Annotated in this window: 49 protein-coding genes and 1 CRISPR repeat array (1 of these 50 cut by a window edge); of the genes, 27 read left to right on the plus strand and 22 right to left on the minus strand. The window is 43.6% G+C overall.

Features of this window, described 5'->3' with window-relative positions; genetic code table 11:
- Positions 1–27 precede the first annotated feature (27 nt).
- The 3 genes from ABXS85_RS15595 (at position 28) to ABXS85_RS15605 (ending at position 3,323) form a co-directional block, all read left to right on the plus strand.
- A complete protein-coding gene (locus ABXS85_RS15595) occupies positions 28–609 on the plus strand; it encodes a YqiA/YcfP family alpha/beta fold hydrolase (protein ID WP_353667446.1) in 582 nt (193 codons plus the stop codon).
- Positions 610–738: 129 nt separating this feature from the next.
- Positions 739–2,637 (plus strand): DNA topoisomerase IV subunit B, encoded by a 1,899-nt coding sequence (gene parE, locus ABXS85_RS15600; RefSeq protein WP_353667447.1) that lies wholly within the window; start codon positions 739–741, stop codon positions 2,635–2,637.
- Between the two features lie 71 nt (positions 2,638–2,708).
- The gene (locus tag ABXS85_RS15605) at positions 2,709–3,323 is read left to right on the plus strand and encodes a UPF0149 family protein (protein WP_353667448.1); all 615 of its coding nucleotides are present in this window, start codon (positions 2,709–2,711) and stop codon (positions 3,321–3,323) included.
- Positions 3,324–3,402: 79 nt separating this feature from the next.
- Here ABXS85_RS15605 and ABXS85_RS15610 read toward each other — a convergent pair whose 3' ends face one another.
- Positions 3,403–4,599 (minus strand): amino acid aminotransferase, encoded by a 1,197-nt coding sequence (locus ABXS85_RS15610; RefSeq protein ID WP_353667449.1) that lies wholly within the window; start codon positions 4,597–4,599, stop codon positions 3,403–3,405.
- A gap of 226 nt (positions 4,600–4,825) precedes the next feature.
- Here ABXS85_RS15610 and ABXS85_RS15615 point away from each other — a divergent pair, with 226 nt between their 5' ends.
- The 8 genes from ABXS85_RS15615 to ABXS85_RS15650 all read left to right on the plus strand — a co-directional run bounded on the left by ABXS85_RS15615 (position 4,826) and on the right by ABXS85_RS15650 (position 18,859).
- The gene (locus tag ABXS85_RS15615) at positions 4,826–6,022 is read left to right on the plus strand and encodes a methyltransferase (protein ID WP_353667450.1); all 1,197 of its coding nucleotides are present in this window, start codon (positions 4,826–4,828) and stop codon (positions 6,020–6,022) included.
- 80 nt (positions 6,023–6,102) lie between these two features.
- Entirely contained in the window at positions 6,103–6,930 is an 828-nt protein-coding gene (locus ABXS85_RS15620; protein ID WP_353667451.1) for a WYL domain-containing protein, read from the plus strand.
- A 138-nt stretch (positions 6,931–7,068) separates the two neighbouring features.
- On the plus strand, positions 7,069–8,076 hold the full coding sequence (gene cas1f, locus ABXS85_RS15625; RefSeq protein WP_353667452.1) for a type I-F CRISPR-associated endonuclease Cas1f: 1,008 nt from the start codon (positions 7,069–7,071) through the stop codon (positions 8,074–8,076).
- Positions 8,073–11,009, plus strand: a complete 2,937-nt coding sequence (locus ABXS85_RS15630) for a CRISPR-associated endonuclease Cas3'' (protein WP_353667453.1) — start codon at positions 8,073–8,075, stop codon at positions 11,007–11,009. The genes cas1f and ABXS85_RS15630 overlap by 4 nt, the downstream gene beginning before the upstream one ends.
- A 3-nt stretch (positions 11,010–11,012) precedes the next feature.
- Positions 11,013–12,017, plus strand: a complete 1,005-nt coding sequence (cas7fv, locus tag ABXS85_RS15635; RefSeq protein ID WP_353667454.1) for a type I-Fv CRISPR-associated protein Cas7fv — start codon at positions 11,013–11,015, stop codon at positions 12,015–12,017.
- Positions 12,018–12,019: 2 nt separating this feature from the next.
- Positions 12,020–13,336, plus strand: a complete 1,317-nt coding sequence (gene cas5fv / locus ABXS85_RS15640) for a type I-Fv CRISPR-associated protein Cas5fv (RefSeq protein WP_353667455.1) — start codon at positions 12,020–12,022, stop codon at positions 13,334–13,336.
- A gap of 11 nt (positions 13,337–13,347) precedes the next feature.
- Positions 13,348–13,902, plus strand: coding sequence for a type I-F CRISPR-associated endoribonuclease Cas6/Csy4 (gene cas6f / locus ABXS85_RS15645; protein ID WP_353667456.1), 555 nt, complete (start codon positions 13,348–13,350; stop codon positions 13,900–13,902).
- A gap of 130 nt (positions 13,903–14,032) precedes the next feature.
- A CRISPR array of direct repeats spans positions 14,033–17,480; the repeat unit is 28 nt; unit sequence GTTAGCCGCCGCACACGCGGCTTAGAAA.
- A gap of 95 nt (positions 17,481–17,575) precedes the next feature.
- Entirely contained in the window at positions 17,576–18,859 is a 1,284-nt protein-coding gene (locus ABXS85_RS15650; RefSeq protein WP_353667457.1) for an MFS transporter, read from the plus strand.
- Positions 18,860–18,915: 56 nt separating this feature from the next.
- Here the strand turns inward: ABXS85_RS15650 and ABXS85_RS15655 are convergent, their stop codons facing one another.
- Positions 18,916–19,395: an Lrp/AsnC family transcriptional regulator gene (locus tag ABXS85_RS15655; RefSeq protein WP_353667458.1), complete on the minus strand. Its 480-nt coding sequence runs from the start codon at positions 19,393–19,395 to the stop codon at positions 18,916–18,918.
- Between the two features lie 828 nt (positions 19,396–20,223).
- Here ABXS85_RS15655 and ABXS85_RS15660 point away from each other — a divergent pair.
- The 3 genes from ABXS85_RS15660 (at position 20,224) to ABXS85_RS15670 (ending at position 23,168) form a co-directional block, all read left to right on the plus strand.
- On the plus strand, positions 20,224–21,210 hold the full coding sequence (locus ABXS85_RS15660; RefSeq protein WP_353667459.1) for a TRAP transporter substrate-binding protein: 987 nt from the start codon (positions 20,224–20,226) through the stop codon (positions 21,208–21,210).
- A 129-nt stretch (positions 21,211–21,339) separates the two neighbouring features.
- On the plus strand, positions 21,340–21,873 hold the full coding sequence (locus tag ABXS85_RS15665) for a TRAP transporter small permease (protein ID WP_353667460.1): 534 nt from the start codon (positions 21,340–21,342) through the stop codon (positions 21,871–21,873).
- A complete protein-coding gene (locus tag ABXS85_RS15670) occupies positions 21,870–23,168 on the plus strand; it encodes a TRAP transporter large permease subunit (protein ID WP_353667461.1) in 1,299 nt (432 codons plus the stop codon). Before ABXS85_RS15665 ends, ABXS85_RS15670 begins: the two co-directional genes overlap by 4 nt.
- Before the next feature lie 14 nt (positions 23,169–23,182).
- On the opposite strand, the gene ABXS85_RS15675 is transcribed toward ABXS85_RS15670, so the two are convergent.
- Positions 23,183–23,869: an aspartate/glutamate racemase family protein gene (locus ABXS85_RS15675; RefSeq protein ID WP_353667462.1), complete on the minus strand. Its 687-nt coding sequence runs from the start codon at positions 23,867–23,869 to the stop codon at positions 23,183–23,185.
- A gap of 43 nt (positions 23,870–23,912) precedes the next feature.
- Here ABXS85_RS15675 and ABXS85_RS15680 point away from each other — a divergent pair, with 43 nt between their 5' ends.
- Positions 23,913–25,172: an FAD-binding oxidoreductase gene (locus tag ABXS85_RS15680; protein WP_353667463.1), complete on the plus strand. Its 1,260-nt coding sequence runs from the start codon at positions 23,913–23,915 to the stop codon at positions 25,170–25,172.
- A 108-nt stretch (positions 25,173–25,280) separates the two neighbouring features.
- Here ABXS85_RS15680 and purK read toward each other — a convergent pair whose 3' ends face one another.
- From purK to gap, 5 genes are all read right to left on the minus strand, one after another.
- Positions 25,281–26,345 (minus strand): 5-(carboxyamino)imidazole ribonucleotide synthase, encoded by a 1,065-nt coding sequence (gene purK / locus ABXS85_RS15685; RefSeq protein WP_353667464.1) that lies wholly within the window; start codon positions 26,343–26,345, stop codon positions 25,281–25,283.
- 3 nt (positions 26,346–26,348) lie between these two features.
- On the minus strand, positions 26,349–26,840 hold the full coding sequence (gene purE, locus ABXS85_RS15690; protein WP_353667465.1) for a 5-(carboxyamino)imidazole ribonucleotide mutase: 492 nt from the start codon (positions 26,838–26,840) through the stop codon (positions 26,349–26,351).
- Positions 26,841–27,067: 227 nt separating this feature from the next.
- Positions 27,068–27,511, minus strand: a complete 444-nt coding sequence (locus ABXS85_RS15695) for a methylglyoxal synthase (RefSeq protein ID WP_353669785.1) — start codon at positions 27,509–27,511, stop codon at positions 27,068–27,070.
- A 27-nt stretch (positions 27,512–27,538) separates the two neighbouring features.
- Complete coding sequence (gene pyk / locus ABXS85_RS15700; RefSeq protein ID WP_353667466.1) at positions 27,539–28,984, minus strand: pyruvate kinase; 1,446 nt, start codon at positions 28,982–28,984, stop codon at positions 27,539–27,541.
- An 83-nt stretch (positions 28,985–29,067) separates the two neighbouring features.
- A complete protein-coding gene (gap, locus tag ABXS85_RS15705; protein WP_353667467.1) occupies positions 29,068–30,081 on the minus strand; it encodes a type I glyceraldehyde-3-phosphate dehydrogenase in 1,014 nt (337 codons plus the stop codon).
- 379 nt (positions 30,082–30,460) lie between these two features.
- Between gap and edd the strand changes: the two genes are divergently transcribed.
- Entirely contained in the window at positions 30,461–32,275 is a 1,815-nt protein-coding gene (gene edd / locus ABXS85_RS15710; RefSeq protein ID WP_353667468.1) for a phosphogluconate dehydratase, read from the plus strand.
- 138 nt (positions 32,276–32,413) lie between these two features.
- Here the strand turns inward: edd and ABXS85_RS15715 are convergent, their stop codons facing one another.
- From ABXS85_RS15715 to antA, 4 genes are all read right to left on the minus strand, one after another.
- A complete protein-coding gene (locus tag ABXS85_RS15715; protein ID WP_353667469.1) occupies positions 32,414–33,412 on the minus strand; it encodes an AraC family transcriptional regulator in 999 nt (332 codons plus the stop codon).
- Positions 33,413–33,820: 408 nt separating this feature from the next.
- On the minus strand, positions 33,821–34,864 hold the full coding sequence (gene antC / locus ABXS85_RS15720; RefSeq protein WP_353667470.1) for an anthranilate 1,2-dioxygenase electron transfer component AntC: 1,044 nt from the start codon (positions 34,862–34,864) through the stop codon (positions 33,821–33,823).
- Between the two features lie 90 nt (positions 34,865–34,954).
- Positions 34,955–35,443, minus strand: a complete 489-nt coding sequence (antB, locus tag ABXS85_RS15725) for an anthranilate 1,2-dioxygenase small subunit (RefSeq protein ID WP_353667471.1) — start codon at positions 35,441–35,443, stop codon at positions 34,955–34,957.
- A 1-nt stretch (position 35,444) separates the two neighbouring features.
- Positions 35,445–36,830, minus strand: a complete 1,386-nt coding sequence (gene antA / locus ABXS85_RS15730) for an anthranilate 1,2-dioxygenase large subunit (RefSeq protein WP_353667472.1) — start codon at positions 36,828–36,830, stop codon at positions 35,445–35,447.
- A 581-nt stretch (positions 36,831–37,411) separates the two neighbouring features.
- Between antA and ABXS85_RS15735 the strand changes: the two genes are divergently transcribed.
- The 3 genes from ABXS85_RS15735 (at position 37,412) to ABXS85_RS15745 (ending at position 40,277) form a co-directional block, all read left to right on the plus strand.
- A complete protein-coding gene (locus tag ABXS85_RS15735; RefSeq protein ID WP_353667473.1) occupies positions 37,412–38,401 on the plus strand; it encodes a TRAP transporter substrate-binding protein in 990 nt (329 codons plus the stop codon).
- Between the two features lie 65 nt (positions 38,402–38,466).
- A complete protein-coding gene (locus tag ABXS85_RS15740; RefSeq protein WP_353667474.1) occupies positions 38,467–39,015 on the plus strand; it encodes a TRAP transporter small permease subunit in 549 nt (182 codons plus the stop codon).
- A complete protein-coding gene (locus ABXS85_RS15745; RefSeq protein WP_353667475.1) occupies positions 39,012–40,277 on the plus strand; it encodes a TRAP transporter large permease in 1,266 nt (421 codons plus the stop codon). The genes ABXS85_RS15740 and ABXS85_RS15745 overlap by 4 nt, the downstream gene beginning before the upstream one ends.
- A gap of 94 nt (positions 40,278–40,371) precedes the next feature.
- On the opposite strand, the gene putP is transcribed toward ABXS85_RS15745, so the two are convergent.
- Complete coding sequence (putP, locus tag ABXS85_RS15750; protein ID WP_353667476.1) at positions 40,372–41,868, minus strand: sodium/proline symporter PutP; 1,497 nt, start codon at positions 41,866–41,868, stop codon at positions 40,372–40,374.
- 397 nt (positions 41,869–42,265) lie between these two features.
- Positions 42,266–43,129: a transcriptional regulator HexR gene (hexR, locus tag ABXS85_RS15755; RefSeq protein WP_353667477.1), complete on the minus strand. Its 864-nt coding sequence runs from the start codon at positions 43,127–43,129 to the stop codon at positions 42,266–42,268.
- Positions 43,130–43,217: 88 nt separating this feature from the next.
- Between hexR and ABXS85_RS15760 the strand changes: the two genes are divergently transcribed.
- Positions 43,218–44,129, plus strand: coding sequence for a choline kinase family protein (locus ABXS85_RS15760; RefSeq protein ID WP_353667478.1), 912 nt, complete (start codon positions 43,218–43,220; stop codon positions 44,127–44,129).
- A complete protein-coding gene (gene ung, locus ABXS85_RS15765; protein ID WP_353667479.1) occupies positions 44,126–44,848 on the plus strand; it encodes a uracil-DNA glycosylase in 723 nt (240 codons plus the stop codon). Before ABXS85_RS15760 ends, ung begins: the two co-directional genes overlap by 4 nt.
- A gap of 27 nt (positions 44,849–44,875) precedes the next feature.
- Here the strand turns inward: ung and ABXS85_RS15770 are convergent, their stop codons facing one another.
- From ABXS85_RS15770 to ABXS85_RS15800, 7 genes are all read right to left on the minus strand, one after another.
- Positions 44,876–45,790: a hypothetical protein gene (locus tag ABXS85_RS15770; RefSeq protein WP_353667480.1), complete on the minus strand. Its 915-nt coding sequence runs from the start codon at positions 45,788–45,790 to the stop codon at positions 44,876–44,878.
- An 88-nt stretch (positions 45,791–45,878) separates the two neighbouring features.
- Positions 45,879–46,787: an AraC family transcriptional regulator gene (locus ABXS85_RS15775; protein WP_353667481.1), complete on the minus strand. Its 909-nt coding sequence runs from the start codon at positions 46,785–46,787 to the stop codon at positions 45,879–45,881.
- 72 nt (positions 46,788–46,859) lie between these two features.
- Complete coding sequence (locus tag ABXS85_RS15780) at positions 46,860–48,287, minus strand: mannitol dehydrogenase family protein (RefSeq protein ID WP_353667482.1); 1,428 nt, start codon at positions 48,285–48,287, stop codon at positions 46,860–46,862.
- A 1-nt stretch (position 48,288) separates the two neighbouring features.
- Entirely contained in the window at positions 48,289–49,383 is a 1,095-nt protein-coding gene (ugpC, locus tag ABXS85_RS15785; protein ID WP_353667483.1) for a sn-glycerol-3-phosphate ABC transporter ATP-binding protein UgpC, read from the minus strand.
- An 18-nt stretch (positions 49,384–49,401) separates the two neighbouring features.
- A complete protein-coding gene (locus ABXS85_RS15790; protein ID WP_353667484.1) occupies positions 49,402–50,232 on the minus strand; it encodes a carbohydrate ABC transporter permease in 831 nt (276 codons plus the stop codon).
- Positions 50,233–50,242: 10 nt separating this feature from the next.
- On the minus strand, positions 50,243–51,103 hold the full coding sequence (locus ABXS85_RS15795; protein ID WP_353667485.1) for a sugar ABC transporter permease: 861 nt from the start codon (positions 51,101–51,103) through the stop codon (positions 50,243–50,245).
- A gap of 125 nt (positions 51,104–51,228) precedes the next feature.
- The gene (locus tag ABXS85_RS15800) at positions 51,229–52,548 is read right to left on the minus strand and encodes a sugar ABC transporter substrate-binding protein (protein WP_353667486.1); all 1,320 of its coding nucleotides are present in this window, start codon (positions 52,546–52,548) and stop codon (positions 51,229–51,231) included.
- A 354-nt stretch (positions 52,549–52,902) separates the two neighbouring features.
- Here ABXS85_RS15800 and ABXS85_RS15805 point away from each other — a divergent pair, with 354 nt between their 5' ends.
- Positions 52,903–53,172, plus strand: a complete 270-nt coding sequence (locus ABXS85_RS15805; RefSeq protein WP_353667487.1) for a succinate dehydrogenase assembly factor 2 — start codon at positions 52,903–52,905, stop codon at positions 53,170–53,172.
- Positions 53,150–53,602 (plus strand): hypothetical protein, encoded by a 453-nt coding sequence (locus ABXS85_RS15810; RefSeq protein ID WP_353667488.1) that lies wholly within the window; start codon positions 53,150–53,152, stop codon positions 53,600–53,602. The genes ABXS85_RS15805 and ABXS85_RS15810 overlap by 23 nt, the downstream gene beginning before the upstream one ends.
- Here the strand turns inward: ABXS85_RS15810 and nadB are convergent.
- Positions 53,599–55,224 carry an L-aspartate oxidase gene (nadB, locus tag ABXS85_RS15815; RefSeq protein ID WP_353667489.1) on the minus strand — a complete coding sequence of 542 codons (1,626 nt, stop codon included), beginning with the start codon at positions 55,222–55,224 and terminating at the stop codon, positions 53,599–53,601. The two genes, ABXS85_RS15810 and nadB, sit on opposite strands and share 4 nt — an antisense overlap.
- Before the next feature lie 182 nt (positions 55,225–55,406).
- Here nadB and rpoE point away from each other — a divergent pair, with 182 nt between their 5' ends.
- The 4 genes in view from rpoE to ABXS85_RS15835 are tightly spaced (at most 48 nt apart) and all read left to right on the plus strand, a layout consistent with a single transcriptional unit that may run on beyond the window.
- Complete coding sequence (rpoE, locus tag ABXS85_RS15820) at positions 55,407–56,000, plus strand: RNA polymerase sigma factor RpoE (protein WP_353667490.1); 594 nt, start codon at positions 55,407–55,409, stop codon at positions 55,998–56,000.
- A complete protein-coding gene (locus ABXS85_RS15825) occupies positions 55,997–56,623 on the plus strand; it encodes a hypothetical protein (protein ID WP_353667491.1) in 627 nt (208 codons plus the stop codon). Before rpoE ends, ABXS85_RS15825 begins: the two co-directional genes overlap by 4 nt.
- A gap of 48 nt (positions 56,624–56,671) precedes the next feature.
- Entirely contained in the window at positions 56,672–57,598 is a 927-nt protein-coding gene (locus ABXS85_RS15830) for a MucB/RseB C-terminal domain-containing protein (protein WP_353667492.1), read from the plus strand.
- Positions 57,591–57,671 carry the 5' portion of a SoxR reducing system RseC family protein gene (locus ABXS85_RS15835; protein WP_353667493.1) on the plus strand. It continues 387 nt past the right edge of the window, so the window shows 81 of its 468 coding nt (coding positions 1–81); it begins with the start codon at positions 57,591–57,593; its stop codon lies beyond the right edge, outside the window. Before ABXS85_RS15830 ends, ABXS85_RS15835 begins: the two co-directional genes overlap by 8 nt.

Here is a 57,671-nt window from a genome sequence, read left to right on the forward strand (position 1 = left end):
TGTTTCTTCTTCAATAAGGCATTTTGTATGGCCGTATTAATATATATCCACGGTTTCAACAGTTCCGAACGTTCTCATAAAGCCAGTGTGATGCAACAAGCAGCAAAGCAAGCGGGTGTACCGAACGCTGTGTTGTCTCCACGTTTATCATGGCGTCCTAAACAGGCTATTGCTGAACTAGAAAGCTTAATCGAATCCCATTTGTCAGCAGGTGTGGCATTAATTGGCAGCTCTTTGGGTGGTTTTTATGGGGCCTATCTGGCCGAAAAATATCAACTTCCTTGTATCATGGTGAACCCTGCAGTGGATGCGCCTGTGTTATTAACGTCTTATCTTGGTCCACAGCACAATCCTTATACTGGAGAGGAATATATACTCACCCAACAGCATATGATGGAATTAGAATCTCTCGTGATAGAGAAACCCACGGCAGAATTATATTGGTTGATGTTACAAGAAGGAGATGAAGTGTTGGATTATCGCGCCGCGCTCAAGGCGTTTCCCAAAACGGCGAAATTGACGTTGGAAGCCAATGGTGACCACAGCTTTGTCGATTTTCAGCGTTACGCCTCGGAAATCCTACAATTTGCTCAAATACTAGACAACTAAGCCTGCTTTTATTGTGCTATTTCAAACTTAATACAAGCAATGATAGACTCTCAGACCATGGTTATTAAGTTTGAATGCCATTGCAGATACTCTGTATTTGGTAGTCTTTGATTGGAAGAAAAAATACGCATGTCAGTAAAAGAATATAACGCCGGATCGATAGAGGTTTTAAGTGGATTAGAGCCCGTTCAGAAACGTCCAGGAATGTACACGGACACCACTCGACCAAACCACCTAGGTCAAGAAGTCATCGATAACTCAGTGGATGAAGCGTTAGCAAAACATGCCGATCGCATTGAAGTGATTCTCTACAAAGACGGTTCCTTAAGTGTGGAAGATAATGGCCGTGGTATGCCGGTGGACATTCACCCTGAAGAAGGTGTGTCAGGGGTAGAATTGATTCTGACCAAACTGCATGCCGGGGGTAAATTCTCTGGTGATAATTATCAATTCTCGGGAGGCTTACATGGCGTAGGTGTCTCGGTGGTGAATGCTTTATCCACCTCTTTGGAAGTGTGGGTGAAACGCAACGGAATCCAATATCATATTGGTTTTGAGAACGGCTTTAAAACGTCTGAATTAACCGAAATTGGCACGGTCGGTAAGAAAAATACCGGCACCAAGGTGAAGTTCAGTCCAGACCCTAAATACTTCGACAGTTCAAAATTCTCTTTGTCTCGTCTGAAACACCTGTTAAAAGCCAAAGCCGTGCTGTGTTCTGGTTTGCACATGGTGTTTATTGACCAAAGTGGTAGCGAAGAAGTTCGCGAAGAATGGTTCTTCCAAGACGGCTTAAACGATTACCTTGCGTCAGCAAACGAAGGCTTTGCCTTGTTGCCGGAAGCCCCTTTTGTGGGCGGTTTAACAGAGAAAACCCAAGGGGTTGATTGGGCTGTACAATGGCTTCCGGAAGGGGGGGAACTGGTTATGGAAAGCTATGTTAACCTGATTCCAACTGCGCAAGGCGGTACGCACGTCAATGGATTGCGTACAGGTTTGTTGGATGCCATTCGTGAATTCTGTGATTTCCACAACCTTTTGCCCCGTGGCATCAAACTCACTGCGGAAGACGTCTGGGACAGATGCAGCTATGTGTTGTCTGCCAAACTGCAAGAGCCGCAATTCTCCGGACAAACCAAAGAGCGCTTATCGTCGCGTCAAATCGTGCCATTTATTTCTGCTACCGTAAAAGACGCTTTCAGTTTGTGGCTGAACAAGCACGTTGACGATGGTAAAAAGATTGCTGAATTGGTCATTAGCAGCGCGCAGAAGCGTCTTAAAGCCAGCAAAAAAGTGGTGCGCAAAAAGATCACGCAAGGCCCGGCTTTACCCGGCAAATTAGCCGACTGTGTGGGGCAAGACTCCTCTCGTAGTGAACTTTTCCTCGTGGAAGGGGACTCGGCGGGTGGCTCGGCAAAACAAGCGCGGGAAAAAGACTTTCAAGCCATCTTGCCATTGCGCGGTAAGATTCTGAACTCTTGGGAAGTGGATTCTGGACAAGTTCTGGCCTCACAAGAGATTCACGATATCTCAGTGGCCTTGGGTGTTGACCCAAGTGACGAAGACTTGAGCGGATTACGTTATGGCAAGGTGTGTATTCTGGCCGATGCGGACTCGGATGGTTTGCACATCGCGACCTTGATTTGCGCCTTGTTTGTGCGTCACTTCCCTGCTTTGGTGAATAACGGTCACGTGTTCGTTGCCATGCCACCCTTGTATCGTATCGATGTGGGCAAAGAGGTGTATTATGCCTTGGATGACGAAGAAAAAGACATCATTCTGCATAAAATTGCCGCTGAGAACAAACGCAGCACACCCAATGTTCAGCGTTTCAAAGGGCTAGGTGAAATGAACCCAGCGCAATTGCGAGAAACCACCATGGCACCCGATACGCGTCGTTTAATACAACTAACCATGGAAGATAAATTGGACACAGACGAGTTGTTGGACAAACTTTTATCGAAAAAACGCGCTGGGGATCGCAAAAATTGGCTGGAAACCTACGGCAACCTCGCCGTAGTGGATTGATAAAAAATGCCAAGCACTGTTATCGAAGGCGAGCTAAACTTAATGAAGGTCCAATCAATTGGAATAGGTGAATGTCTGAAGAAAATGCAAATGAAATTATCAGTGAAGAAGTGCTCTATGAAAGGATTGATCACTACTTACTGAAATTTGGTACAGACAGGTCGCTGCTGTGCGTTTCTGAGCTGGACGGCTTCCTGACGGCACTAGGTTGTTCAGCCAAAGAATTAGAGCCCGATTTATGGTTGAATGCCATCTGGGGTGCGGATGAAGATCAGCCTGTGTGGGAATCTTCTGAACAAGAAGATGAGTTTTTAAGTTTGGTATTGATCATGTACATGGAAGCGATGAACAGTCTGCTATTTGGTGAATTCAGCCCTGTTTACCTTGAGCAGGAGTTCGAAGGAGAATCGACTTTATTGGTCGAAGAGTGGTGTTCTGGTTTTATACGTGGCATCAAATTACTCGGGGTCGGCATAGGCGGGGATCGAGACTTTTTCGATGAAGCCTTGGCGCCATTAAGGCTGTTTGGCACGGAAGCCGGTTTGTCTAAAATCGAATTTATGTTAACCGAAGAAGTGGACTTCTGGCGCGACATGATTGAGCCATCGGTGATGCGACTTATTCAGCATTATCATCCCGATATGCAGATTGGTGAAAAGCTCAGTGATTCGCGAATTCTCCATTAGAGCTGGTGGTCGATAAAAAGTAAGTGATAAAAAAACGGAGCAAAATGGCTCCGTTTTTTCTGTATAAAGGTGATTGCGGTTAGCCAACTACCTTGGCGATACTGTCACACAAATAATCAATATTGTCATCACTCACACCAGCTACACTCATGCGTCCAGTATCGGCAATATAAATGGAAAATTCACTGCGCAGGCGGCGTACTTGCTCAAGTGTTAAACCTGAGTAGGAGAACATGCCGCGTTGATCTTGAATGAAACTGAAGTCTTTACTGACACCAGAGGCTGCCAGTTTGATCACCAGTTTTTCGCGTAAACCATTGATGCGATTACGCATCTCGGCAACTTCTGTCTCCCATTCTGCTCTCAATTCAGGGTGACTCATAATAGTATGAACCACAGTGGCACCGTGAGCAGGTGGCATAGAATAGTTAGCACGAATCGCTTGCCCAATAATGGAGAAGGCATTTTTTGCTTCTTCGCCCGTTTCTGCGATAACGCTTAAGCCACCACAACGATCTCGATAAATGCCGAAATTCTTAGAGAAGGAGTTAGCAATCAACATGCTAGGTACGCGTTCTGCCATGTAGCGAAGACCAGCCATGTCTTCTTCTAAACCATCACCGAAACCTTGGTAAGCCGCATCAATAAGTGGTAATAAACCGCGCTTGTTGACCAAGTCGGTTAACGCTTCCCAGTGTGCCATCTTAAGATCCACACCTGTGGGATTATGGCAGCATGCGTGCAGAAGAAGAACATCACCTTGTTTGGTTTCCGCTTCCAGCTTGGTCATCATATCGTCAAAGCGAACACCATTGGTCACAGAATCGTAGTAAGGGTAGGCAATGACTTCGACGCCAGCCGAGTTGAAGATAGACTCATGATTCCCCCAAGTTGGATCACTCACCCATAAACGAGCACCTTTCAAGTTGGCACTAATGAAATCCGCCGCTACCTTAAGGGCGCCAGTGCCGCCCGGTGTTTGTGTTGACTGAATGCGACCTTGTTTAATGATGTCGCTGTCTTTGCCTAACAAGAGTTCCTGAATAATAGGTGAAAATTCCGTCGCACCATACACACCTAAGTAGCTTTTGGTGATTTCATTCTCCACCATCATGGCTTCGGCTTTTTTAACACTATGTAAAATTGGCGTTTGGCCTGCATCGTCTTTATATACACCCACACCCAAATCAATTTTTTTGGGATTAGGGTCTTGTTGATGTGCCACGATAAGAGCGAGAAGAGGGTCGCCAGGAACAGCTTTTAGGTGCTTAAACATGATTTTAATGGGGTCCTTGTGTACTTTTAGTATTTTGTCTTACTTGAAATAAATAGGGTAATAAATAGCGCAATTAATAATGTAATAAATAGCGCTCTGAACCCTTGCAACAAACAATACGCCATTCTGCCGAAATTATGGCAAAATACAATCCAAGGAAATGGGAAATTCCATTTTAACTGTCAAGAAATTAAGACACTTTTACCTGCTCAAAAAAACTCAGCCAATGACGCCTTTGCAAACCCAATTTTACGCTTTAGATCACTGGCTAAATGAGCACAAAAGTTTGTGGCAATTTGATAGCTTTGCCGCTTTAAACTTGCCTTGGCAGCAAGATTATCCTGCTCTGGCAAATTGGTTAAAGACTCAACCTGAAGTGTCACTAAGTAATGCCAAGCAAACGGCCGAGATAATGGAATTAGTACCCAGTTTGGCCTCCTTTCGAAATTGGCAGCAGCCAACCTTAGCAAGACAATCGGCTAGGCTGGAAGCCGTGCAACCGCCAGCCTATCTTTCCGCCGGTATTAAAGGCCGAAAATGGTCACAGATCGAAGCCTTCGTTGCTTGTACGCCATCAGTCGATCATTATACCGAGTGGTGTGCAGGCAAAGGTCATCTTGGTAAATATTTGGCCTTTCAAGACAACAAACCAGTGGCCAGTATTGAATGGCAACAAAGCTTGTGTGATGCAGGGCAGCAAAAAGCACAGCAGCTTGACCTCAAGCAAAGCTTTTCCTGTATGGATGTATTGAAAAATACAATCGCACCATTAGAAACGACCCAATGTGCAGTGGCTTTGCATGCCTGCGGAGACTTGCACAGGGTGTTACTGGAGCAAGTTGGCAAGCTCAAAACCCCCCATGTCTGTATTGCTCCTTGCTGCTACCATCTCAGTCGAGAAGAAAGTTATCTACCTTTATCAAAGCAAGCGGCTCAGTCTAAGCTAACATTACGCAAAGCCGACTTGAAATTGGCGGTCAAGCAAATCGCGACAGCAGGAGCCAGAGAACAAAGATTGCAAAAGCAAGAACTGACCTATCGCTTGGGGTTCGATCTTTGGCAGCGTCAGGTGCGCCAAATGGATACGTATTTGCCAGTGCCTTCCATTCAAAAGGCCTTATTAAATCAAGGTTTTGTTGGCTTTTGTCAGTGGGCTGCTGAGCAAAAACAACTAACCCATCTGATCGCGCAACAGGCATTTGAAGACTTTCAACAGGCCGCAGAGCAGCGTTATTACCACTTCCAAAAACAACAAGCCATCAGCCAATTATTCCGTCCTGCTTTGGAATACTGGTTGGTTTTAGACCGCGCCATCTTCCTACAAGAACAAGGCTATCAAGTAGAGATTGGTGCCTTTTGCGATGCCTCATTGACCCCTAGAAATTGGATGATACGCGGAAGCTTTGCGAAGAAAGTTGAATAAAAAACATCTAGAAGTTCGTTTTGTTGGCTAAGTTTGAGCTAAGATGGAAGCCATCGGATTAAAAAATAAGTATCGGAAACATGGAACTGAATCAGCGCTTATGGATGCTCGAATTGCTTGTTTATTGGGAAGGAAAGGTGAATACCACACCTTTGAGAAAAGTATTTGGCCTTAGTCGTCAAAGTGTCAGTACTTTAATAGGACGATACCTTGATCAATTTCCGGCGTCTCTGGAATACCATCCTGTAGAAAAAGCCTACCTGAGAACGACACACTTTGTTCCTCATTACATTAATCAAACACTAGACGAGTATCTTGATTGGATGAATTTCGGCAAACTGCCAACGTCATTATTGTCTTCTCAAGACCCGACTCAATATCGTATCCAGCCTTTATCTCGCTATGTCTCGCCCGACATCATAAGGCCTATAATAAAAGCGGTGAAAAATAAAACAGCGATCGATTGCCAATACCTTTCGGTTTCCAGCGGAGAGGCTCAAGAGCGTCTCATCTACCCACATTCCTTCGTGAAAGCCGCCAATCGTTGGCATATTAGGGCTTACTGTGAATTGCGTCAGCAGTATTTGGACTTTGTATTGAGCCGCTTTCAACAGGTTGACTATGACGGTGCCGAAGCACAAATGACCATAGGGCAAGATGCCGCTTGGCATACCCAAGTTGAATTGATATTAGCCCCAGATTTTCGATTAAATGCCGCGCAAAAAAAGGTGCTCGAAAAAGATTATGGTATGCAACAAGGTCAATTGAGCATTACAACACGCGCCGCCTTGGTGAAATACACCCTAGATGAATGGCAAATCAAAACCAAATTTGTCGAGGCCGATCCTCAAGCGCAGCAACTCATCTGTGTCAACTATGCCGACATAAAACAATGGTTTTACGACTGATAACACACAGAGCAGTGTGATTTGTGTTTAGGTCTGTCAAATGACTTTACGTGTGTAAATTTACAGTGTTGTTAGAGGGAAAAAGGCGTGAGAGAGTGGCTTCAAGCTTAAACGCCAATGACCAAAAGAGGGAAATACATGGAACAGTTTTCACCATCGGATATGAAAACCATATTGCATTCCAAACGTGCCAATATGTATTACCTTGAGTATTGCCGTGTGATGCAAAAAGACGGTCGAGTGCTGTATCTCACCGAGGCACTGTCTAATAAGAAGGCAGGAGAAAACCAGTATTACAACATCCCCATCGCTAACACCACAGTATTGCTGCTTGGTACAGGCACGTCCATCACCCAAGCTGCCATGCGGATGCTTTCTCAGGCGGGCGTGCTGGTGGGCTTTTGTGGCGGAGGTGGCACACCGCTTCATATGGCGAGTGAAGTCGAATGGCTAACACCGCAAAGCGAGTATCGCCCCACTGAATACCTACAGGGTTGGCTGCAATTTTGGTTTGATGACGATAAGCGACTAGAAGCAGCCAAAACCTTTCAAAATGCACGCATTGGATACCTAGAGAAGATCTGGAGTAAAGACAAAGACCTAAAAAATGAAGGCTTTTCAACCAAGGATTCTATGCTGATCGCGCCCTTTGAAACCTTCCATAAAAGAACCGAAGACGCGAAGAAACAATCCGATTTATTGCTAACAGAAGCGCAACTAACCAAAGTGCTTTATAAATACGCTGCTAACACCATGAATGTCGAAGGTTTTACCCGTCAGCATCAGGGTTCTACCAAATACAGCACAGACAAGGCCAACGACTTTTTAAATCACGGCAACTACCTTGCTTATGGACTGGCTGCGAGCTGTTTGTGGGTACTCGGCATACCGCATGGCTTTGCTGTCATGCACGGCAAGACTCGGCGAGGGGCGCTGATATTTGATGTTGCCGATTTAATCAAAGACGCCATTGTATTGCCATGGGCCTTTGTTTGTGCCGCCGAAAACGCCACTGAACAAGAGTTTCGTCAACAGATACTGCAAAAATTTACCGATCATAAAGCCATGGACTTTATGTTCGACACCATCAAAGGCATTGCCTTACAGGACTACTCTTCAGAGCAAATTGAGGAGCAAAACCTATGATGGTCACCTTTGTTAGCCAATGCGAAAAACGTGCTCTCAAAAAAACACGACGAGTGTTGGACGCATTTGCTAACCGCATTGGCGACAACACATGGCAAACCCTGATTACCGAAGAGGGTTTGATTACAGTAAAGAAAATGCTACGCCAAACCGCCAGCAAAAATACCGCTGTGAGTTGTCATTGGATACGCTCAAGATCGAGAAGCCAATTACTGTGGGTGGTGGGGAATAAACGGAAATTTACTGAAGAAGGGATAGTGCCTGTTAATGTGACTCAGAAGGAAGTCGTAATGGATGTAATAACAAATAAGCCTAAAAATGGTGTTTTATACGCAAACACTCATTTACAACCATTGGTAGAGCATTTGTTCGCTGTTGGTTATGTAGCTGAAGCTCTCTATAAGATACTGTTTCCAACTTCAGGTAGAAATTATGGTGACATCCATTTTTTTGCGGGAATATTTCATGATCTTGGCAAACTAGAACCTGAGTTTCAAAAATGGGTTAGAAGTCCAAAACAAAAGAATTATCTAGCGATTGATGGGCAACATATTGATAGTAAGTTCAGTTTTGATAAACATCCAAGGCACAATGAAGTCTCTCTCTTGTTGTATCACTTATTAGATTCACCATCTTTAAATTTTGTAAATGACGCAAATAAGCGAACCATAAGACATGCAATTTATTGGCACCATGCTAGGCCTTATCGTAAGAAGCAAAGTGAATTTGATACTTATTACTTAATAGCCAAAAAATTGATGGCGAATCTAAAAACTGACAATCTAAACGATTTAACTATGTCGGCTCAGAAGGCACTTAAACAGGTCGTCGCAATTGATTGCATGTATAGAGAAATCGAGAGTTCAACTGCTTCAAAGAGTTATCTAGATGATGAAGTTGAGCAGAATATGGACAGGTTACCTGATGCGCCCAGACTGCCCGAATATAAAGTATATGAATCTGAAAATAAGGTAGGCAGTTATCAAAGAGCAATATCGACTAACGCATTCAATAACATTGCCCGTGCATGTGTGATCACAGCTGATCGGTTAATTTCATCATTAACGGCTAACGAACTACATCAAGCAATTGTTGATAAAACACTTTATCAATTGGTTGAAGATGTTACCGAAGTTGAGTCAACTTTAATCAGTGAAATAGCTCATTGTCTTAAAAACTTCCCAAATAGTGAACGCACTGCTAAACAAGCCGATATAGCAGATAAATTGGCGAAAACACCTGATGTTGCCATACTCGCGGGTGCCGCTGGCTGCGGGAAAACAAAAATCGCACTTGAGTGGGGAATGTTAAAAAATGCGAAAAAAATCATTTGGGTTTGCCCACGGGTACAAGTCTGCCAAGGTATTTTCACTGACCTTACATCAGATCAATATCTACCTAAGTCAACAATTGAAATAAATACAGGAGAATTTAAGTTTCACAATAAGTGGGGCAACATGCTGAATGAAGAGCAATATTTTTCAGGTGATATTGTTGTAACTACCATTGACCAGTTACTAGGGGCAGTGGTCAGTCATACCAAAGCTAATACTTTGATTGATTATTTAAATTCTCATGTAGTATTTGATGAATTCCATGAATATATCAATATGCCTGCATTCAATTTTCTGTTTGCTGAATTAGTTGAATGTAAAAAACAGCAAGAGACAAAAGCCAATACCTTATTGGTGTCTGCTACACCTCACTATGTTTATTGTGAACAGCTATTGGATATAGACAGAGAAGACATAATTACTATGCCTTCATTCAATCAAAGCAAATACCAACTCGATTTTAAACTGTTTGATGATGCGAAAATATCTCCAGAAAATCCGCTATTTTCTTCGCAAAAAGATAACACTTTTGTAATTAGTAATATGGCGCTTACTGCCCAGAATAGTTTTATCAATAACCAGCAAGAAAATTCAGTTCTATTACATTCGAAGTTCATCAATAGTGATAAACAAAAGTACTTTGCAAAGGTTTATGAAAGTTTTAAGAAAAATGGTTCAAACAAGTATGAAGTATTACGCAGCGGTCCTATTGTTCAGGCATCATTAAACATAAGCTGCAACTATATGGTGGCAGAAATCAGCAATGCAGAAAACACTTTACAGCGTTTAGGTCGACTAGACCGTTTTGGTCAAAATAGCCAAACGAATATTTATTGTTTGGCTGTTCCAATGATGGTTTCGAAGCCTAAAGGTAGCAGCCAAGCAACCCGTTTTTTATCCAAAATGTATTCGTTAAGCTCAACTCGGGCTTGGTATCAGTGTTTACTTGAACATATTGGAGACAGAGAGTTTACCTTGCCAGAAATTTATGAATTGTATGAAAAGCAATTCCATAAAAATGACATTTACAAAAAATTGATCGAAAGTGACTTATTAGCTGCCTTGAGCCAGAGTGTGCAAACAATAAATGCAAAAGTACTAGAGCCAATAGTGATGCAGAAAACCAAAGCCGCCGATAAGAACCGAGCTAAAGTAAGTAAAAATTCATTGCGAGGCGAAAATAGGTTCGTGCAAATGGCGGTTTGCGATGTAACGGATGTAAGTAAGCCAATTTTTGAAGAAACTCAATACGCTTATAGTATGCCTCTAGATGATACTACCGAAGTCGATAACTTAACTTTTTCGGTTTCGGCAATTACAGGTTATGGCAAAAGCGATCAAAACCTGCTTAATCACATGTTTAAAAAGCATCACAACGTGATGGGTGGAGATAAACCATATAACGATAACTTGTTACTAAACCAAGCGCGTGATCCTGAATTACCTATTTACTTGAGTTATACCACAAGAGACTTAGTCTCAGTGGGTGGTGAATCAGCAAGACACTCACATGCCATTTATTACATGGTGTGTGATAAACAACCAATTGGCGCAATGTCGCTAAAACAACTTAATACAACCGCAGAAGATGAGGAATAAATCATGGAAAAAGTAACTGGAATTAAAAGCGTTGATTTTAAAATTACAGCTTTAGGGCATGGTGTGGTGAATTGGAATGGGTCTCCAAACTTAACAATTATCAAAGATGATAAATTCAAAAATATAACAAATCATTCGATGCCTAAGCTACGAGGATATACCAATGTTAAGGAGTTTAATGACGATGGAACGGCTAAATTCTATAAGCACCCAGAAGAAATTAACTTAAATGATGTTGAACTATACATCAGTCAAAATTGCATCAGGCATCATTTATTTCGTGGAGAGCATTACAACTTAAATTCTCCACAGTTAGAAAATAATATAATTAAGCTACTGTGCTCAATTACTGGTTTAGTGCGTGGGTATGTTAACCCTAAAAATGAAAACAAGCGCACAAGTCCTCTATTGTTAACGGATTTTGTTGATCAACTCGGTAATGGGAATTTTGAACAAATGGGACGTTCTGGAAGTAAAGAAAAAGAAACAAGTAAGTCAGGTAAAGATTCGAGCAATTCACTCTTTTCTAAGTTGACCTTTGGAGATACGAAATATCTAGCTTATGGTTCAATTAGTATTGAACAACTTCAGTTTATTCCATTGTGCGCTGATTTTGGTCGTGAGTCGATGAAGATCAATAACCATAAAGAAGGTCAGGAAGTCGCTGAACAACTGTCAAGCTATCTTAAGAAACTATCTGGTAACTCAGAAACAAAAGCTGTTTATCATGAAAATTATGTGAGAGTAGGCTCCATATTTGATGAGGGTGAAGCAGGCATTTTACTAAATGATTCCGCGATAGATGTATTAGTAACGCAGACAATTGAATTGGTAAAAAATTTAACTATCAGGCAAGCCAAGGGCTATATGTATGTTGATGAGGTATTGGTAGATTACAACGATAGTCAAGTAGCCAAGAATATGTTTCGTATAAAAACTAGCCATGAGCAAGAAATTAAACAAAATAAAGGCTCTCAATCATATGCTGTTTATTATCAAGGTAAATAGTTATGAGGATTACAATTGAATTTGACTCGTGTTGGCAAACTGGGTTTCTTGGTGATGATCCTAAGAAAAAGTTTGATTTGAAAAATAATGCGGCCACGTATTCTAAGGGAGACTTTGAAGGAAAAACCAAAAAGAACTTTCACGAATCAAGTGGCTATGAACAAAAATTTGTTGCTACCTCAGGGACTCGAGGAGAAAAGCCGACCCCTATTTCTAAAAGCACTATTTTGGGGGTGTTGTGTAGGCTGATTGGTGACCAAAGGCCACTATGGAAAGCTAGGCAAAGTTCTAATTATTATTTTTCTGACATAGAAGACAGAATATTAGAGCCTATTATAGAGCGGGATGCTCAAGAGGTTAGTGAACTAGTCTATTTAACAAATAAATCGGATGCTCGTTGCGCTCAGCAAGGGTATCTAGGTGTGCTAAACGATGACAATCCTTGGTTTTTTTCCGAGGAAGCTAAGCATTTATGGTCAGTTCTTTATTTGAATAAAGAGCAGTTAATTCAATTTGTGGAAAACGGCAAACCTAATGAGCCACTTGAAAACAGTGACTTGTGTAAACCAACTGCATTAATAAATCGAATTAATCTTATTTCTGATTCAAAGTCTGAGTTAGGTGCTTTGATTAGAACTAATGAAAGGCTACAACGTGATCAAATATTGGATATTAGTAAAAAGGCAAGTTTGCTATCTGACCACAATGATAAAATCAAGTTAAAACCTTCAAAAACCAAGGCTCATAAACTAAAAAATGACCAAAAACTAACTCAGCTTACGAATGAATTGTCTGAAGCAAAATCATACCTTGATCAATTGAAAATTGATTCACTCAGTGAGTTCGAGACTACTTTAAATTCGGTAACTCAATTTTTATCTGATAAATATCCAAATGATAAAAAAAGAGGAGAGGAATATTGTAAAGATGGATTGATCTATCCGATGTCTCTATATGCAGCTGCTTTGCATTTGCAGGCTGAGCGTCTATCAGAAATGGGACTAGATTTGCTGTTTGCTTATAACTCAAAACAAGAGATTCAAATTCAAGGGTTTTCGAAAGCAGGCTTTAATGGCATAAGAGACTGGTTGAATAGAATGGCTGGAGGACGGAAAAAAGCTGTTGGTACCCCATGTAATATTCAAAAGCACTCAGGTCGGTTAGAAATTGAAATTGGTTTAAACAATGATGATTATGGCCGTGAATTTCCTGAATTAACTCGTTCTCAAGAAATTATAAAACTCATTGAACATGCAGGTGTATCCAGTTTTTACCTTGGTAAAAAAGGATTGGCTTATGTTTCTAAAATACGGTCATAAGGAGAATAAATATGGATCATTACTGTGATATTCGTATCAAACCTGATGCGGAAATGCGTGAAAATGTATTGCTAAATAAGGTTTATACAAAATTTCATAAAGCTCTGTGTGACCTTTCTTCTAAATCAGTTGGTGTAAGCTTTCCAGAGACAAAGCTGAAGCTCGGAAAGGTGTTGAGAGTTCATTCAAGCCAATCCAATTTAAAAGCACTGAAAGAAATGAACTGGCTTGGAGGGTTAATTAGTTATTGTGAATACAGTGAAGTGCAAACAATTCCTGAGAACGTAGAGCATCGGACAGTTTCTCGTTGGCGACCAAACATGACTGAATCACACCTAAGACGACTTATAAAGCGTAGGTCTATTTCTGAAGACGAAATTAAGGCTTATCGAGCGAAAATGTACGCAGCTCAGCTTACTACTTTGCCATATTTAGAGTTAGAGAGTACGGGGAGCGGGCAGCTATATAGGCGTTATATTCAAGTATCCGACCCTGTTCATCAAGCGGTAGGTGGTGACTTTGATCAATTTGGTTTAAGTAAAAAAGCTACAATACCTTGGTTTTAACCAATAAATCTCGCTCTTTAAAAAAGTAATTACAAAACAAAGAGTTGCAACATATAGAGAAAACATAGGTAAAAAAAGGTATTTTTACCTAACTCTATAGTGTGACTCGTTTTTTTGCAGTTAGACTATAGTTAGCCGCCGCACACGCGGCTTAGAAATATAATTGTTTTAGGGACTTCCTGACCCCTTTGTTAGCCGCCGCACACGCGGCTTAGAAATAAACATAATTATCTCAATTTTTCATTTCACAGTTAGCCGCCGCACACGCGGCTTAGAAATGAATGGCGGCACAGCCCTAGGTAATAGATAGGTTAGCCGCCGCACACGCGGCTTAGAAATTTTTGATACGTGGTAACAAAGTTTTTTTCATGTTAGCCGCCGCACACGCGGCTTAGAAAATTAATGATTGAATTGCCCCATTCATTCCTTTGTTAGCCGCCGCACACGCGGCTTAGAAAGTTTAAGTCCGTAATCAATGCATCTATGTATCGTTAGCCGCCGCACACGCGGCTTAGAAATATCTAAGCGCCATGTTTAGCACCTTAATCAAGTTAGCCGCCGCACACGCGGCTTAGAAAATACTGTGGGTAATAACTTAATGAAGTTCCTGGTTAGCCGCCGCACACGCGGCTTAGAAATGTCTAACACCCGTGCCATTCGTCACCTACCCGTTAGCCGCCGCACACGCGGCTTAGAAAATGATTACGAAGCTTTTGAAACCAACCAATGTGTTAGCCGCCGCACACGCGGCTTAGAAATTATGGTCTGCGGTTTGCTGGTTGTTGTGGTGGTTAGCCGCCGCACACGCGGCTTAGAAATCGATGCGCAGATGCCAGAGCTTAAAGACTTCGTTAGCCGCCGCACACGCGGCTTAGAAATTTTATAGTTTTATCAATCCTTATCTCCACTGGTTAGCCGCCGCACACGCGGCTTAGAAAACACAAAACAGGAAATAAAAGAGCCCTCCGCGGTTAGCCGCCGCACACGCGGCTTAGAAATGAAAGACCAGAGCTTACACTTGGTAAGATTCGTTAGCCGCCGCACACGCGGCTTAGAAATTTCTTCGATTGGCAGGCTTTTTATGATGGCAGTTAGCCGCCGCACACGCGGCTTAGAAATCTTAGTGTTGATCTGAGTGATTTTGATCAAGGTTAGCCGCCGCACACGCGGCTTAGAAATATTATTGTTTGTCAAATCAACAAAAAGTTGTGTTAGCCGCCGCACACGCGGCTTAGAAAGCTAAGTGGATTGCAACAACCGTGATTGGCGGGTTAGCCGCCGCACACGCGGCTTAGAAATGATACATCATCAAATGGGGTAGGCTCCAATGGTTAGCCGCCGCACACGCGGCTTAGAAATCAATTATAAATTATTGGAGTGAATTATGTTTGTTAGCCGCCGCACACGCGGCTTAGAAATTTTCTCTGCAAAATATTCGCTGTGATTTGGTGTTAGCCGCCGCACACGCGGCTTAGAAAAGAAACGTGGATTAATGATGTATGTGGAATTGGTTAGCCGCCGCATACGCGGCTTAGAAAATAATTCGCTTCTGACTTTGCTTCTCTCATCAGTTAGCCGCCGCACACGCGGCTTAGAAATGTAGGTATGCTACTTCGTCAATCTCACCGATGTTAGCCGCCGCACACGCGGCTTAGAAAATGTCTTTAATCCACTGCTCTTTGATCTCACGGTTAGCCGCCGCACACGCGGCTTAGAAATTATCCAAGCCGTGCGTCTGTACCAAACCCAAGTTAGCCGCCGCACACGCGGCTTAGAAAAAGTGAGGTGACCTATGAGTTTTTTTGACACTGTTAGCCGCCGCACACGCGGCTTAGAAAACTAGAAGAAAACCTTTTAGCTGAATCAGATAGTTAGCCGCCGCACACGCGGCTTAGAAAAATCAGCGAAAAACCACCCATCGACGTTCGCGGTTAGCCGCCGCACACGCGGCTTAGAAATTCCGGTCTGCCCCCTTTTCGACCTCTGGCTCGTTAGCCGCTGCACACGCGGCTTAGAAAAAGTCCGAATGGCGCAAGCAAAGCTGCTAAAAGTTAGCCGCTGCACACGCGGCTTAGAAAAATCGGTGCTGTGGCGGCGGCTGTTGGTTTACGTTAGCCGCTGCACACGCGGCTTAGAAACCAACACTCACCACCAATAATGGCACCCAATGCGTTAGCCGCTGCACACGCGGCTTAGAAAATGAAAGCGGCGCAAGAGAAACAAGGTAGATGTTAGCCGCTGCACACGCGGCTTAGAAATCTTCATCTAAGCAGTGGTTTTTCATCCTGTCGTTAGCCGCCGCACACGCGGCTTAGAAATTGCAGTGTGACCAAGCCGCCAAAGTACGCACGTTGGCCGCCGTACACGCGGCTTAGAAACAACAAAACAGGGGGAGCCGTGGGGCTTTCTTGTTAGCCGCCGCACACGCGGCTTAGAAATTTGAAGTAGGCTCGTTTAATGTAGTTAGTGAGTTAGCCGCCGCACACGCGGCTTAGAAAAGATATGCGGCTGAGTTAAGTCGCCATACAGCGTTAGCCGCCGCACACGCGGCTTAGAAAACATTTGCACTGACTGCCGCTTCTCCCTTGTTGTTAGCCGCTGCACACGCGGCTTAGAAATCAATACAAAACGCAAAGAATAGTTTTTCATTGTTAGCCGCTGCACACGCGGCTTAGAAAAACAGCTTCAAGTCTTAATGCCAGGTGAAATTGTTAGCCGCTGCACACGCGGCTTAGAAATGCATCAGTGCCAGCACCGGCCTCAGCGACAAGTTAGCCGCTGCACACGCGGCTTAGAAAGCCCAGCGCGCCATGGCTCGTAACCTAAGCGAGTTAGCCGCTGCACACGCGGCTTAGAAAACAGCGGCCGATGCCAAAAAAACCAAAGGAGAGTTAGCCGCTGCACACGCGGCTTAGAAATTTCGGATCAAATTTAATAGTGCTCATGCTCTGTTAGCCGCCGCACACGCGGCTTAGAAAGTTTACATGGCCATGCGGAACGCCTCGGGTCGATTAGCCGCCGCACACGCGGCTTAGAAATATAACCAGTGTCCGATGATGCCGTGGATCGAGTTAGCCGCTGCACACGCGGCTTAGAAAACACTTTGCCAGCTTCATTAATGCAGATTTCAGTTAGCCGCCGCACACGCGGCTTAGAAAGTAACCTTATCCCAGTTTTGATACAGCAATATGTTAGCCGCCGCACACGCGGCTTAGAAAACCAAGCTTTATGAAAGCATCACTATTGGTTGGTTAGCCGCTGCACACGCGGCTTAGAAAGTGAGCAACGCCTTCGATGTACTCCAAAAGCTGTTAGCCGCCGCACACGCGGCTTAGAAAGATCATCACATCAATATCGCGGCCTGAAATTCGTTAGCCGCCGCACACGCGGCTTAGAAAACATGAAAATAATCTGTCATACTGTCTGATTCGTTAGCCACCGCACACGCGGCTTAGAAAACTCAATGGCTCGCTGGCCTCAACATCAAACGGTTAGCCGCCGCACACGCGGCTTAGAAAATCCACCAATATTGCGGGTTATTTTCTACAAAGTTAGCCGCCGCACACGCGGCTTAGCAAATCATGAGTTATTCCATTCTCTTTTATGATGTAGGACTGGTAAGCATATCAACATGCTATGCTAGTGGGGTGATTTTTGAATATTGAGGTTGTGGATGTCGCAAGTGAGTACTGAGCAGGAAGGTTCATCTAAGACAGAACAAGGTGATAACTCGAAGCAAAATGAGTCGGACAGTGTCAGTAAGCTGGTTTGGTCACAGTTATTGATCAATCTTGGTGATGCCTTAATTAATCCTAAGGTGACTTTGCCTTGGATTTTACAGGGCGCGGGTGTGCCTGTGTATTTGCTTGGTTGGTTGGTGCCGATTCGTGAATCTGGTTCATTGTTACCGCAATTGTTGATGGCTAGCTACATACAGCGGGTGCCTTTGCGCAAGTGGTTGTGGGTGTTTGGCAGTGTCATGCAAGCCTTGTGTGTGCTTTTGATTGGTATGGTTGCCTTGTTTTTTGAAGGGGCATTGGCGGGTTGGTGTGTGATTGGGTTGATGGTGTTGTTCAGTCTGGCACGCGGTTTAAATTCCATCACCTCGAAGGATGTGTTGGGTAAAACCATTTCCAAGGGGCATCGTGGCCGAGTGTCTGGTTGGGCGTCCAGTGCGGCGGGTTTGATTACTTTGGGCGTTGCTCTGGTAATGGTGTTTAGCGGTTTTTTTGATTTGCAGGGCAGCACAGTGTTTTATGCTGCTTGTTTGATGATTGGTGCTTGTGTCTGGTGTCTGGCCGCGTTGATTTATGCCCAGCTTAAGGAACCTAATAGTCCAGTTGATAAGACCAAGGTGCGCCTCGTTGAGTTGTTTTCCAGTTTGTCATTGCTGAAAACTCATGCGGATTTTCGTCGCTTTGTGATCGCGCGTTCTTTGTTGCTCTGTACCGCATTGAGTGCGCCTTATTATGTGTTGATTGCACAACAGAATCTGGGCGATAGACTCTGGGTGCTAGGGGCCTTTATGGCAGCAAGCGGTTTGGCTTCTCTTATTTCTTCGCCTTTTTGGGGACGCTTTTCGGATTATTCGAGTCGTCAAGTCATGATGATAGCCACCTTGTTGGGTGTTGGTGTGGGGTTATTGTTATTTGTGCTAACAACTTTTTATGTTGATTGGGTAAAAGGCGTTTGGTTAATGCCCTTGTTATATTTTGTCCTGTGTGTGGCGCATCAAGGCGTGCGTATTGGGCGCAAAACCTATTTGGTGGATTTGGCCGAAGGCAATGATAGAACCCAATACGTGGCAGTCAGTAACACGGTAATTGGCGTGATGTTGCTGTTAATGAGTGTTTTTGGTTTGCTGACTGGGGTTGTCTCTTTGCCTGTTTTGGTGCTTGTTTATTCTTTACTGGCTTTGCTGGGGGCTGTGGTGGTAATGCGTTTACCTGAGGCGTGATAGGCAATAAAGGGAAGGTTGAGTGTAGGAAGCGTGTCTTACACTCAACCTGATGATCAGTTGGGGTTGGGCAACGGAATAGCAGGGGCGTTTTTAACCCTGTTTAATACCAATGTGGACGTCAGGTCTTTTACACACTCTAGTGCAGTAAGGGTTTCGTTTAAAAAAATAGACAAAGAGGGTAGGTCTTCGCTGATCACTCGCATCCAATAATTGGCGTCACCACTTATTTCATAACATTCTAATACTTTGGGCATGTCAACAATAGCTTGTTTGAATTGCTCATTGGCCAATTTATTACCTTTCTCTAATGTGATGCTGACAAAGGCGGTGACTTGAAAACCCAGTTTATTTGCATTTAGTTGTGTGAAATAAGCTTCTATTAAATTGCTCTGTTCCAGTCTTTGCAGGCGTCTAGAGCATTGTGACGGTGATAGACTAACCTGTTCAGATAAAGCCACGTTGGTTAAACGCGCATTTTCTTGTAATGCTCGTAGCAGTCGCCAGTCGTAACTGTCTAGTTCTATTTGGTTCATTTAAGCTTCCTTATTAGCATCTAAGGGGACTGTTTTTTTGTAATCGCTTGACCGTATTGAGTTTGCTGAATTTTGAGCAATGAATAGGCAAAGTTTATGCTTCTAGAATAAGGAGTTTTGAAAACTAAACAAGCTTTGCTGCTTAATATTTGCGATTTTTTTGCGTTTTTTTATTAGTTTTGTAAGAGTATGTATGTTTTAGATGGATTTTATTGGCGTGTACAGTGGTATTTTACTCTGAAATGTCCCCCGTCCTTTTGTTGGGTCATGTGCTTTTTCAACATTGCGTACATTGTTATGAAAAGTCTGACTTACTTTAATATGGCACTTCATTATCAGGTATTTTTTAACAGATATTTTGATGACTGAAATCTAGTATTTTACGAGCCACTCAAAAAAGTGTCGTGTTTTCAAAAATAGCTCTGATAGATGTCGTTATTCTTCCATTTCCCGTTCTTTGCGCATGATAAACTCGATTGTTTAATCAGGTTTGAGTGCTACTTGTGGCAAATCAATCTTAAGTATGAATCCTGTTGTTAACTTTTTGAACCTGCTTTGCTTTATTCATTCTGTAAGTGAGAGATAAAGACAAGTGAGAGATAAAGTTGGTCACAATTTTGCTAGAAAACTTAGCTAGAAGTCGCATGAGACTATTCTGGGCAAAGACCTTAGCAATGAGATGATGCTAAGACATTATTCGGTCTTTTGAAATATGGGGAAGTGGACACTTGGAGCAAGCGGTTTCTAAGTTTCAGGTGAATAATTTTATCTTCTAAGTGGAAAAAAATAACGTTATTCAAATGATGTGATCACAAATAGGGAATGAAAATGAAAGACATGATATCGAAAAAAGTCCTATCAAGCTTGCTTGGTGGTTTTGTGCTGAGTTTTGCTAGCAATATTATGGCAGCAGAAACTTGGGATATGCCTTTGGCTTATTCTGCGACAAATTACCATTCTGTTATTGCAAAAGAGTTTGCAGAAGAGGTAACGGCAGGGCAGAGTGACATTGAAATAGTGACACACCCTTCTGGTTCTTTGTTTAAGGGTGGGGAAATTTATGGTGCAGTTCGTCGTGGTCTGGCTCCTATTGGGGAGCGTTTGGTGTCAGCACTAAGTAATGAAAGCCCAGTATTTTCGATTGATGCTGTGCCATTTTTAGCGACAGACTTTAATTCCGCTTGGAATCTCTATCAAGCGTCCAAACCTGCAATGGAAAACATTCTCAAGAAACATCGTCTGAAATTGCTTTATTCTATGCCTTGGCCACCCCAAGGTTTGTATGCCAATAAACCGATTGATTCTGTGGCGGATATGAAAGGCTTAAAATTCCGTGCTTATAACCCAGCAACTTCAACTATTGCTGAACTGATGGGGGCGATTCCTACAAAAATTGAAGCGGCTGAAGTGTCTCAGGCATTTGCCACAGGTGTTGCTGAGTCCATGTTGTCTTCTGGTTCAACTGGGTATGATCAGAAACTCTGGGAACATGTGGATTACTGGTACGATGTAAAAGCTTGGTTGCCTAAAAATATGGTGTTTGTGAACACTCGTGCTTGGGAAGCTTTGTCACCTGAAACGCAAAAGGTGATTTTAACCGCAGCGGCTAATGCTGAGAAAAAAGGCTGGGCTAAGGCAGAATCTTTATCAAATTGGTATAAAGAGGAGCTGACTAAGAATGGTATGACAGTGGCAGAAGCGAGTCCGACGCTGAAAGCAGATTTTAAAGCAATTGGTGAAACCATGACTGCTGACTGGTTAAAAGAGGCGGGAGCCGAAGGTCAAGCTATCATTGATTCTTACCAGGCAATGTAATCTGATAAGGGGGACAATCTACCCCTGCATTAAGAGGGGCGTAAAGCGCTCCTCTTTTTCACCTAGGTGATGAAAAAAATCGTGTCACCTTGTTAAATTTTTTCTGTAATGTCGACAGACGGGTAATTTATGTTGTTATGTTTTATTAGCAAGGTCTGTGAGCGCCTGTATCAGCTAGCAGGCGCACTCGCGGCCTTGTGTTTGGTTGCCATGGCGCTTTGTGTGGTGACCAGTATCGTTAGTCGCTTGGTTGAATGGTATGTACCAGGATTAACCGAGATAGCAGGTTATTTAATGGGAGCGGCAAATTGTTTGGCATTGGCCTATACCTTTCGCAATAAAGCACATATTCAAGTTACCTTGTTTGTCGAAAAACTCAGTCAAAAATATCAGGCGGTGTTGGCCTTGTTTGCCTTGGCGGTTACCGGCTTTGTGTGTTGCTACCTGGCTTATTACATGTGCCGTTTAACTTACTTTTCTTGGGATTTTGAAGAGGTGAGCGATGGTTCTGTCGCTTTCCCGCTTTGGGTTCCGCAGAGTGTGGTGGCCTTTGGCACCATAGTGTTGGCAATCAGTGTGATGCATTCATTTTTGGAATTTTCTTATCGGGTGATTCGTGGTGATCTTCCTGAGTCTGATGAGTCTCTGGGAGGAGTAAAATGAATGAAATTCAGTTAACACTCGTTTTTATCTGTGTGTTGTTTTTGCTGCTTGGAACAGGTGTGTGGGTTGGCGCCAGTTTAATTGCCTGTGCCATTATTGGTATGGAACTCTTTACCAGTCGTCCTGTAGGGGACTCTATGGCGATCACCATTTGGGGATCGATTTCATCTTGGACGCTGACTTCCTTGCCCTTGTTTATTTGGATGGGGGAGATTTTATTTCAGACTAAGCTATCCGAAACCCTTTTTAAAGGCCTGACACCTTGGATGTATCGTCTTCCTGGTGGTTTGTTACACGTTAATATTACTGGTTCTGCGGTCTTTGCTGCCATCTCTGGCTCGTCTGCGGCAACGGTGGCAACGGTTGGCAAAATGTCGATTCCTGAACTGAAAAAGCGTGGTTATGCCAATAATATGATTGTTGGTACCTTAGCTGGAGCTGGCACTTTAGGCTTGTTGATCCCGCCTTCGGTGTCGTTGATTATTTACGCCGTAACGGTCAATGAATCCATTGCTAAGCTATTTATCGCGGGCATTATTCCGGGTTTGATGCTTGCGGGTTTGTTTATGGGATATGTCGCTCTGAATGCCATGTTTAAAGCCGATAATGGTGATATCCAAGATTTGTCCTTTAGTTTTAAAGAGAAAATCTCGGCACTGATCAGTCTTAGCCCTATTATTGCTTTGATTTTTTGTGTGATTGGTTCCATATACAGCGGCATTGCAACGGCAACGGAAGCTGCGGTGTTGGGCGTTATTGGTTCATTGGTCATTGCTTTAGGGCAAAAAAGTCTTACTTGGGAAAGTTTTCGCTCGTCTTTAATGGGCGCGGTTAAAACTTCCAGCATGATTGCTTTTATTTTAATGGGGTCGCATTTTCTTTCTTTGGCCATGGGCTTTACGGGGTTGCCCCGTCAGTTGGCTGAAGGGATTGGCGCATTGGAATTATCGCCCCTGACCCTGATATTGATGCTGACACTATTTTATATTGTGTTGGGATGCTTTTTGGATGGTCTGTCTTCCATTGTATTGACCATGGCGGTAATTGAGCCTCTTATTCGTCAGGCTGGCTTCGATATGATCTGGTTTGGAATTTATTTGATGATAGTGGTTGAAATGGCACAAATTACTCCACCAGTGGGCTTTAACTTGTTTGTCTTGCAGTCTATGACTGGGCATAACATGGGCTTTATTGCTCGGGCCAGTATACCTATGTTCTTCATTATGGTGCTGGCCGTTCTCATTTTGGTTTGGCAACCAGAGATTGCCACCTTTTTGCCCAATGCCATGAAATAAAAGGCTGGATAGATTTATAGTGCGTGCTTGAACCAGTGAATGGCTTGGATGAGGTCAAATACCGGCACGCATGAGAGTGATTTCACTGTGTCGATATAGGGCGATAGATTGGTGCATTCCAGTACAATGACCTTGATGTTGGGGGCTCGGGAGAGTAATTCCTCAGTGGCCTCAGCCACTTCTTGATTAGCGACCAATGAGTCGAGCTCGGTGCGATCCTGTTTTATGGTTTGATACAGTGCGCCTGTTTTAGGAATGCCCTGAATGATTATGTCGTGGTGAAAATGGCCAGCGAAATGTCTTGGGTCTAGGGTATCTTGATCAAAAGTAAGAACGCCTATTTTTTCATTTTCGCATAGAAAGTTGCGAGCAAAAGCAAGGGTGAGAAGGGAACTGGTTAGCACTGGAACATTTGCATGGGATTGTAATTGCGTTTGTATTTCTCCCAGAAATCCACAGCTGGTGACGATGAGGTTAACACCCTTTGCCTCTAAGTTGTGAATTTTAGCCATGATATCTGCTTTGACTGAATTGTCTATTTGTTGTTCAGTGATAACAGCGGAGACGTTAGCTGAGGCAATTTTTTCATAATGTACAGGGAAATCAAAAGTGTCGGGGTTACCTATGTCGCCAACAAGACGTGGGAAGTGTGTATTAAGTTGAAGTACGCCAAGTGAAAATGCTTTGTTTGAATCTTTCATAGGGTAACAATTTTTAGATGGTCATTTACTGACAGGGTGTTAAATGAAAAAAGTGTGTGTGATTGGCTCCGGTATGGTTGGAGTCAGCTGTGCCCTAAACTTACTTGAAAAACAGTATCAAGTTACACTATTAGAACGTCATGAGACAACAATAGAAACGTCATACGGTAATGCTGGGGTAATTACGCGCAGTTCGGCATTGCTGTTGAATAATAAGACCCTTATTCCGAATTTAAAACATTATCTGTTTAATCAGCATCCAGCCGTTAGATTAAGTTATCCCTATATTTTAAAAAATTTGAAATGGGCGCTGGGCTTTTTAAAGCAGTCGCCAGCCTGTTTTTCTGAAAAAAATATTAAAAGTTTGGACAGCTTGATCAAGGTGTCTTTAGATGAGCATTTAAAATGGATGCAGAAGTCGAATCAGACAGATAGGTTACGTGATACGGGTTGGTTAAAACTTTATCGTAGCAAAGCTTCTATGCAATCAAACGGTTATGAAAAAGCCATTTATGATGAATTGGGTATTGCCTATCGAGAGCTAGACAGTCAGGCTTTGCAAGATCTTGAGCCTGCGCTTGCTCCTATTTATACCGGGGCATTACTGATTCAAGATGCTGCATCAGTGAATAATCCTGGAGCTTTGGTAGAAGGGTATAAAAAACTCTTTATCGAATCAGGAGGACAATTGGTTCAAGATGATGTTCAGCAATTGATCGAGCTACAGGGAGATTCAACATCTTCTGTATTAGTAAAGGGCAAACAGGCTGATTATTCTGCCGATTATGTGGTCATTGCTGCAGGGCCTTGGTCAAATGATATTTTGCAAAGCATTGCGCGCCCTTTGCCAATGGGGTTTGAGAGGGGGTATCACGAGCATTATGAAATCCCAGTTGATGCGCCCCATCATTTGACTCGACCTGTGTATGATGTGGAAGAAGCGTTTGTGATGACTCCTACCTCGTTGGGTTATCGGCTTACCAGTGGCTCGGAGATAAAAGATAAAGCGGCACCTGCTTCTCCAGTACAGCTGCAAGCCATCCGTCATGCGGCAAATCAAGCTGTGTCGCTGGGGCCTTTGAAACCACAAAGTGATTGGCAAGGGAGTCGTCCAACCCTAGTGGACTCTTTGCCTGCTATTGGCAAATGTCCTGGAACTTCTCATATCTGGTTGGCATTTGGGCATCAACATGTTGGATTCAGTACGGGGCCTGCTACGGGGCGTTTGTTGGCTGAACTTATCCATAATGAAACCCCTTATATTGATGCTACGCCTTTTAATCCTGCGCGGTTTACAAGTTGATGTGATGGCAAGTAGATAAGGGAGTAATGAAGGATTGATGGCAAATTAGAATCCCTTGATACGATTAAGCGCCTCTCAGTGGTGGATCGAGGCGCTTACTTTGCCAGTTTATTCTGGTAGATTTTTATACAGCCATTGCAATGCTTCAGGATAGGGTTCTGGAAGATTCAGTTGCTTTAGAGATGAGCGAAGTAAGGCCAATTGGTTTGAACAGAAGTTAAGGTGACCGACTTTTCTGCCCGGACGTACTTCTTTTTGATACCAGTAAAGTTCTAGCCCTGTAATATTGAGCCACTCATAGTCAACAGGCACACCAATCAGATTGACCATCATGCTTTGCCCTTTTATGTCGGCTGGGGCCAGAGGTAATCCTGCGACGGCACGCACGTGATTTTCGAATTGGCTCACACTGGCTCCTGCTTGTGTCCAGTGACCACTGTTGTGGACGCGTGGAGCGAGTTCATTGATCAGTAATTCATCACCTACACGGAAACATTCCATCGCCATTACGCCCACGTAATCCAATGCGTCCATTAGCTTACCCAACATGGCTTCGGCTTTACTTTGCAAGGGCGCAAGACGTGCTAGGGGAGAAATGGACGCATACAGAATGCCGTTAATGTGCAGGTTTAAAGTCAGTGGATAAAAGTAGGTTTGTCCATTGGCACCACGCACGCCCACTAAAGACACTTCCTCGTCAAAAGGAATGGCTTGTTCGGCAATGGCTTGGCCTTTCCAGTCGTCAGGGATTGCCGTCTCTTCGGCTTGTTTTAACCAGTATTGACCTTTGCCATCATAGCCACCGCGTCGGCGTTTCAGCAGTACGCGTTCGCCAAGAGTCTGATAGGCGTAGTCGGCAGTGCTGTCATTTTCTACAGGAAACCAAGGAGCGGTGGCTAATTCCAGCTTATCAATCCATTGTTTTTGCGTCAGACGGTCTGCCAACTGTGGAAAGGTCGCTAGATTCACGAAATTTGCGTGAGAGGCAAGTTGCTTGGTAGCAGCCGTTTCTGGCCAATCTTCTCGTTCTGCAGTGACAATGTCTTGTGTTTGCAAAGGCAAGCTTTCATGGCTTTCAATATCAACAGGACGAATGTCTAAGCCAAGTGGTGTCCCCGCGTGTTTTAACATGGCGCCAAGTTGGCCTGCACCAAGTACCCATAATACAGACATGGCTTATACCTCTCTTGGATCTGGGTTCGCCAATACGGTATCAGTTTGTTGCTGACGGAAAGCTTTAATACGCTCGGCCAATTCAGGGTTAGAGGTAGCAAGGATTTGGCAAGCCAATAGGCCTGCATTGAACGCGCCTGCGGTGCCGATTGCCAAGGTGCCAACGGCAACACCTTTGGGCATTTGGGCGATGGAAAGTAGGCTGTCCATGCCGTTTAAGGCTTTACTCTGAACGGGAACACCCAGTACCGGCAAGTGTGTGTGTGCTGCCACCATACCGGGTAAATGGGCAGCGCCACCGGCACCACCTATGATGACTTTGAAGCCTTTGTCGGCAGCATTTTCAGAAAACTCTGCAAGTTTGACTGGTGTACGATGAGCAGAAACCACTTCTACATGGTATGAAACGCCCAAGGCATCCATGATTTCAGTAGCGCCTTCCATTGTGGCCCAATCACTTTTTGATCCCATGATTAATGCGACTTCAGCTTGCAAAACATTTCTCCTGTTTATGAACCAACATGGTGTTGAGGGGTAACAGATAACGTTGGTAATGGGGTTTAGCGCAGTTTTTCGTTTTTTTGTTGCCTACACAGAAAAACGCTGCGAATTTAGGGCGCTAATATAGCTGATTTTAGGCAAAACAGCGAGTCTTAGTGGGCTTTTGTTGTCGATGGGGGAGTGAGGCTTGATAAGTCATCCAGAGTGCAGAAAAGAGCGACTTAAAGTCGCTCTTTTAGATATCTATCGTAATCTGGAATTTGCCGCTCAAATTCGTTGTTGAATAAGGGCGAAGTGACTAAGAAATTGGCCGACGCGACACTGCAAGCAATGGGAATATTCCACACCGCTGCAACACGTAATAAGGCTTTGATGTCTGGATCATGAGGCATAGGTTCAAAAGGATCCCAGAAAAAGATCAGTACATCAATTTTACCTTCCGCAATCATGCCGCCCAGTTGTTGATCGCCACCCAAAGGGCCACTGATCAGGGCATTGATGCTAACGCCCAGTTCTTTTTGTAGCAGATTTCCGGTGGTACCCGTAGCGTAGAGCACATGCTCGACCAGTTTGTCTTTGTGATTACGAGCCCATTGAATGAGCTCGCTTTTCATGTTGTCATGGGCCACCAAAGCAATGCGCTTTTGGGCGGCCATGGTGACCATTTTTGTGTGCAATCTATAGTCCTCGAATTATGCGATATCGCCCACTTTTACTATCTTCATTCCGTTTGTCGTACCATAGCTCACCAAATGATCGCCTTTTGTCACAATCACTAGATCACCGTCTTTGATATAGCCTAATTGTTTAACGTGATCGACTAAGCCTGAGATGATGTTGTCCACATTGTATTCTTGAGAAGAGAAAGCAACAGGCGTCACACCACGGTAAAGCGCTGCTTTATTCAATGTTTCTGGATTTGGTGACAGGGCAAAAATTGGCAAGCCAGAGCTGATGCGCGACATCAAGAGTGGTGTGGTGCCAGATGCAGTCAAGCTGATGATGGCTTTTACCCCTTCCAAATGGTTTGCAGCGTACATGGCCGACATGGCAATGGTTTCATCGATGCTGGTAAAGGTTACATCAATACGGTGCTTAGAACGGTTAATTGCTGGTTGCTTCTCGGCACCCAAACAAACGCGATTCATGGTCTGGATGACTTCTTCTGGATAATCACCTGCGGCGGTTTCCGCTGACAGCATCACAGCGTCTGTACCATCCAGTACGGCGTTAGCCACGTCGAACACTTCGGCACGAGTTGGCATTGCACTGGTGATCATGGTTTCCATCATTTGTGTGGCGGTAATAACCGGGCGGTTCAATTGGCGACAGCGCTTGATCATGTGTTTTTGTACGCCAATCAATTCCGCATCACCAATCTCAACGCCTAGGTCACCCCGCGCCACCATGACAGCGTCAGATGCGAGAATGATATTGTCCAGAGTTTCATTATCAGCCACGGCTTCAGCGCGTTCTACTTTTGATACAATGCCTGCTTTCAAACCAGCGGCCAGCGCCAATTCACGTGCTTCGTGCAGATCATCTGCACTGCGTGGGAAAGAAACGGCAAGGTAATCTGCTTTCAGGGCCGCGGCGGTTTTGATGTCTTCTTTATCTTTGTCGGTTAAAGCGGCGGCAGATAATCCACCACCTTGACGGTTAATGCCTTTGTTGTTGGACAATGGGCCGCCAACAATGACTTTGGTAATCACTTCTGTGCCTTTTACTTCCAGTACTTCCAAGACCACACGACCGTCGTCTAGCAATAGGATGTTGCCTGGGCTAGAGTCTTCTGCCAATTGTGGGTAATCGATACCAACACGCGTTTCATCGCCGGCATTTTTATCAAAACCCACGTCTAGTATGAAGGTGGCACCTTCTTCTAATTGAACTTTGGTATTTTTGAAACGGGCAATACGAATCTTTGGCCCTTGTAGGTCGCCAAGAATCGCAACATGGCGATTATTTTTCTCCGCCATCGCTCGAACAACTTCCGCACGATTAATGTGGTCTTCTGGTTGACCATGAGAAAAATTAAGACGGAAGACGTTTGCGCCTGCCAAAATTAATTTTTCAATCATTTCAGGTGAGCTGGAAGCAGGACCTAGAGTGGCAACAATTTTAGTTCTACGTGTCATGTTTATTTACCAAAGATTAGAAAGCTTGAAGTGAAGTATAAGAGACGACGAAGGCTGCGTCAGCAGCCTTCGTGTATTTTGATTTATTTTGCATTCATTAATGCGATGGTATTATCGAGCATACGGTTCGAGAAGCCCCACTCGTTATCATACCAAGCCATGATTTTAACCAACTTGCCTTGTACACGAGTTTGAGTCGCATCAAAGTTAGATGTGTAAGTGCTGTGGTTGAAATCGGAAGACACCAGAGGATCGTAATTAACGCTTAATACTTGCGCTAATACTGGATCAGCTTTAATGGCATCTTCAATGATTTGATTAACTTCTTCTGTAGTGGTTTCACGTGGCGCTAGGAAAGTAAGATCCACAAGAGAAACGTTAATAGTGGGTACACGTACTGCCATACCATCAAATTTACCCACTAGTTCAGGAACCACTAGACCAACAGCCGCAGCGGCACCTGTTTTACTTGGGATCATGTTTTGCGCCGCAGCACGAGCACGATACAAGTCTTCATGATAAACGTCAGACAGACGTTGGTCATTGGTGTAAGCGTGGATAGTGGTCATCAAGCCACTTTCGATGCCTAGCTTGTCGCTTAATGGCTTAGCCACAGGCGCTAAACAGTTCGTTGTACAAGAAGCGTTAGAGATCACCGTCATATCAGCCGTTAGAACGTTTTGGTTTACGCCGTAAACCACAGTTGCGTCTACTTCTTTACCTGGTGCTGAAATAATGACTTTTTTGGCACCAGCAGAAATGTGTGCGCTGGCTTTTTCTTTGGTGGTAAAGAAACCGGTACATTCATAAACCACATCCACACCTAATTCTGCCCAAGGAAGGTCGGCAGGATTACGCTCAGAGAAGGTACGAATTTTATCTTGATTGATGTACAAGGCTTCTTCATCAAAGGTCACTTCACCAGCAAAACGGCCGTGTACCGTGTCGTATTTTGTTAAATGAGCGTTGGTTTTAGAATCGCCAAGATCGTTAATGGCTACAATTTGGATTTGGTCACGTTTACCTGACTCGTAAAGGGCTCTTAGTGTGTTGCGTCCAATGCGTCCATATCCGTTAATAGCTACCTTAATAGTCATACTCACCTCTAACCTAGTGTGAAAAATGTCCATGTTCATTTGTGAACACGCGACGTTCAATAATTATTCTTTGAAGTAAAAATACTACATAAGTATTTTTTTTAGCAAGGATTTGTAACAAATTCCTTGAGAAATGATCATCTTTTAATCAAGTCTTGATATGAATCAGAGTCTATACTGAGATATGTTACAAATTGATGTGGATTTTAGCGAATTGAAGCGGGATATCCAGTTATTTTTGTAAATTTATTACGGAAAATATTAGTATAATCGTCTTTATATGGATTTTAAGGGGTGAAATAAAATAAAAATGTAGTAATATTACAAAACAAATTCACGTTGTGGGACGTGAAAACAGATTGAAACGCCGGAGAGAGTCATGAATTCGATTGTTGCTAAGGTAACGAACGACATTATTCAGCGTAGTAAAACACTACGAGAACAATATCTTAAAGATATGAAGCAAGCCGAGGAGCAAGGTCCCCACCGAGGTAAGTTGTCCTGTGGTAACTTAGCCCATGGTTTTGCTGCCTGTCAGCCGCAAGAAAAGCAAGCTTTGACCCTAATGGAAGCGGCTAACGTTGGTATTATCTCTTCTTACAATGATATGTTGTCAGCGCACCAGCCATACGAAACTTATCCCGACAAAATCCGTGCGGCGGTAAAAGCCATGGGTTCAGTCGCACAAGTAGCAGGTGGTGTGCCTGCGATGTGTGATGGGGTAACACAAGGACAAGATGGCATGGAGCTAAGTTTGTTCAGTCGCGACAATATCGCTCAAGGTGCTGCCATTGGTTTGTCTCACAATATGTTTGATTCAGCCATCTTTCTAGGCATCTGTGACAAAATAGTACCTGGATTATTGATTGCGGCATTGCGTTTTGGTCATCTGCCTTCTTTGTTTATTCCAGCAGGCCCCATGCCATCCGGTATTACTAATGCGGAAAAAGCTGCTGTGCGTCAGCGTTATGCGCAAGGCAATGCGACGCGAGAGGAATTACTAAAAGCGGAAGCGGCGTCCTATCACAGTGCCGGCACCTGTACTTTCTATGGCACCGCTAACTCTAATCAGTTGTTAGTTGAAATAATGGGCTTACAACTACCCGGTTCTTCTTTTGTGAATCCAACCGATCCATTACGTGAAGCCTTAACAGAACACGCAGCGCAACTTGCTACCAAGATTACCGCTTTGGGACGTGATTATCGTCCATTGTACGAAGTGATTGATGAGCGCAGCATAGTGAACTCTATTGTTGGCTTATTGGCGACAGGCGGTTCGACCAATCACACCATGCACATTGTCGCTTACGCTCGTGCGGCAGGCATCATAGTGACTTGGGACGATTTTGCGGAATTGTCGAAAGTCGTGCCATTACTGACACGAATTTATCCGAATGGACAAGCGGATATTAACCATTTCCAAGCGGCAGGCGGTATGGCTTTCTTAGTGAATCAACTGCTTAAAGGGGAGTTGCTGCACAAAGACGTGAATACCATCGCTGGTCGTGGTTTGGAACGTTACACCAAAGAGCCATTTTTGGTGGACGGTAAATTGGTATGGCGTGATGGCCCAACAGAAAGTTTGGATTTGGATGTGGTACGTCCAATTGATAACCCATTCAGTAAAGAAGGCGGTTTGTCTCTATTGAAAGGTAACCTAGGTCGCTCTGTGATCAAGGTTTCTGCAGTGAAAGAGGAGAACCGAGTTATCGAAGCGCCTGCTGTGGTTTTCCATAGCCAACATGATTTAGCAGATGCCATTGGCAGCGGTGCATTGAAACGTGACTGTATTGCTGTTATCCGTTTTCAAGGTCCAAAAGCCATGGGCATGCCTGAACTTCATAAGTTAACCCCTTTCCTCGGTAACTTGCAGGATCAAGGCTATAAAGTGGCTTTAGTGACAGACGGTCGTATGTCGGGAGCATCTGGTAAGGTGCCCGCCGCCATTCATTTGACGCCAGAAGCCCTTGCGGGTGGTCTGATTGCTAAAATTCAAGATGGTGACATGGTGCGCCTCGATGCTAATGAGGGCACTTTGTCATTATTGGTATCTGAAGAAGAACTTCAACAGCGTGAAGCTGCAACGCAAGATTTAACCGCTTCTCATCAAGGTATGGGACGCGAGCTGTTTAGCGCTCAACGTATTTTAGTGAGCGGTGCCGAACAAGGCGCATGCAGCTTGTTTAACGATTAAACCTTTCCTCTGGCTACTAACCTTGCGTTAGTAAATGGTGTTTGGGGCTTGTTTAAGCCCCTTTTTTTTGCTCGTTTTATCTTATACACATCTTGTTATCGAAAGCATATAAGTTCTTTAAAGACTCACCATCAGAGTTTAAACCTCTTTATTTTGTGACAGGGTCTGGGACGGTAATTCGCCAAAGAAGAGCTGATATTCTTGTGAGAATCGACCAAAGTGGTTGAACCCCCATTCCATCGCCATACTGGATACTTTAGTGCGACTGTTGGAGTTCATTAAGGCGTGACGTACTTGGGTCATGCGATACTTTTTTAACCATCCCAATGGGCTGTCGCCGAAATACTCTTTGAACCCTGAGAATAAGGTAAAGCGACTGACGCCAGCGTAATCACAAATGTCTTCAATTGTTACCTTGTCACGAGCATGGTTTTTCATCCATTCACAGGCACGTATCAAATAAGCGGGTGTTGCTGGTCTACTGTGTTCTGGAGTGGATTCTTGTAGTTGACTGGTGAGGGTGTTTGGCTGAGATAAAAGCAGCCCTTTGATGATGGTGAATTCTAGGTCTTCAACCATTTTCGGGTGTGAGTACAAGGCGCTCATAGTAGACCAATGATTAGCGATCTGTTGAACCATACACCACCAAGCTTTGATCTCTCGCTGTCTAAGTTGCATGGTGGCGTCAAATTGAATGGGCTCTTTGATGGTGTCGCCCGTTAACTTTTCGGCCACATAATGGACAGAATGCGAAGGAATAAGTAATTGCAGCTTCTGGCAATCTGGACTGATTTCTAATTCTTGTTGATGCGTTGGTGAGACAATTAAGCCCTGTTCGTGATCTGATTTGAGTTCTGAGCCAATGCAGCGAAGTGTTTGTTTTCCTGTGATGGGCAAGCTTAGGCTATAGCCTTTGAGTTTGTCGTCCGCATTGACGTTAATAGCCACACCACTGCCATAAGACAGTAGGCCAGTGACAATGTCTAAACCGGGTAGTCGATGGCCTTTATGATGAAAGTCCAAAGACTCTTTTCCCCACAAGTCTAACTCATGGGGTCCACAAATATTATCCATCCATCGATTTGCTGCCATTGCTGTATGGCATCTAGATTCAAGTTCATGGAATTCTTGAAGCATTGTGTTCTCCGAAGTGCTTAAAGACTAGCGAACTAGTTATTATTTTTATTAGTGATGCAGTAAAAGCGGAATGTATGATGCGATCAATCAATGACAGTCAACTCATAATACGGCTTTTAAGTCTTTCTTCTGTGCTTACAATAAGCTGGTCCGCAAAAAATCTCAAATTTGATTCATCGTTTGTTGTGAATAAAAAAAGCAAAAGACATACCAGTTTTGGATCTTACTAAACAAGCAAGCCAAAGGTGACTTTATGATGCATTGAAGGTGAAAAGAGGGGGAATAGGTTGGTTTAAATGGTGTATTGTTAGGAAATCGTTTGGTTGTTTGATGTTAAACCTAAGCCTCTTTCTTGTGGTGTGTGCAATTATTGCGCATCAAGGGGCAAGAAAGAGGCGTCCGATAAGTTTAACTGGTACTGCTGGCAATGAATTTTTCAAAATACAGTTTGCCATTATCAATGCCATTGGACTTTAACCATTCGATGGATGAATCTATCATGGGTGGCGGTCCGCAAAGGTACATGTCAAATTCTGAGGCCTTAAGATCATCGGCATCTAACACGTCTGTAACATAGCCAGTTGTGCCTTGATAGTTGTCGCTTGGTTGGCTGACAATTACTTGGTAATCAAAGTTGGCTAACTGTTGCTTGTAAGCTTCGATTCGTTCAAGTTCACAGGCGTCTGCTTCATGACGTACACAGTAGAATAATTTGAATTGGGTATTTGCTATCTGGTTATTAGCATTTTTGCGCTCCACAATTTCATCCAACATCGCAAGGAAAGCTGACAGGCCTGTACCACCTGCAACATAGAACTGTCTTCGTTGAATTTCGCGTAGATAGAAAGAGCCAAGAGGGGCTTCTAATGACAGTTCATCCCCCACTTTACAGCGCTCGCGGATGTAGTCGCTCATAGCGCCCTCTGGTAATAAGCGAATCAAAAACTGCAATTGAGTTGAGTCATCACTGGCTGTGGCAAAGGAGTAAGCTCGCCAAACATCTGTGCCTGGTACTTTAATGCGTGCATACTGCCCGCCGAGATAGTCCAGTCTCGTTTCTTGGTTGGTCAACTCTAGATACAGGTTGGCAGAGGAGTCTGCGACTTTTTCAATGCGGGTGACTTTGGCGGTGACTTTAGCAAGCTCTTTGTTCGAACAAAGTGACGAGTCAATGTCATAGTAATAGGCCCCTGAGGACTGAACTCTGGTCTGACAGGACAAGATGTGTCTTGCTTCCAGTTCACTCTCTGTTAATGCGTCTTCGTCGACAAAGTCTTGTTCGTACTGACCGGATTCACATAAGCCTTTGCAGGCGGCACAAACGCCTTCGCGACAGTCAACAGGTAGGGTAATACCGTTGCGAAAGGCTGCATCAAGTAGAATTTCATTGTGTTTAACGTCAAAGAAAACGGTTTGTCCATCGGCAAAGCTTAGAGCAACTCGATGAGTCATAATTTTATCTCCAAAACCTAAAGCCACTGTGTCATTAACCACAGCAGCCCCGGATGTTTTGTGTACGGCAAAGTAAGCCAAACAAAAGGGTTATACGTGGTAAAAGTCCATGACAGAGTTAATGATGTCATTGAATATTACGGTATGTTTACGCTGAACTTTCCATTCACCAGCTTGTTTCACTAGGTTCAATGTCGCTGTTCCATAGAGCATTTCGGTACTGCCCAAGCGGGTATAGTTGGTTTGCCAGCCAAATTGAGCTTCAATTTTGCCATCGCTTAGCTCACGTACTTTGACGTTGGAAATTTGGTGCAAGGTTCGAGGTAATGGATTCGAAGCGGCAGATTTTCCGGTTCGCAAGCGGAAAACTCGGTCCTCAATCCCTGAGCGATTGGCATAGTAAATCAATGACATACCGGTTTTTGGGTTATCAATGTACTCATGTTCTGAATCCCATTGTGGGATCCAGAATTCACTGTCAGGTGTGAAGGTATCAATGTAAGCATCCCAATCTTTTCGGTCGCAAAGGTCAGCTTGAGAATATAGAAATTGCTCGACGGAATGTTGTAGTTCGCTCACCTTATACCTCCTTAAGTGATAGTTCTGTTTTTTTGAGGCCGTTTAACAACAGGTTTTGCCATGTACCATGTTGGTTAACGTAAAGGCCTTCGTGGGTGAATTCTGTGCCAGTGATGTTTGGCTGGATGCCTAGTGTTTGCGTATTTTTAGTAGGGCCATATTGCCAGTCATGACAACCGCGACTAATGTCATTCCAACGTTCTAAGCGTGCTTGGAAGCCACGTTGTGCTTCTCGGAATTCCACCAAGTCATCAGGTGTTCCCATGCCAGACACATTAAAGAAGTCCTCAAACTGACGAATGCGACTTTCTCTTGCCTGCGCTGATTCCCCTTTCACACCAATGCACTGACTGATAATTTGTGTTTTATTCCAAGCGACTGGGCGAACAATACGCAATTGAGAACTGATTTGATCCATGAAAAATAAGGAAGGATATAAGTTTAGATTACGTAGGCGGTGCATCATCCATTCTGCTTGTTGTTGACCGTATTCTTCAATTAAACGCGGCATTACCGTATCGTAGCCAGGTCTTACAGTAGGGTTAACCATGTCACTGAAGAGTAAGCTGTGACCATTCTGGAAGGCGAACCAACCATCATCTGTATCAGCATCCCCGGCGCCTAACTTACTGTAATCAAGCGTCTCAACGCTGTTTTCTTTTTCGGCGTCTAGTTGACTACGGTGTTGAACGGTTGCGACATAATTGTAGTGAACGGTACTGACATGGTAACCGTCTAGTCCATTCTCATTTTGAAGTTTCCAGTTACCTTCATAGGTGTAGGCAGATTTGCCGGGTAACACTTCCAATTCACCAGTAGGTGATTGAGCAACCATCATATCGAGGAATATTTTGGCGTCACCTAGGTATTCTTCTAGGGTGTCTGTGGCTTGCGTATCTAATGAGATGAAGACAAAGCCTTTATAAGATTCAATACGGGCTTTTTTTAGACCCCGTGTTGCTTTGTCGAAATCTTCAGGATATTCCCCAGGTGCTTTTACTTTTACAAGTCGTCCATCGCTTTTGTAACACCAAGCATGGAAAGGGCAGGTGAAAGTGGATTGATTGCCTTTCGATAATCTCGTTAGTGTGGTGCCTCTATGTTGGCAGGCATTAATGAGCGCATTTAACTGGCCTTTCGCATCACGTGTAATGATCATCGGCTGGCGTCCTGCCTGCATGGTGACATAGTCATTTGTGTTTGGAATTTCACTTTCATGGCAGGCGTAGATCCATACCTTTTCAAAGATGTGTTCCATTTCCAGATCGAATAATTCTGGTTTGGTAAATACGTCACGTGCTATACGAAAAGCAGACTCATCTGGACGGAAGTCTAAGCAGCTGGAAATATAATCTCGCCATTGTGACGAGCTAAGTGTTTCACTCATATTTAACCTCTTTTTATAAATGCAACCTGGTATTGGTTGTCTTGTATGTTTTTTCATTAGAGGCTGAGTAGCGGTGAGAAACTATCCTTTTAGTTGAGCAAATATATCCGCAAAAATAGTAACTGGATATGAATGGGGAAGTGGACAGAAGAGCGTAATAGATTCTTAATCTATTAAATTCAACTAGTTACTTTTGATTTTTTGTTTTTTTATACATGAAAAATAACTGGCTTAGCTAGAAAAAAGCAGCCTTTTTGAGAAAAGTGATTTTATTGTATTTGCCAAATAATATGGATATAAGTGCTTAAATATGTGGATAGAGTAATTTATTTTTCTCTGATTATATCTAAAGCTATATCACAGGATGCCTTATTTTAATAATTAACCATGGTTTCTGTGCTATGTCCCATAAATATAATGTTCTATTTAGCTAAGAAAGGTATGAACAAGTTTACTGACTACGACAACCTGCTCCTAGGTTGCTCCCCCTACATCCATGTAGGTCTCCTTCGGGTCTTTCAGGGAAACTGATGTTCAGAAGACTTATTCGCACCTTCCCTAATATCACAATTGGAGTCGAGATGAATTATTGTAAACGAATTACCCTGCCGATATTTACTTCCACAATACTAATGCTTTCCTCTATTTCAGCTACTGCTCAAGACTTTAGATTGGGGCTTATTACTCCACCACCACATATGTGGACTAAAGCAGCAAATAGCTTCGCAGAAGATTTAAATGCAAAGTCGAATGGTAAGCATAAAGTTTCAGTTTTCCCTGCAAGACAACTGGGTAATGAAGCGCAAATGGTGCAACAGTTGCAAACTGGGGCATTAGATATGGCGTTTTTGACCATTGCAGAAATGTCGAACCGTGTTCCTGATTTTGGGGCACTTTATGCGCCTTATTTGGTAAAGGATATTCATCATGCCGCTGCCTTGTTACGTTCAGATACAGCGACAGGTTTATTGAATAAGTTACCTAGTCAAACAGGTTTAGTGGGTATTGGATACGGTATGGCAGGTATGCGACAAATGTTGAGTCGTGATGCTGTTGCTAGCCCTATAGATTTAAAGGGTAAGAAAATTAGAATAACGCCTTTTGAGCCTATTCGTGATTTTTATGCGGCGATAGGAATGGCGCCGACTCCATTGCCATTACCTGCGGTTTATGACGCTTTGGCGAATGGACAAGTTGATGCAATTGATATGGACTTCGATTCCATCATGATTTTGAAGTTCTATGAGCGCGCAGATAATCTCTTGATCTCAAATCACATGATGTTTCCTATGGTTGGCGTAATCTCCGGTAAAACCTGGAAGCGTTTGAGTAAAGACGATAGAAAACTGATTCAGCAAACCATGCAGCAACATTTGAGTAATGTGATTGATCATTTTGCAGCGCAAGAACAAATGCTGGAAGATCAAATTCGAGCGTTGGATATCACAGTTCAAGAAGTCGATGCCAGTTCGGTCGCTGAGGTGATTAAGGATTGGGAAAAAACCTGGTCTGTTAAAGCGCCTATTTTAAAGCAATTACGTAAAACGGCTGCGGATTTACAAGAAGGTTAATAGACAAACCTGTGAGCGATAAGTCGGCTTTTATTGGTTGCTCACAGGTTTATCAGGAATGATATATGCTAAAAAAAGTTTCAAATTTTATCGCCCATATGGAAACCATATTTGCCTCAGTTTGTGCGGGGGCAGTGACTTTGCTTATTTTACTGAATATTGTCACCCGCTCTGTTGGGTATGCGATTTATTGGGTTGATGAGTTAGCCATTTATGTCATGATTTGGATGACCTTATTTACCACTTCAGTAATGCTTAAAAAACGTACCAGTGTGTCGGTTACTTTGTTGGCTGATGCCTGTCCGCCTAAAGTGCGCTACTGGTTTGATGCTGTTGGTGATTTATTTGTATTGGTTTTTGCTGGCATCATCTTATGGTTGTGTATTCGCTGGTATGACCCCGTTGGCCTGTTCCAGGCTGGTATGGATGTTTTAGCGTTTCAAGGGGATACCTTTAATTTTATGTATTCAGAAAATACCAATACCATAGGTATCAAAAAATTCTGGATCTGGTTGGCTCTTCCCTTGTTTTCTCTCTCGCTCACTATTCATGCAGTAAACAATTTTCTTGAAAGAATAATGGGCAAACATCTTGTAGGAGAAACAACATCATGACGTTCGTGGTTTTTCTGTTGTTATTATTTTTAGCCATTCCCATTGCCTTAGTGTTGGCCTTGACAGCCTTATGGTACATCTATTCTTCTGATAATTTGGTGCTATTGGACTCTTACCCTCAACAATTGTTTGGTGCCATTGAAAGTTATGGTTTATTAGCCATTCCACTGTTTATGCTAGCAGGCGAATTGATGAATGAAGGCGGTTTAACGACACGTTTGATCAATTTGGCGCGAATATTGGTGGGTGGTTTTAAAGGTGGTTTGGCGTATATCAATTTGGTTGCCAATATGATGATGGCGGCGATTATGGGATCAGCGGCATCGCAAATCGCTATTATGTCTAGAGCCATGGTTCCTGCGATGGAAAAAGAAGGCTATAACAAGCCTTATGCTGCGGCGATTACTGCTGCTGGTGGATTATTATCTCCCATTATTCCACCCTCAATGCTGTTCGTATTATTTGGGGTATTGGCACAAGTGCCAATTGCTGACATGTTTATCGCCGGCATTATTCCCGGTTTAGTCATGGCATTTCTGTTCTTTTTGGCGATTAGCATAATGGGGTTAGTGTATGAATACCCTAAAGGTGAGTGGCCTTCAAAAGCACAAGTGAAAAATTACATTATTATGGGGATTCCCGCTGGTTTGATACCAATGCTCATAATAGGTGGCATTTTGACGGGCTTGGCTACACCAACAGAGTCTGCTGCTCTGGCATCATTAGCAGCGCTTCTAATTGGCAAGTATGTTTATAAAGATTTTCAATACTCACAATTATTCGAAGTTTTAAAACGTACGGCTTTCAGCTCTGGTATGGTGATTATGTTGATCGCTTCTGCTGGGGTTTTTGGTTGGGTCATTGTGTTTGAAGAAGTGCCTCAACGTGCTGCAATTTGGATTGCAGACCAAACTTCTAATCCATTTGTCTTCTTGTTAATGGTCGTGGGGATTCTGTTATTAGTAGGGATGGTCATTGATGGCATTGCTGCCTTGATATTAGTGGTGCCTATCTTATTGCCCATTGCTCAAAGTCAGTTTGGCATAGATGCCTTTCAATTTGGTGTTGTGGTGTGTTTAACTTTGGTGCTTGGCTTGTTGACGCCGCCTGTTGGGGCAGGGTTATTTATTGCCTCTACTATGACAGGTGCCAAGCCTATGGTGATATTTAAGGCACTGGCCCCTTTCTTACTGGCTACTTTATTAACATTGGTTTTATTGTGTTGGGACGCACGTTTAACGACCATTCTATTATCTAATTAATTGCGCTCATTAAAAAAGCCTCTTTTTACCAAGGTCAAAAGAGGCTTTTAAATGAAATACATTTTATTGATCAGGGGTGTTCCCTGTCATTAATTTACTCCATGGTATCCAAAGCTTTTTCGTAATCGTCAAAAGAGCGAGTGACAGACTCTTCTGGTGCACCAGATGTGATGCTAACAACAATAATAGCAATGCTAGATAGGATGAAACCCGGTACGATCTCGTAAACATCAAAGATGCCGCCCGTAAGTTGTTTCCAAACCACGACTGTGACACCACCCACTATGATACCTGCTAGAGCACCATTGCGGTTCATGTTGCGCCAGAATAAGCTTAGGATGATGGCAGGGCCAAAGGCCGCACCAAAACCAGCCCATGCATAAGATACTAGGCCAAGAACAGAGCTTTCTGGGTTAAGTGCCAGTACTAAGGCGATGATTGAAATCACCACAACAGCTAAACGACCCACAATAACGATTTGTTGTTGAGAGGCATTCTTGTTGAACAATTGCTTGTAAAAGTCTTCCGCAAGAGCTGAAGATGATACCAACAACTGAGAATCCGCAGTACTCATGATAGCCGCAAGAATTGCCGCCAATAGAATACCTGCAATCACAGGGTGGAAGATAGCATTCACCAGAATCATGAAGATTTTTTCAGCGTCGTCTAATTGACCTGCAAGGTTAGTATCAACATAAGGAATACCCACAAAACCAATCAGCAAAGCACCTGCCATGGAGATCAAAGTCCAAGATACGGCAATACGACGCGCTGTGGTAATGTCTTTATTAGAGCGCGCTGCTTTGAAACGAGCCAAAATGTGCGGTTGACCGAAGTAACCAAGGCCCCAAGCCAACAAAGAAATGATGCCAATGATACTCAAGGCTTCGCCTTTGGCATTAGTGAAAGCATCCAATAGGGCAGGGTTCTTCATTTCCAAAGTGTGCGTCAATTGTGAGAAACCACCATCAAGGGCAATGATGGGTACGATTACTAATGCTGCACACATCATTAGGCCTTGAACTAGGTCTGTCCAAGCCACCGCTAGGAAACCACCAAACAAGGTATAAGAAACCACACACACAGTGCCAATGATCACAGCGTAGGTGTAATCTAAACCGAAAACAGTTTCAAATAACTTACCACCGGCAACCAAACCAGAGCTGGTGTAGAAAAGGAAGAATAGTAAGATAAAGAGTGCTGAAATGGTTTGAATGAGTGAGGATTTATCGTTAAAGCGTTTTGCTAAGAAGTCTGGCAAGGTAAGCGCATTATCTGTTTTGATACTGTAAGTACGTAGACGTTTTGCACAGATTAACCAGTTGAGCCAAGTGCCGATTAACAGGCCAACGGCAATCCAGATGGATTCCATACCCGCCGCATAGGCATAGCCAGGCAGCCCCAAAAGTAACCAGCCACTCATATCTGATGCGCCTGCGGAAATGGCTGTTGGCCATGGGCCTAATGAACGACCTCCAAGAAAGTAGTCTTCAGAATTGGAAGTTAATTTGTATGCATACAAACCAATCCCTAGCATGACAACTAAGTATGCTAGGAAGGTAAAGCTGATCGCGTAACTGCTTTCAATCATATTTGTCCCCTAAATTGACGGGCTTGCGGATAACATCACGAAGATATTTAAAGACAGCACATCCGAATGACTGGATGACGGTAAAGAGTGGTATACAGAAGTCAGGTAATGACCACATCCGAAAGCGACTATTTGTTAAATTTTTATTGTGGTAGTCATTGATCTTAGCCAATGAGATTATCCTTTCTCTATGAAGAGAATGAATGTCATTTGCCTTATTTCAAGACGTATGAGGATTCTAGGTGGCTGAGCAGCGATAATCTTGCAAAATACTCGCTCAAAATTGTAAAAAGCTCTGAAAAAGAGGTAAAGCGTGACTTTTCTTTCTTAGAAAGGAAAGGAAGGCGACATAAGTGTCGCCTTCCAAAAGGTCATAGCAAAGTCAAAACAGAAGTGATTATTTGTCTACTTTAGGCAAACGAGTGTCCTGTACGCTTTGCTTAAGTTTTTTCAAATGGGCGTTGAATTCTGGGCCACGTTTCAACAATACTCCGGTGGCCAGCGCATCAATTAGAGTCAAATATACAATACGCGAACTCATTGGCGTGTAGATGTCGGTGTCTTCCGTTTCTTCAATGGGCAGCACAATAGAACAATGTTCTGTTAGAGGTGATCCAGGGTTAGTGATACCAATAACAGAAGCGCCTGCTTCACGAGCAACGCGAGCGGTTTCAATCAAGGGTAGGGTTCGGCCTGTGTAAGAAATCAATACCACGGCATCGCCAGGATGCGTGCCTGCCGCCGCCATGCGTTGTACCAAGATGTCGGTATAAGCCACTACGGGCATGTTAAGACGGAAAAATTTGTGATGTGCGTCTTTAGCAACTGGGCCTGACGCCCCAAGGCCGTAAAATTCTATTCGACGAGCTTGTGCCAAAACATCTACTGCCCGGCTGATCAAAGCTTCGGGTAATAATTCCTGAGCTCGTGTAAGGTTACTTTTTGCTGCTTCAAAAATTTTTGCGGTCACTGCACCTGGTGCATCATCCGGTTCTACATTCAGGTTTACGTAAGGTGTACCTGTAGCCAGACTTTGTGCCAATGATACTTTAAAATCTGGGAAGCCGCTGCCGATTAAGCTGCGACAAAATCGGTTTACCGTAGGTTCACTGACTTCCGCTCTAGCGGCCAACTTGGCAATACTGGAGTGAATGGTGGTTTTTGGGTCGGCTAAAATAGCTTCTGCGACTTTTCGCTCTGATTTACTTAATGTACTCAGGCGTTCTTGTATCTTACGAATAATGTCTTCGTGTTTATTCATTGATCTGCTTCAGGTTGTCTATTGACTCGAATGGTTCAGTTAGTCATTCTGACAGCGACTTACAATTCTGGCAATAAAATGATGAAAAATGAGCAAACTATCTGATTCTCTGGCTCGTATTTCGGGCTTTCTTCCGAATATCGGCTCTTATCAGGTAAGAGAATTACAAGAAGGTTTTACAAATCAGGTGTACTTGCTATCCAAACCTGGGTCGGCTTCTTTGGTGTTGCGTTTAGCAGATATCGATGTGGTGGCATTTTACATTGATCGACAAGCTGAGTTAGTCACCTTAAAGCGGGCTGCGCAAAGCTCAGTGTCGCCAGCATTGCTCTATCAAGATGATAATCTCATGCTGACGGAATTTGTATCCCAAACCTCATTGGACTGGCAGATTCAGCATCAAATGCAAGACATTGAACGCATTGCTAGGCAGCTTAAAAAAGTACATCAATTGCCTCTGGTGTCACATCATTATCAAGTGGATAAAGTGATTGCTCATTACTTATCATATATTGCCCGTTTGATAAGGGAGAAAAGTGGCCTTGAAGAGACTGGTTTAACTCAAGAATGCTCCTATCTGCAGGATAGGTTGGCGGATCTTAATATTGAGCCAAGCGGTTTGGATTCCGTGTTGTGTCACAATGATTTAAACCCTAAAAATGTACTGATGGATGCTCAGCAATTGTGGTTTATAGATTGGGAGTACACTGGTGTGGGCGACCCCTTATTTGATTTGGCGGTGGTGGCTAAATCCCATAATCTAACCACGCCGCAAAGAATCCGTTTATTAACCGCATATGATTGGCCATTGGCTATCGAGTCTAGCTTGCCAAAATTAGAAAGCTATTGTCAGGCTTATGGCTTAAGAGAAATGGCATGGTTGTTGTTAAAATATTTGCTTGATCCGGAAGATCCTTTGTCTCTGGATTATTATTTTGAATTTAAAGGAAACCCAAGTTTGAATCCATTTCATAATGCACATTCTGGTGAGCTCGTATGACATCTTGGATGACCTTAACAAACGATTGGCAAGATAAATTATCAGCTGAGTGGCATAAGGACTATATTCAATCCTTACAAGACTTTTTGAATACCTTGCCGAGTGAACAAGTGTATCCCTCTCCAGAAAACTATTTGGCGGCGTTAAAAAGTACACCTTTTGCTAACGTCAAAGTTGTCATTATTGGTCAAGATCCTTATCACGGAGAGGGGCAAGCTCACGGTTTGTCTTTTTCTGTCAGACCCGATGTGAAAGTGCCGCCATCTTTACAGAATATCTATAAAGAATTGCAGCAAGATTTAAACATAATACCCGCTCAACATGGCTATCTAAAGAGTTGGGCTGAGCAAGGGGTATTATTGCTAAACAGTGTATTGAGTGTCTCTGCGGGGCAAGCAGGCTCTCATCAAAATAAAGGCTGGGAAATATTAACGGATAAAATTATTGCCTTGTTGAATGACGAAAAACAGGGCCTAGTGTTTCTTTTGTGGGGCAGTTACGCACAGCAAAAAGGACGATTTATTGATCGACACAAGCATTGTGTTCTGGAATCCGTTCATCCGTCTCCTTTGTCAGCTTACCGAGGTTTCTTTGGGTGTGGGCATTTTTCTAAAACCAATCAGTATCTTCAACAACAAGGCGAATCACCGATTGATTGGAGACTACCTGAGATGGATAAGAAGTCTCAAAACACGGGGCAAATTTCATTGCCCTGGTGATTTCAGAGTAGGACGATGGCATCTTGATCAGTCGGCTAAATCCAACTGATAAGGAAGTTCAACCAAGTCAATTTTGGTGTCGCCCAAATACAAAGCTTGGAGTTCACTAGGGTCTTGGTTCAGTATGATTTGTCCTAAGTAACCTTCACCAAGTGCAGCGGCAGCAAAAACTTCACCTATGGTTTTACCCTGATCATCTTGAATGTTCTGCTGGGTATCTACAACGCCAGTAGGCCAGTAGGCCAGTGCTAAATGTTTCTTGGATTTACCGCGATATTTCATGCGCGCGACGATTTCTTGGCCGGTATAACATCCTTTGGTAAAACTGATGCCGCCATTGATTTGCATGTTCAGCCATTGTGGTAATAGGTTTTCGCTCTGCGCCTTTGAGATGAGTGGTCGAGCGGTTAATAAGCTTAAGCCAGAAAGCTGTGCCTGTTGCTCGGTTGGTTGAGCTGGTGCTGAAATAAGTTGCCATTCCAGCTGCAAAGGATAATTGGCAAGCTGTAAACTGATGGCATTATCTTGGTGTTGTACTGGAAAGTGTTCTGGAAGTTGGTCTGTTTTTTCCGCCTTACTGAATGTTATTTTTTCAACCAAAGTGAATGCGTCAGTGGCATCTGTGAGTTCGGCTTTAAAGAATACGGCGTATTTCTTTAGGTGGCTTAGACTGGTATCAACCAAGTCCTGACTCATGAGCAACAACAAGCGGTCTGTTAGTTGCATCAGAAAAAAATTACAGATAATACGACCCTTGTTAGTACAAATGGCACCATAGACACCAGTGGATTCTGTGACCTTGTTTAGATCGCAAGTCGTTTGGCCTTGAAGAAACTTTTTGGCGTCTGGCCCCGTAATACTGACAATACCAATATCTTTTTTGGGGTAGATAGCCGCTTGATCGGTTAGATATTGATTAATAAGTTCTTGTGACGACAACATAATCTGTTCCAACGTCTTTAAATGAAGATAAATCTTATGTGGAGTCCAAAGGGCGTTTTTCAATAGTAAAAAATAGATGTAAAAGTTCTTACTGCTTTTCTGCACTAAACAAAGCAAAAACTTTATTGTTTATTTCACTTTGGCTGCGAAATTCTCTCGGCGTCACGCCTTTTAGCTCATGGAAACGGCGATTAAAGTTAGCAACATTATTAAAGCCAACTTGGTAACAGATATTGGCAATTTGATTATCGGTTTCCGTCAGTAGGTTGCACGCTCGACTGATGCGAACACGATTTACAAATTCGATAAACCGGTTCCCCGTGGCTTTTTTAAAGAAACGGGAGAAGTGACTGTCTGACATGCCAATAAGGCTGGACACATCGGCCAGTGAAATGTCTTGGTCATAGTGTTGCGTCACATAATCCACCACTGTGTTGATTTTACGTTGCAGATTTTCATTGGATTTAAGATCAATCTGCACGGTGGAAAGTAATCGATAGTCTTTGCTTTGCGCTAAGTATTGTAACAAAGGTAAGGCCAAAGTGAGGCGATTAAGGCCGCTGGATTCTCGTACCGCTTCAAAGGATTTACGTAGATACTGATGGTCCAAATTAAGAAACTCTATGCCTGATTTAGCTTTCGCTAATAAAGGCAGAATTTCGGCCAACTCAGGCAGTATTTTCATGCCTAGGGAGAAGGACTCATGGTCAAAGCGTATGATCATATCGCGCAATTCAACGGCTTTTTGATCATTTTGACATATCCAATTATGTGGCAATCTTGGGCCGGTAAGAATCAGCTGACCAGCGGAGTAATTGCCAATGTAATCGCCTATAAAGACTTTTCCCGAGGTGGCGACTATGTAATGCAATTCATAGTCATTATGAGCATGCCAGCGAATCAACTCACTGGGATAACCATGCTCTTGATAGCGAATGGTGCCATTGTCTTTGACTAATTCGTATTCAGGGGTAAGGCGTTTTGCTGTGTTTGGCATAATAAAATTCCCCATTTTTATTTTCATTATAGTGCTCAGTTGTTAGAAGCTCTATCGACTGAGCAAAGCTATTTAAAGCGAGGCTTTAAACTTGTTTATTGCAAGCTTTAAATCCGCTTTAAATTGTGGGTAAAGGTTAATGACTTCTCCCCACAAAAAACTATGATTAACAAAGGTTTCTATGCCTTGTTCATTGTCATAAAAAGCCGTTAGCGCTGCTTTATTAGGTTCATGGTAAGGAAAGCTCAGTTTGCGCTGTTTTTCAGCTTGTAGGAAACAATACCAACTGGCAATGCCTTGTAAGGCCAGTGATGGAGTTTGACCTTGCTGGTAGTTTGCTAAGAGTGTTGGGTAAACAAACACGGGAAATTTAGCATAGCCATCACCACAAATTCGTTCTATGGTGTCGCCAATGTTTTTATTACTGAATCGCTCAGCAATTTTTTTAGCGTAGGCTGCCAAATCTACTGCCGATTCACCAATGCCAGGGCGTACCTCTTGCTCAATAAAATCGTGAAAGTATTGGTTGAGTGATGAGTCCTGCATGGCTTCATCAAAAAATTGTAAGTTTTTTAATGCGGCTTGATAGGTAATGCAGGTATGGCCAGCATTGAGAATACGAATTTTCGCTTCTTCATAAGGTTCTACATCTTCAACAAATTCCACACCAACTTTATCCAAAGCGGGTTTCAGTCCAGCAAAATTATCTTCTACCACCCATTGGATAAAATCTTCTGCCATCACCGTCATTTGATCGTCAATGGTAAAGCGCTGTTGCACATCTTGAAGGTGTTGCTGGTTTGGCTTAGGAGTAATTCGGTCAACCATAGAGCAGGGGAAGGATACATTTTGATCTACCCATGTCGCTAATTGCGCGTCTTGTTTTACGGCAATAAACTGCATTAGTCCTGTCTGTAATAGTTTGCCATTGTGGCGTAAATTATCACAACACAATAAGGTGATTTTACCCGCAGAGGATTGACTGCGCAGCTTCAGACCTTCATACAAAAAGGCATACAAAGTATGACGTTGCCCTTGAATATCCCCTGCAATGGCTGGATGTTGCGCCAATAGTTTATGATGTTCATCCAGATAATAACCGCCTTCTGTTACTGTGCTGGTGACCAATTGAATATTTGGGCTCGCCATGGCTTTGTCTACTTGAGAAGCTTGTTTAGCACCGTCGATGAGTTTAACAAGAGAGCGAATGTGTTGATATTTAGTCTGCCCAACAGCACTCATGGTTTTTAAGACATACTCACCTTGTTGTTGGGTCAGTTTAGCGAATATTTCGCTGTCTTGAGGGCGAATGTTTACCCCAATAATGCCCCAGTTTTGTTGTTCAGAAAGATTGAGCAACTGGTCAAAATACACTGCCTGATGGGCTCTATGAAAAGCGCCCACTCCTAGATGAATCACCCCCGCGTTAATCTGCTCTTTTTCGTAGCTCTGACACAAGAGTTGAGTTGTATTTTGGTTGGCTTGAAGAAAATTCGCCATGTTATTCACCTTCTGTACTTACTGAAATCACGCGGTCTTGATCGTTCAATAAAATGATTTCATCGCGATCAATTTTTAATTCAACGTTTTGACCGTCTAACAAAACGCTACGCGCTGAAGCTTTGACAATAATGGTTTGACCTGAAGACAATTGAATGTGGGCATAAGCTTCTGAACCAAGGTGTTCAACCAGTTCTACGCGACCTGATATGTCACCATCTTGGCCAACCAAATGAAGGTGTTCGGGACGAATTCCCATAATGGACTGCTGACTTAGCTCTCCTTGCAAACGGGCCGCAGGGAAGTCAATGTTGCGACCTAATAAGGTTAAGATCACATGAACATCCTGCTGGTGGGCTTTTTCTAGCGGAATTAAGTTCATCTTAGGTGTGCCTATGAACTCCGCGACAAAGCGACTGTTTGGTTGGCGATATAATTCCAGTGGGGTTCCCACTTGCTCAATTTGACCTGCATTGAGTATCACCACGCGATCTGCCAGCGTCATGGCTTCCACTTGATCGTGGGTAACATAGATCATAGTGGTCCCCAATTTCTTATGTAAGCGAGCCAGTTCCAAACGCATTTGTACGCGCAAGGCAGCGTCTAAGTTAGACAAGGGTTCATCAAATAGGAAGACTTTAGGCTGACGTACAATGGCACGACCAATTGCCACGCGCTGACGCTGGCCGCCAGAGAGTTCTTTGGGTTTGCGCTGCAGTAAGGCATCCAATTGCAATGATTTTGAAACTGCTTCTACTTTCTCTTTGATTTCCTCCACTGGTGCTTTGGCAAGGCGCAAAGCGAAAGACAAGTTTTCTGCAACAGTCATGTGTGGATACAGAGCGTAAGATTGGAATACCATCGCTAAATCACGCTTTGAGGAAGCCAGTTCAGTAATGTCTTTACCATCCAGTTCAATGTTGCCGCCGGTGCTGGTTTCTAGCCCGGCAATGGTACGTAGTAAGGTGGATTTACCGCAACCTGATGGGCCGACGAAAACTATGAATTCGCCTTCTTCAATCGCCAAATTAATACCGCGTAACGCATGATAATCGTCGTAGTGTTTTTGTAGTTCGGTAATTGTTAAGTAACTCATAAGAAAATTCCCTAATAATTATTTTACGGCGCCGAAAGTAAGGCCCTGAACCAGTTGTTTTTGACAGAACCAACCGAATATGATGATCGGAGCGCAGGCTAATGTAGAAGCGGCGGATAATTTGGCCCAGAACAAGCCTTCCGGGCTGGAATAAGATGCGATCATTGCCGTAAGGGGAGCCGCTTCGGATGCAGTTAGATTGAGTGACCAAAAAGCTTCATTCCAACATAAGACAATTGACAGCAGGCCTGTGGAGGAGATTGCACCAATGGATAGTGGCATAACGACTTTTACCATCTCATCCCATGGCGTTGCACCGTCCATACGAGCCGCTTCAAGTATCTCTTTTGGCAAATCTTTGAAGTAAGAAAACAGCATCCAGACCACGATAGGTAAATTCATTAAGGTGAAAATAATCACCAAACCTGTGCGAGAATCCAGCAAGCCATAGTCTCGGCTCAAAATGTAGATGGGTACTAACACGCCCACAGCCGGCAGCATTTTGGTGGACAACATCCACAGCAGAATGTCCTTGGTATTTTTGGTTGGAAAAAAGGCCATGGAGTAGGCTGCTGGAATGGCGATTGCCAAGGCAATTAGTGTCGAGCCAAAGGCTGTGACAACTGAGTTCATGGCGTGATGAAGGTAATCACTGCGCTCTTGTACAATGGCAAAGTTTTCTAATGTCGGTTCAAAAAAGAGCGACGGTGGCACTGAAATAGCCTGCAGTTCGGTTTTGAAGGAAGTGATAAACATCCAAAAAATTGGAAAGAATAGGGTAAGGGCAATGGCCCAGGCAAACAGCCCTATAAACAAGGTTTTGAGTTTGCGCTGTTGAGTCAATTTCATGATGGCATCCTCATACTGTTAAGTTTTTGCCAACGGCACGAATTAAGAAAAAGGCGACAATATTGGCGAGAATGACCGCAAACAAACCACCTGCAGAGGCAACGCCCACGTCGTATTGCAGTAAGGCTTGGTTGTAAATGAGATAAGCCAAGTTGGTACTGTCGTAACCTGGACCACCGCCAGTAGAGACGAAAATTTCGGCAAAAATGGCCAACAAGAAAATGGTTTCAATCATTACCACGACGGTAATGGGGCGTGCCAAATGTGGCAGTGTTAGGTAGCGGAAAATATGCCAGCCAGTTGCTCCATCCATTTGCGCGGCCTCTTTTTGCTCTGTGTCCTGAGATTGTAAAGCGGTCACAAATACTAAGATGGCAAATGGCAGCCACTGCCAACTTACCATAATGATGATGGAAGCCAAGGGGGTGGAAGACAACCAGTCAATAGGCTCGAAGCCAAGTGTTTCTGATATCCAAGCAAAAATGCCGTACACAGGGTTCATCATCATGTTTTTCCAGATCAAGGCATTTACGGTTGGCATGATGAAGAAAGGTGAAATCAGTAATACACGAACTATGCCTTGTCCCCAAAAAGGACGATCAATTAAGGCTGACAACAGTACGCCCAGCACAACCGTTATAATGAGCACTGAGCCAAGTAAAATTAACGTGTTGGCAATGGCTGGCAAGAAGCCTGGGTCGGTTAGGAAAAATTCAAAGTTCATCCAGCCAACAAAATTGTTCTGGCCCGGATACAAAAGGTTGTATCGAATGGTCGAAAAATAGATGGTCATGGACAGAGGAACTATCATCCAGATAAGCAACAAGATGACAGAAGGCGCCATTAATAAACGAGTGATTGAGCGCTTCATAGTGTGATCTCTTAATATTAGCGTTAACTGCTGCCTTTAATGAGCAATAACAGGAAAAGTAAAAGGTAGGGCCTCCGCCCTACCTTTTGGCCTTAGGAGGCTATAGCATTTATAAGCTAGGTGACTTAGTAGTAACCTGCTTGACGCATTTGACGATCCGCTGAACGGTTGGCTGATTGTAATGCACGTTCGACCGACATGGTTCCAGACAAGGCGCCTGAAATCATTTGGCCAGCGGTTGTCCCTATGGCTTGAAACTCAGGAATGGCAGCAAACTGAACGCCGACATATGGAGAAGGTTTCATGGTGCTGTCATTTGGATTGGCAGAGTTAATGGCTTTCAACTCAGCGTCTGCAAACACAGCAGCTTGCTGGAATTTGGCGTTCTCATAGGTGCTGGTACGTGTGCCTGTTGGAACGGACGCCCAGCCATTGGTTTTGCCCACAAGGTTTATGTATTGCTTTGAGGTTGCCCAGCGAACAAATTTTTGTGCTTCGACAGAATGTTTGGTTGCCGCAGGAATGCCTAACGCCCATGCCCATAGCCAGTTAGCGCCTTTTTGACTGACTGAGTATGGTGATTGCGCGAAGCCGACTTTATCATGCACTTTACTTTGTTTAGGATCGGTTACGAATGAAGCTGCGATGGTGGCGTCGATCCACATACCGCATTTACCTTCGTTAAATAGGGCTAGGTTTTCGTTGAAGCTGTTGCTGCTAGAACCTGGAGGCCCGTATTTGCTTAGTGTATCCACGTAGAAATTGACGGCGTTTTTCCATTCAGCACTTTCCAATTGCGGTTTCCAGTTTTCATCAAACCAGCGAGCACCAAAAGAGTTGGCGATGGTGGTTACTAGAGCCATGTTGTCGCCCCAGCCAGCCTTACCACGAAGACAAATACCATAAACTCCGTTGTCAGGGTCATGGACGGCTGCAGCCACATCTCGAATGTGCTCCCAGCTGTCACGATCATTAATTTCCATGCCTGCGTTTTTCACTAAATCTTTACGGTACATGACCATGGAACTCTCACCATAAAAAGGCGCAGCATACATGGTGTTATTGTAAGAAAGGCCGCCACGAATCGAAGACAGAATGTCCTGCGCGTCGTAGTTACCACTGGTATCAATGGCTCTTAACCATCCACGCTCACCCCAAATAGGTGCTTCGTACATGCCAATAGTCATGACATCATATAAGCCACTTTTGTTAGCAATGTCTTGAGTCACGTTTTGTCGTAAAACTCCTTCTTCCAAGGTAACCCATTTTACCTTGATATCAGGATTGGCCTTTTCAAATTCAGGGGTCAATTTTTGCATTTCAATCATGTGACCATTGTTAACGGTCGCCACTGTGATTTGGGTTTGTGCAAAGCTATTGGTTGCACTTAGACAGGCTGCTGCAGACACAGCAATGGTAAGCGATGTTTTCATCAGGCGTTGCATAGGTTTCTCCTGTAGGAGTAATTATTTTTATATTAGTACCTAGTAGATCTTTGTATTGATCAGTAAGTGAACAAAATATAGTCCAATTAATAATTGATCTGTTAATACATAAAAATCCAATTCTTGTACTATTTTGTTTACTTTGATGGTTTTAAGGCAGTTTTTAGTCAATAAAATATTGTTCGAGGCGAGGGGTGTGGTGATAAGGAGATAGAAAGAACACCAATTCCAATTTTTGTTTGTTGCGTATATATGTATGACACGCGTGACCGAAATCATCTTTTTCGATATCCGCTTTTCTTTTTTGGCTAGGCAATGGCTATAATGGCGACATTGAAATTAAGGGGTAATTCCATGATAGAAACAGCAGATTCGTTAAGCTTTAAAAAGCTTAAGTGGCATTGTCGTCGAGGTATGTTGGAACTTGACGTGCTACTTGAGCCATTTTTGGACGAAATTTACTTGACCTTAGAGGATGAGGATAAGCAACGCTTTCAAAAACTCATTGCTTGCGAAGATCAAGAGATCTTCCCGTGGTTTATGCAAAAAGAAGTGCCAGAAGACCCAGATCTAGCGCGCATCGTTGATATTATTGTCACCCGTGTTCAGCCTGCAGAGCACTAAACTGACCCCTTCTTGGATTGGCGTCACCCTTTGGGTGGTCGCCATCTCTTGTGGCTTCCTATTAATACCCTGGTATTTCTGGTCGTCGGACCAGCAATTACTGCTACTCTTCACTTACCTTGTGTTTCTGGTGGTTTTGCTAGCCTTGACTTTTGCTCGACCTGCAAAATGCATTGGTATTGATCTTGAGGGGGCTTTCTTAATGCACAACCAATCGCGGGAAGTCTTGCAGTTTGTGCGCATCAATTCACTGCAACTGATTGCGAAAAAAGTCCCTGACGAGTCATATAGCGCTAAACACACTTTTTGGCGTCTGTTATGGCCAGTATTTGTGGTGATTTATCGTGATCAATTGTCTTCTGAAGACTATGACGCACTGCGTTCTTATGCTGCACAACAAATGTTGTCGCGCAGCGCAGGCCACTCTTAAACAGCGCTCACCTCACGTTTTGTCTCCTGACCCTTTTTTTCAGGGGTGAGAACAGTGGGTTGGCTTTGCTCAAGTTTGTTTGGGTAATCCAGAGTAAAGTGCAAACCTCGGCTTTCCTTACGTGACATGGCTGAACGGATAATGAGGTCAGCTACTTGTGCTAAGTTACGCAACTCCAATAAGTCATTTGAAATTTTATAATTGGCGTAAAATTCGTGAATTTCAGATTGCAGCAGATCGACTCTGTGTTTAGCTCTTAGTAAGCGTTTGTTGGTTCTAACGATACCGACATAGTCCCACATAAAACGGCGTAATTCTTGCCAGTTATGAGTGATGACCACGTCTTCATCAGAGTCAGTTACTTGGCTTTCGTCCCAATCGGGAATGCTGACATGGGTTAAATCAGCGTTAAACTGTTTGATGTGTTTCGCTGCGGAGCGAGCAAATACAATACATTCCAACAAGGAATTGCTGGCTAATCGGTTTGCGCCGTGAAGGCCTGTATAGGCGGTTTCACCAACAGCGTATAAATGACTGATGTCTGTTAAGCTATGTTGATCTACGACAACACCACCGCATGTATAGTGTGCCGCGGGCACCACAGGAATTGGCCCCTTGGTCATGTCATGACCATATTCTAAACAACGCTTGTAGAGGGTTGGAAAGTGCTCCCTAATAAAGTCACTGTCTTTATGGGAAATGTCTAACCACACATGGCGCACGCCTAAACGTTTCATCTCATGATCTATGGCGCGAGCAACTATGTCCCGTGGAGCCAATTCAGCTCGAGAGTCAAATTTGGCCATAAAAGGCGATCCATCGGGTAACAATAGTTTGCCACCTTCTCCACGTACTGCTTCAGAGATCAAAAAAGTTTTGGCTTTAGCGTCGTATAAACAGGTCGGATGAAATTGATTAAACTCCATGTTAGCAACACGGCAACCTGCACGCCAAGCCATGGCGATACCGTCTCCAGAGGCTGTATCAGGATTGCTGGTGTAGAGATATACCTTACTGCTGCCACCGCAAGCGAGGGAGACAAAATTGCCGTGAAACACCTCCGTTGCATCGTCGTCAAGATTCAGCGCATACATTCCGACCGCACGATTTTGTCCCCCTAGGCCTAATTTTTGTGTCGTGATGACATCGATGGCAACGCGATTGGGGAAAAATTCAATATTGGGGTGATTACTGGCGTTTTTGATTAGGGTTTTGGAAATCGCTAATCCTGTCGCATCGGCACTGTGAATAATGCGTCTATGGCTGTGTCCGCCTTCTTTAGTTAGGTGGTATTCATCGCTTTCACCATAGCGGGTAAAAGGCACGCCTTGATCAATGAGCCAATCAATACTGGCTTTGGAGTTCTCGACGGTAAAACGAATGGCATCGGGGTTACCCAGTTCCACTCCAGCGCCGATGGTATCTTTGATATGAGATTCTATGGTGTCTTTTTCCGACAATACCGCTGCTACGCCACCTTGCGCATACAAGGTGGAGCCTTCACGAATATCGGCCTTGGTCAAAATGGCGACCCGATATTGATCTGCTAGCTCAAGGGCAAGGGTTAATCCGGCTGCGCCAGCGCCAATGATGACGATGTCATGATGGTATTGTCGACTCATAGTGTAATTCTGGTTATTGACGAAAAAATTAATGTTACTATTCTTGCCAATAAATGAATACTTTCGAGTTTGCTAAATTTAGCATTCTTTGTTGATTTTATAGGAACTTGCTCACGTCCTTGTTGTCTGAATCTTTTATACAGCAAAGGCACAAAGCAGCGGAGTTTTAACAAGAGGTGCCTATGCAGCACGAAACGTCTTCTGACCAGACGTTAGTTGAAAAAGTACAGCAGGGTGATAAGCGGGCATTCGATTTACTGGTGATCAAATACCAGTACAAGGTCGTGGGGCTAATCAGTCGTTATATTCAAGATAAAAGCGAAGTTCTCGACGTGGCGCAGGAAAGCTTTATCAAAGCATACCGTTCCATTAACAATTTTCGAGGTGACAGTGCTTTTTATACTTGGCTTTATCGTATTGCCGTGAATACAGCGAAAAATCATTTGGTAAGCCGTTCACGACGCCCACCTGAATCGGATGTTGAGTTGGATAATGAAGAGGTGTTTAGCGCCTATGAATCTTTGTCTGATATAGCAACACCAGAAGCTAAGCTCAACTCCAGCCGACTTGAGCAGGCGGTGTATCATGCCATTGAGCAATTGCCTGAGGAGCTTCGTAGTGCATTGACCCTACGAGAATTTGATGGCCTCAGTTATGAAGACATAGCGCTTATAATGGATTGCCCTGTTGGTACGGTACGCTCACGTATATTTCGAGCCCGTGAAGCCGTAGAAAAGCATATTCGTCCTATTATGGGCACAGGAGAGTCGTCATGACATCAGAAAATATTACACCGCTTGACAGTAAAGCCAGTTTGTCTGCCATGTTTGATGGAGAGGCTACAACACAAGACATTGAAGCTCTGTTGGCTCAAGATACGGATGTTTTGGCGCAACAGGCAGAAGCCATTCATGCTATACAACAGGTTTTACATAAAGAAACTCAATCTGGTTTAGGTCTTGAAATGAGTCTGTTAAGTCGCATTCACGACGGCATTGCAGACCAAGAATCAGATGAATCGGTTGTGGATAATGACAATACCATTGTAACTTCCATCTCAACTCAGCAAGCGCCTTTGTCAGCTAAGACCACAAAACCACATTGGAAAGTGTGGTTTTCAAGCATGGCTGTTGCAGCCAGTGTCGCATTTTTTGTGGTGTTAGGAGGTAACCTGTTACTGCAAGGTGACGCTATACCTAACGGTGGTTTAACCGCCGAAGTGATCTCAACTCCCAGCCCAGATGTGAAATCTTTGGCAGAAGTGAATCAGCAAGCCCTGCCGATGGATAATGCCAAGTTACAACAATATCTTCGTCAACATGCTGAACAAGCTACTATGACGGTGGGACAAGGCATGATTCCCATGGCACGAGTCGTTAATTATCCAGTACGAGAGTAGTGTATGAGAGGTTTTAGGAGATTCCTTCATTGGGGACTATTAATACTTGTGATATTGACGCCTTGGCGTTTAGCCGTGGCGCAAACGCCTGATGCTGTGCAATTGTTGCGTAATATGACTGAGGCTTTTCATACCTTAAGTTACGATGGGGTATTTGTGCATTCTGAAGCCTCTAATATGAACAGCATGCGCATACGTCACAGTGTATTAAGTGGTATGGAATATGAAAGTTTAGTGGATTTAGATGGTGATAAGGTTGAAGTCTTGCGTGTCGATGACAAAATCATCTGTGTTCATCCTGATCCGACTTCAGAGAATCGAAATTCGCCTTTTAGAGCACCATTCAAAGGGTTAAAGAAAGTATCTCATGAACGCTTGGCGTTAGGCTATGAGTTGGCGGTGAGTAAAGAATCATATCGGGTGGCGGGGCGCGATGCTGTCCGTTTAACGCTGCAACCGAGAGACGAATATCGATATGGGCACGTATTTTGGTTAGATAAAGAAAACCATTTTTTGCTGAAACATGATGTGGTTAAGTCGGATGGACAACTTTTAGAGCGGGTACAATTTACGTCGATAAATTTTTCTCCTGACTTGAAACAGGAAGATTTTGTCCCCAAAAATGGTTTGCGAAGAAAAGAACAAACTAAACAGCCTCCAGTTAAGGTGAAAAATGCCTGGCAGTTTGAATGGCTACCAGCTGGGTTCAGCTTAGTATGGACAGAGGCGCGTGCCTTAAATCATGGTACAAACATGTTATTACTGTCTGATGGTATGGCGACTATTTCTGTATTTGTTGAGCCCAGTCAGACAATAAGACCCACTTCTGTAATGGGCATGGGAGCAACGGTTGCTGGGATGAGCAGCTTTAAAGTGAAAGATGATTTTTATCTGTTAACCATGGTCGGGGAAGTGCCTGGCGAAACCATTGATCGACTGATGACGGTATTTATGCCAAGAGTAGAAAATGATTGAAGAAAGCGGAAAAGTCATGGCGGTGAGTGAAGGTTTTGCCGAAGTCGAAACCATTCGTACCTCTAGTTGCTCC

Origin of the sequence: Marinomonas sp. THO17 (assembly GCF_040436405.1) — a bacterium.
Lineage (GTDB): Bacteria > Pseudomonadota > Gammaproteobacteria > Pseudomonadales > Marinomonadaceae > Marinomonas.

Excerpts from the sequence above, each read along its gene's own strand:
- ABXS85_RS15595 (WP_353667446.1), top strand. The coding sequence starts at position 28 with ATGGCCGTATTAATATATATCCACGGTTTCAACAGTTCCGAACGTTCT.
- parE (WP_353667447.1), top strand. The coding sequence starts at position 739 with ATGTCAGTAAAAGAATATAACGCCGGATCGATAGAGGTTTTAAGTGGA.
- ABXS85_RS15605 (WP_353667448.1), top strand. The coding sequence starts at position 2,709 with ATGTCTGAAGAAAATGCAAATGAAATTATCAGTGAAGAAGTGCTCTAT.
- ABXS85_RS15610 (WP_353667449.1), bottom strand. The coding sequence starts at position 4,599 with ATGTTTAAGCACCTAAAAGCTGTTCCTGGCGACCCTCTTCTCGCTCTT.
- ABXS85_RS15615 (WP_353667450.1), top strand. The coding sequence starts at position 4,826 with ATGACGCCTTTGCAAACCCAATTTTACGCTTTAGATCACTGGCTAAAT.
- ABXS85_RS15620 (WP_353667451.1), top strand. The coding sequence starts at position 6,103 with ATGGAACTGAATCAGCGCTTATGGATGCTCGAATTGCTTGTTTATTGG.
- cas1f (WP_353667452.1), top strand. The coding sequence starts at position 7,069 with ATGGAACAGTTTTCACCATCGGATATGAAAACCATATTGCATTCCAAA.
- ABXS85_RS15630 (WP_353667453.1), top strand. The coding sequence starts at position 8,073 with ATGATGGTCACCTTTGTTAGCCAATGCGAAAAACGTGCTCTCAAAAAA.
- cas7fv (WP_353667454.1), top strand. The coding sequence starts at position 11,013 with ATGGAAAAAGTAACTGGAATTAAAAGCGTTGATTTTAAAATTACAGCT.
- cas5fv (WP_353667455.1), top strand. The coding sequence starts at position 12,020 with ATGAGGATTACAATTGAATTTGACTCGTGTTGGCAAACTGGGTTTCTT.
- cas6f (WP_353667456.1), top strand. The coding sequence starts at position 13,348 with ATGGATCATTACTGTGATATTCGTATCAAACCTGATGCGGAAATGCGT.
- ABXS85_RS15650 (WP_353667457.1), top strand. The coding sequence starts at position 17,576 with ATGTCGCAAGTGAGTACTGAGCAGGAAGGTTCATCTAAGACAGAACAA.
- ABXS85_RS15655 (WP_353667458.1), bottom strand. The coding sequence starts at position 19,395 with ATGAACCAAATAGAACTAGACAGTTACGACTGGCGACTGCTACGAGCA.
- ABXS85_RS15660 (WP_353667459.1), top strand. The coding sequence starts at position 20,224 with ATGAAAGACATGATATCGAAAAAAGTCCTATCAAGCTTGCTTGGTGGT.
- ABXS85_RS15665 (WP_353667460.1), top strand. The coding sequence starts at position 21,340 with ATGTTGTTATGTTTTATTAGCAAGGTCTGTGAGCGCCTGTATCAGCTA.
- ABXS85_RS15670 (WP_353667461.1), top strand. The coding sequence starts at position 21,870 with ATGAATGAAATTCAGTTAACACTCGTTTTTATCTGTGTGTTGTTTTTG.
- ABXS85_RS15675 (WP_353667462.1), bottom strand. The coding sequence starts at position 23,869 with ATGAAAGATTCAAACAAAGCATTTTCACTTGGCGTACTTCAACTTAAT.
- ABXS85_RS15680 (WP_353667463.1), top strand. The coding sequence starts at position 23,913 with ATGAAAAAAGTGTGTGTGATTGGCTCCGGTATGGTTGGAGTCAGCTGT.
- purK (WP_353667464.1), bottom strand. The coding sequence starts at position 26,345 with ATGTCTGTATTATGGGTACTTGGTGCAGGCCAACTTGGCGCCATGTTA.
- ABXS85_RS15695 (WP_353669785.1), bottom strand. The coding sequence starts at position 27,511 with ATGGTCACCATGGCCGCCCAAAAGCGCATTGCTTTGGTGGCCCATGAC.
- pyk (WP_353667466.1), bottom strand. The coding sequence starts at position 28,984 with ATGACACGTAGAACTAAAATTGTTGCCACTCTAGGTCCTGCTTCCAGC.
- gap (WP_353667467.1), bottom strand. The coding sequence starts at position 30,081 with ATGACTATTAAGGTAGCTATTAACGGATATGGACGCATTGGACGCAAC.
- edd (WP_353667468.1), top strand. The coding sequence starts at position 30,461 with ATGAATTCGATTGTTGCTAAGGTAACGAACGACATTATTCAGCGTAGT.
- ABXS85_RS15715 (WP_353667469.1), bottom strand. The coding sequence starts at position 33,412 with ATGCTTCAAGAATTCCATGAACTTGAATCTAGATGCCATACAGCAATG.
- antC (WP_353667470.1), bottom strand. The coding sequence starts at position 34,864 with ATGACTCATCGAGTTGCTCTAAGCTTTGCCGATGGACAAACCGTTTTC.
- antA (WP_353667472.1), bottom strand. The coding sequence starts at position 36,830 with ATGAGTGAAACACTTAGCTCGTCACAATGGCGAGATTATATTTCCAGC.
- ABXS85_RS15735 (WP_353667473.1), top strand. The coding sequence starts at position 37,412 with ATGAATTATTGTAAACGAATTACCCTGCCGATATTTACTTCCACAATA.
- ABXS85_RS15740 (WP_353667474.1), top strand. The coding sequence starts at position 38,467 with ATGCTAAAAAAAGTTTCAAATTTTATCGCCCATATGGAAACCATATTT.
- ABXS85_RS15745 (WP_353667475.1), top strand. The coding sequence starts at position 39,012 with ATGACGTTCGTGGTTTTTCTGTTGTTATTATTTTTAGCCATTCCCATT.
- putP (WP_353667476.1), bottom strand. The coding sequence starts at position 41,868 with ATGATTGAAAGCAGTTACGCGATCAGCTTTACCTTCCTAGCATACTTA.
- hexR (WP_353667477.1), bottom strand. The coding sequence starts at position 43,129 with ATGAATAAACACGAAGACATTATTCGTAAGATACAAGAACGCCTGAGT.
- ABXS85_RS15760 (WP_353667478.1), top strand. The coding sequence starts at position 43,218 with ATGAGCAAACTATCTGATTCTCTGGCTCGTATTTCGGGCTTTCTTCCG.
- ung (WP_353667479.1), top strand. The coding sequence starts at position 44,126 with ATGACATCTTGGATGACCTTAACAAACGATTGGCAAGATAAATTATCA.
- ABXS85_RS15770 (WP_353667480.1), bottom strand. The coding sequence starts at position 45,790 with ATGTTGTCGTCACAAGAACTTATTAATCAATATCTAACCGATCAAGCG.
- ABXS85_RS15775 (WP_353667481.1), bottom strand. The coding sequence starts at position 46,787 with ATGCCAAACACAGCAAAACGCCTTACCCCTGAATACGAATTAGTCAAA.
- ABXS85_RS15780 (WP_353667482.1), bottom strand. The coding sequence starts at position 48,287 with ATGGCGAATTTTCTTCAAGCCAACCAAAATACAACTCAACTCTTGTGT.
- ugpC (WP_353667483.1), bottom strand. The coding sequence starts at position 49,383 with ATGAGTTACTTAACAATTACCGAACTACAAAAACACTACGACGATTAT.
- ABXS85_RS15790 (WP_353667484.1), bottom strand. The coding sequence starts at position 50,232 with ATGAAATTGACTCAACAGCGCAAACTCAAAACCTTGTTTATAGGGCTG.
- ABXS85_RS15795 (WP_353667485.1), bottom strand. The coding sequence starts at position 51,103 with ATGAAGCGCTCAATCACTCGTTTATTAATGGCGCCTTCTGTCATCTTG.
- ABXS85_RS15800 (WP_353667486.1), bottom strand. The coding sequence starts at position 52,548 with ATGCAACGCCTGATGAAAACATCGCTTACCATTGCTGTGTCTGCAGCA.
- ABXS85_RS15805 (WP_353667487.1), top strand. The coding sequence starts at position 52,903 with ATGATAGAAACAGCAGATTCGTTAAGCTTTAAAAAGCTTAAGTGGCAT.
- nadB (WP_353667489.1), bottom strand. The coding sequence starts at position 55,224 with ATGAGTCGACAATACCATCATGACATCGTCATCATTGGCGCTGGCGCA.
- rpoE (WP_353667490.1), top strand. The coding sequence starts at position 55,407 with ATGCAGCACGAAACGTCTTCTGACCAGACGTTAGTTGAAAAAGTACAG.
- ABXS85_RS15825 (WP_353667491.1), top strand. The coding sequence starts at position 55,997 with ATGACATCAGAAAATATTACACCGCTTGACAGTAAAGCCAGTTTGTCT.